We start from the raw sequence: 57,671 nt of genomic DNA on the forward strand, positions 1-57,671 counted from the left end.
CGAGACCCGTACCGGTGCCGACTCGTGCGGCCGGCCACGTCACTTCGCGGCACCCGTGTCGACGCTGGGTCGACGGGACCCCGCCCGGGACCACCGTCCGGTGTCGGGCGGGTGGGCCTGCGGCTGATCGCGGGGGCGCGGGCCTGGTCGACGCGGTCGCGGCGATGGCGAACGTGATGGCGAACGTGATGGAGGACGTCGGCGCGATGTGGCGCGCGCCCGCGCCCGCCGGCCGGGACGACCGGCCCCGGTCGCGAGGACCGGCTACTTCATCGACGGTTCCTGGAACAGGACCGGCGGGGCGTCGCTGGGCGGACGCGTGGGCGTCTCGTGCTGGGCGACCCACTCCTCGGCCGTGGGCCCGTCGTCGACCGTGGTGTCGTCGGCGGGCGCGTTCGCGGCGGGCGCGGGCGGCTGCGCGGCGAGCTGCTGCTGGACCTGGGCGATCCACACCAGCCACATGGCCTCGTCGCGGTGGCCGCGGTACTCGGCCTTCAGACCCGCCAGCGCACCGCGGACGCGGGCGGCGATGACGGGGTTCTCACGCACGGCGGACCAGACGCCGCGCGACGCGGCGTCCCGGGCCTTCACCAGGAGGCGGACCTGGTCGGTCAACTCCGGTGCGGGCAGGCCCGCCCACGCCGCTGCGATTCTCTGTGCCTTGGTCACGGTGCCATCCTCGTCGAGCAGACGGCACGCGGTTGCCGTGACACGATGTTATCAACCTCTCGTTTTTCGAGGTCAGCAGCCGGGCAGGGCGCAGTGGGAGTGACGCTCAGACACCACTCGGGTACGTCTCCGGTTCCAGCACGCCCACTTCCCGGGTGCGCAGCGGGTGCAACGCCGTGGTCTGGTCCAACCAGACGAACGCGTCGTAGCGCTCGCCCAGCACGGTCGACACGTAGTTGCCCCACCGCTCCCGTTCGGGGTGGTAGACGACGCCGATCGCGCGGTGGGGGAGCGCCGTGGTGAGCAGGTCCGGCTGGTCCGAGCGGGGGAACGTGAACAGGGCGTCGCCGGGCGCGGTGCGGTGCAGCACGTCCTCCAACGACCCCGGCCGGGCCGGCGGCACCGCCATCACCTGCGTGCCGGCACCCCACGCCTCACCTGCGACGACCGTGCCGCGATGGGTGCCGAAGCCGACCAGCACGACCTGCTCCGGCCCGTAGCGTTCGCGGGCCAACTGACCGGTGTTGACCAGCCCGGAAAGGGACATGTCGGTGGCGCGGGCGTCGCCGACGTGCGTGTTGTGCGCCCACACGACCGCCTTCGACCCTGGCCCGTGGTGGTCGAGCAGCCGGTCCAGCGTCTCGTCCATGTGCCGGTCGCGGATGTTCCACGACGGCTGCCCGCCACCGAGGACGGCCCGGTAGTAGCGCTCGGCCCCGGCGACGACCTCGGCGTTCTGCCAGGCGCCGAACGAACCGGCGCCGTCCGCCGCCGCCTCCCGCCGCAACCGCACCAGCAGGTCGACCACCTCGTTCTCGCAGCCCCGGGGCACGAACCGGGTCGAGATCGCGTACTCCTGCGGGTCCTCGCCGTGCGGCTCGAAGCACCGGTAGGCGGCCAGCGCCGCCGGCACCTCCTCCGGGTCGTGCTCGCGCAGGTGGGTGAGGATCTCGCGCAGCGACTCCCACAGCGAGTACACGTCCAGGCCGTGGAACGCCACCCGCTCCTCTTCGGCCAGTTCGGCGTTGTGCGCGCGCAGCCACCGGGCGAACTCCACGACCTCCTCGTTCGCCCACATCCACGTCGGCCAGCGGTCGAACGCGGCCACCGCGGCGCGCGGGTCCTCGGGGGCGTCCGACCGGAGCCGCACGGAGCCGTCGACCCGCGCGCAGGCGGGCCAGTCGCCCTCCACCGCGACGAACGAGAAGCCCTTCTCGGTGATCAACCGCCGGGTGAGCAGCGCCCGCCGGCGGTAGAACTCGTGCGTCCCGTGGCTGGCCTCGCCCAGCATGACCACCCGCGCGTCGCCCACGCGGTCCAGCAGCACGTCGAAGTCGCCGGCGTCGTGCAGCGGCACGGCCATCGCCGCGACCTCGTCCCCGTAACGGCCCATTGGTCCCTCCGATGGCTGGTCGGTGTCGGCCTACCCGGCGCGCCGCCGGGGAAAACCGGTGGTCGCGCTCCCGTGGGCCGGTGGGGCAGGGAAGACTTCCGGGTATGTCACGAACGAGGCGTGCGGTGGAGTTCGACGTGGTGGACCTCGGGCTGCGGGCGAGCCGGGACGCCAAGGGCGTGCCCGCCGAACTGCTCGCCGGCTACCTGGAGGACTTGGCCGAGATCAGCACGACGGGCACGCAGTGGAGCCAGGAGCGGCTGCGGGTGCGGAACGAGGTCGGCGCGCGTGCGGCGGCCGACGGCGTGGCGTTGCGCGACCTCATCGACCTCTACCTGAGCGCCACCTGGCTGTCCTGGTCGTCGCTGCCCGGCGTGCGGGGGGCGACGGGCGCCGACGCGGTGCGGACCGTCGGCGAGACGGTGTTCCGGGCGGCGGACGCGGCGGTCATGGCGCTGGCCGAGGGTTACGAGGAGGCGCAGCGCTGGTCCGTGCGCCGGGAGGAGTCGTTCCGCCGGGAGTTCGTGGACGACCTGCTGGACGGCCGCAACCCGGGGCACCTGGCCGAACGGGCGGAGCGGATCGGGTTCCGGCTGGCCGCGAGCAACGTGGTCGCGGCGGTGCGGGCCGTCGAGCCGATCGTGGACGGCGGCGAGGTGGCCCGGAACGTGGAGACGGCCGTGCAGTTGCGCCTGGGCTCGCGTGACGTGCTGGTCACCACGAAGGAGGGTCTGCTGGTGTGCGTCGCGCCCGAGCATCCCGCGGGCGTGCCCGAGGAGTTCGTGCGCCAGGTGTCGGCCGTGATGGGCGTCGAGGAGGACTGGCGGGTCGGGCTCGGACGCGCGCAGTCCGGTCCCGGCGGCGCGGTGCGGTCGTTCGAGCAGGCCCGGTACGCGCTGGACATCGCCGACCGGCTCGGGCTGCCCGGCCGCCTGCACAAGGCCGCGGACCTGCTCGTCTACCAGGTGCTGCTGCGGGACAGCGCGGCCCTCGCCGACCTGGTCGGCGAGGTGCTGGAACCGCTGCGGCAGGCGCGCGGCGGCGCGGGTCCGCTCATGGACACGCTCGGCGCCTACTTCGCGTGCGGGCGGGTCGCGACGGTGTGCGCGCGGAACATGCACCTGGGCGTGCGCACGGTGACGTACCGCCTCCAGCGCATCCGCGAGCTGACCGGCTACGCGGCCGACGACCCGGGGCAGGGCTTCACGCTCCAGGTCGCGGTGCTCGGCGCGAAGCTGCTCGGCTGGCCGGACGCCCGTTCGTGACGATCTTGGTTGCCGGTGCCCGGCAACCAGGGCGAAGGGCGAGTGGCCGGGGCGTGGCGTTGTCGGCGGCCGGCCGGGAGATCAGGATTCGGAGGGTCGTGGGGTCGGCGGTCCGGACATAGGGGCTCGTGGTGAAGGTTCTGGTGCTCACGCTGGGCACGCGCGGCGACGTCCAGCCGTTCCTGGAACTCGCGCGGGGGTTGCGCGCGGCGGGCCACGACCCGCTCGTCGCCGCGCCGCACCGGTTCACCGCGTTGGCGGCCGGGTTCGGCGTGCCGTTCGCCGGTGTGGACGACGGTCCGCTGCGGGTGATGGACGACGACCGGGCGGGCGAGGTGATCGAGGGCGGTCTGCGGGTCCGGCTGCGGCAGCTGCGCGAGATGCCCGCGATGTTCACGAAGGTGCTGGAGGACTGCTGGTCGGTGGCGGAGGCCGGTCCGGGGTTCGACCTGGTCGTCCACAACGGACAGATCATCGCCGGGCAGCACGTGGCCGAGGCGCTCGGCGTGCCGGCCGTGCTGGGGCTGCCGCTGCCGCTGTTCGTGCCGACCCGCGAGTTCCGCCGGCCGGGCGCGCCGCTGCCCCCCGGGCTGCCCGGTCCGCTGAACCGGGCCAGCTACCTCGGCATGAAGCTGCCGGCGGTGACGTTCGGCCGCGTGGTGGACAAGTGGCGCGAGAAGACGCTCGGCCTGCCCCTCAGGCGCGGTCGGCACGACCCGACGCGTGCGGTGGACGGCACGGCGGCCCCGGTGCTGCACGCGTTCAGCCCGGCGGTGATCCCGCGCCCCGCGGACTGGCCCGCGTCGGCGGTCACCACCGGCTACTGGACTGGGTCGGGCGGCACGCCGCTCCCGGCGCGGGTGGAGGAGTTCCTCGCGGCCGGCGGTACCCCGGTGTCCGTGGGGTTCGGGTCGATGATCGGGAGCGACCCGGCCAGGCTCGCCGAGGTCGTCGTGGAGGCCGCCCGCCGGGTGGGCGTGCGGACGGTCCTGGCGTCGGGCTGGGGAGCCCTGGCGGGTGCGCCGTGCGCCGACGACGTGCTGGTCGTGGACGAGATCGACTACCGCACGTTGTTCCCGCGCGTGGCGGCGGTCGTGCACCACGGCGGCGCGGGCACGACGGGTGCGGCCTTCGCCGCGGGCCGGCCGCAGGTCGTCTGCCCGTTCGTGGCGGACCAACCGTTCTGGGGAGACGTGGCGCACCGGCGGGGAGTCGGCGCGCCGCCCGTTCCGCAACGCCGGCTCACCGTCGACAGGCTGGCCGCCGCGCTCGACGTGGTGGTCGGGAACGAGGTGATGGCGCGGTCCGCCGGGGAGCTGGGGGAGCGGGTGCGCGCCGAGGACGGCGTCGGCACGGCGGTGGCCGCGCTGGAGCGGGTCGTCGGGTGAGCCGTCCTTCTCGATCTCGCCCCGATCGTGAGGCATAGGACGCCACCCGCTCGGGAAAACAGGCACGGTGGAGCTTCTCGGCATCGATCCCCTGCGCGCCGCCGGCGGACTGGCCAAGGGACTGCTCGGGCTCGCCCTCGCCCCGCTGGAGCAGTCCGCCCTGCTGCGCCGTGAGCGGCGGAAGGTGTGGTCCTGCCCGGGTCGTCTGCACATCGAGGCTCACGGCGTGCACGGGCCGCGCGGCAAGCAGGTGTCCGAGCGGATCGAGCGGGCGCTGGAAACCCACCCCGGGGTGCTCTGGGCCAGGGTGAACGCGCCGTCGGCCCGGGTGATCGTCGCCGTGGAGGAGCCGCCGCCGCAGACGTCGGAGCTGGTGGCGCTGGTGCGCCGGGCCGAGGCCGAGCCCGCCACCGAGGACGAGCGCGTGGTCGAGGACGAGCTGCACCACCCGGCGGACGGCCTGCGGGGCACCCGCCTGCTGCCCGCGCTCGCCGCCGACGTGGCGGGCCTGGCGCTGGCCGCCATCACGAAGATCGCGCCGTGGGCGCCGCTGCCCGGCGAGCTGGCCGCCCTCACCTCCGCCGTCGACCTGCACCCCGAGCTGCGTGAACTGGCCGCCGGACGGCTGCAGGGCCGGGAACGCGCCGACACGGCCACGTCGATGATCGCCGCGCTGATCCACGGCCTCGCCTCGCGCAGCGAGGGCACGGTGCTGGACATCGCCCAACGCGTGCAGCAGTGGCGCGAGGTGAAGGCGCACGAGCAGGCCTGGTGCTCCGCCGAGTCCGACCTGATCCACGGCCCGGACGACGCCGTGGCCGAGCCTGTCGTGGTCGAACGGCCGCTCCCGTTCCCCGAAGGCCCGGTCGACCGCTACGCGCGGAAGGCGTTGGCGGCAGGTGTGGCGGCGGGCGTGGCGGCGGTTCCGTTCACCGGGCCGCGCCGGGCCGCGGCACTGGGCGTGGCGAGCCTGCCCAAGGCGCCGTCGGTCGGCCGGGCCGCGTTCGCCGCGCAACTCGGCCGCGTGCTGGCCCGACGCGGCACGCTCGTGATGGAGCGCTCGGTGCTGCGCCGGCTGGACGCGATCGACGTGCTGGTGCTCGACGAGACCGCGCTCGGCTCGGGCCGCTCGGTGCTCGCCGACCTGGTCCCGCTGCCGGACACCGAGCCCGCCGAAGCGGCGGAACGGGCGTTCGCCCTGTTCGACCCCCAGGACCCGACCGCTGTGCGCCGGGACGGCGACTGGGCGATCGGCCCGGTCGACCGCCTCGACGTGCAGGGCCGCAAGGGTGTGCGTGAGCAACGCCGGTTGTCCGACCACGCCGCTGTGCTCGGGTTGAGCCGGGGCCGCCGGCTCCAGGCCGTGCTCGCGGTCGACGTCGAGCCCACCCCGGCCGTGGACGCCATCGCGGCGGCGGCACGCGAGGCGGGGCTGCGCGTGGTCGTCGCCACGGACCGCGAGCGGACGCCGGTCAGGTTCGCCGACAGCCGCGTTCCGTCGGGAAAAGGCCTGGTCGGCGCGGTGCGCGAACTGCAAGGCGACGGGCACGTGGTGCTGCTCGTGTCGGACGACCGGCGGGCGCTCGGCACTGCGGACTGCGGCGTCGGCGTGCACCGGGCCGGCGGGCCGCCGCCCTGGGGCGCGCACGTCGTCGTCCGGGACCTCGAAGGGGCCGTGCTGCTGGTGGAGGCGGTGCCCGCGGCACGGCGGGTCGACCGGGACGGGATCATGCTCGCCCAGGCGGCGAGCGGCATCGGCGCGGTCAGCGCGCTGAGCACCCGTGGCCCGAGCCCGTCCCGGAACGCGGCCCGCGCGGTCGACGGCGCGTCGGCCATCGCCTTCGTGGACGGTGTCTGGCGGGCGAAGCGGGTGACCGGGAACGGCGCCGCCCCGGTGGCGACGGGCGCCTCGCAGCCGTGGCACCTGATGCCGGCGGCCACCGTCCTCGACCGGCTGGACTCGGGCCGGGACGGGTTGGCCGGCGGCGAGGCGCGGCGCAGGCAGCGCACGTCCACCGGGCGCCAGGCCGTCGGCACCAGCCTGGGCAGCGCGTTCCTGGCCGAGCTGGCGAACCCGCTGACCCCCGTGCTGGCGGGTGGAGCGGCGGTGTCGGCGGCCGTGGGCTCCCCGGTGGACGCGGCGCTGGTGGCGGGTGTCGTGGGCGTGTCGGCGCTGATCGGCAGCGTGCAGCAGGTGGCGACGGACCGGGCGTTGGCGACCTTGCTCAACCGTTCGGCGGTGCGTGCCACCGTGGTCCGGGACGGCCGCGGCCGCGAGGTGACGGCCGACGAGCTGGTGGTCGGTGACGTGGTGCGGCTGGCCGCCGGGGACGTGGTGCCCGCCGACTGCCGGCTGCTCGACGGCGACGGGCTCGAAGCCGACGAGTCGTCCGTCACCGGGGAATCCCTGCCGGTGGCCAAGCACCAGGCCCCGGTGGTGGCCGCCGAACTCGCCGACCGGTCCTCCATGCTCTACGAGGGCACCACGATCGCCGCCGGCGAGGCGCTGGCCGTGGTCGTGGCCACCGGGGACGCCACCGAAGTCGGCCGGAGCATGGCGGCGGCCCGGCGCAACACCCCCACCACGGGCGTGGAGGCCCGGCTGGCCGACCTGACCCGCAAGATCATGCCCATCGCGCTGGGCTCGGCGGCGGCCGTCACCGGCGCGGGACTGCTGCGGGGCGTGCCGCTGCGGCAGAGCATGGGCGCGGCGGTGAACCTCGCCGTCGCGTCGGTGCCCGAAGGACTCCCGTTCCTGGTCAACGCCGCCCAGTTGGCCGCGGCACGGCGGCTGGCCGAGCACGGCGCGCTGGTCCGCAACCCGCGCACGATCGAGGCGCTGGGCCGGGTGGACGTGTTGTGCTTCGACAAGACCGGCACCCTGACCGAGGGCAGGCTGACCGTCAGCCACGTCGACAACGGCCGTCGTGCCGCGGGCCTCGACGAGTTGGACGACGATCTGCGTCGGGTCATGGCCGCCGCCGTCCGGGCCACACCGCCCGCCGACGACCCGCACGACCTGGCGCACCAGACGGACCGGGCGGTGCTGGAGGGCGCGCGGAAGGCCCGCGTCCGCCCGACTACCGGCGCCCGGGGCTGGTCACTGGTCGAGGCGCTGCCGTTCGAACCGTCCCGCGGCTACCACGCGACCGTCGGCGAGGTCGGGCAGCGGTTGGTGCTGAGCGTGAAGGGCGCGCCGGAAGTGGTGCTGCCGCGCTGCGACATCGACGCCCGCGGCCTGAAGCGCCTGGAGGAGCGCGTGCGGCGGCTCGCCGGTCGCGGCCACCGCGTGCTCGCCGTCGCCGAACGCACCGGCTTCCGGAACGGTGCCGCCAAGAACGGCGCCGCCGGAAACGGGGTCGCAAGGAACGGGGCTGCCCGGAACGGGGCCGACACCGTGACCGACGACGACGTGAAAGGCTTGTCCCTGCTGGGTTTCGTCGCTCTGTCCGACCCGGTGCGCGACGCCGCGCCACCCGCCGCCGCCAAGCTGCGCGAGGCGGGCGTGCGGATCGTGATGATCACCGGTGACCACCCCGCCACCGGCGAGGCGATCGCCGCCGAGGTCACCGGCGGCGACGGCGGGATGACCGTGGTGACCGGATCGCGGCTCGACCGGCTGGACGACGACGAACTGGACGCCCTGCTGCCGACCGTGGACGTGATCGCCCGCTGCACGCCGTCCCAGAAGGTCCGGATCATCGAGGCCTACCAACGGCTGGGCCGGGTGGTCGCGATGACCGGTGACGGCGCGAACGACGCGCCCGCGATCCGGCTGGCCGACGTCGGCATCGCGCTGGGCCGGCGCGGCACACCGGCCGCCCGTGCCGCCGCCGACCTCGTGGTCACCGATGACCGGCTGGAGACGATCATCGCGGCGCTGGTCGAAGGCCGCGCCATGTGGGCGTCGGTGCGCGAGGCGCTGGCGGTGCTGCTGGGCGGCAACATCGGCGAGATCGCGTTCAGCGTGCTCGGCTCGGCGTTGACCGGCCGGTCCCCGTTGACCGCACGGCAACTCCTGCTGGTGAACCTGCTGACCGACCTCGCGCCCGCGCTGGCCATCGCGTTGAGCCGACCCGCCGGCGAGTCCGTGCCCGACCTGCTGCGGGAAGGACCGACCTCGTCCCTCGGCAGCGCGCTCAACCGGGACATCACCGCCCGCGCCATCACGACCACGCTCGGTGCGACGGCGGCGTGGACGGCGGCCCGTCTCACCGGCCGCTCCCGCCGGGCGAGCACCGTGGCGCTGGCCGCCCTGGTCGGCACCCAGCTCGGCCAGACCCTCGTCTCCGGCGGGCTGGACAAGTCGGTGCTGGCCGCCGGCCTCGGCTCGGCCGCCGCACTGGGCGCGGTGATCCAGACACCCGGCGTCAGCCAGTTCTTCGGCTGCACCCCGTTGGGGCCGGTCGGCTGGGGCATCGCGCTGTCCAGCGCCACCGCCGCGAACCTCCTCGGCCTGGTGGTCACCCCGCTGGTGGAGGCCACCGCGAAACGCGAGGAGTGACCCGGCGGTGACCCTGGGCGGCGGGAAAGCACTGCCGTCGAACGGTTCCCGGCTCCGCCGGCGACGTTCCAATCGGCGATGTTCTAATCGGCCTGTCACGCCATCGAGCGCGGAGGTCGGTCACCCATGAGCCACAGCCCGTCCGGAACGACTCCGCCCGGCCGGTGGGCGCACACGTGGGTCTCCTCGCCGCAGCCGACGAACCCGACCGACCTGCCGCCGGAGCCGTTCGTCCGGCACGGCGTGGCGCTCGCCGATGCCACGGTGCGGCAGGCGATTCGCGTGTCCGTGGGCGGTGACCGGTTGCGGCTGCGGTTCTCCAACGCCTTCGGCCGCACGACGCTGTCCCTCACCGCCGTGTCCGTGGCGTTCCCCCAAGAGGTCGGCAAGAGCGCGGTCAGAGCGGGCTCGATCCGTCCCGTCACGTTCCACGGCCGGACGTCGGTCGTCGTGCCGGTCGGTGCGCAGGTCGTGTCGGACGCGGTGGACCTCCCGGTGCCGCCGGACGCCGACCTGACCGTGACCGCGTTCCTGGCGGACGGGCTGCCCGCCGACGCGCTCACCTCGCACCCCGGCTCCCGCACCACCTCCCACCTGCTGCGCGGCGAGCACGTCGACGCGGTGGACCTGCCCGGTGCGACCCCCGTCGACCACTGGTACCTCCTCAGCGGCGTGGAGGTGTGGTCGACGCGCAGCACCACGGCCGTGGTGGCGTTGGGCGACTCCCTGACCGACGGACGGGGGTCGACCACCAACGGGAACGACCGCTGGCCCAACCGCCTGGCTGCCCGGCTGCGCGCCGACCCGGCCACCGCCGGCGTCGCCGTGCTCAACCAGGGCATCGGCGGCAACCAGGTGCTCGGCCAGGGCCTCGGCCCGAACGCGCTGGCCCGGCTGGACCGCGACGTGCTGGCGTTGGGCGGCGTCACGTGGCTGGTGGTGTTCGAGGGTGTGAACGACATCGGCACCACCGACCCGACGCCCGCCGCGCAGAAGCAGGTCACCGACGACCTCGTCGCCGCGTACGGGCAGATCGTGGAGCGCGCCCACGCCCGTGGCATCTCCGTCTGCGGCGCGACGGTGACGCCACTCGGCGGCAGTGGCGACTACGACGACCCGGACGGCCACCGCGAGACGTCCCGGCAGGCGGTCAACGAGTGGATCCGGACCTCCGGCCGGTTCGACGCGGTGCTGGACTTCGACGCGGCCCTTCGTGACCCGGACGAGCCGAAGCGCCTGCTCAGGGCGTACGACGAAGGCGACCACCTGCACCTGTGCCCAGCCGGCCACCAGGCGTTGGCGGACGCCGTCCCGGTGGAGCTGTTCGCACCGAAGCCCGCGTGAGCCGCGACCGGAGGCGTTGCCACGCAAAAGTTTCGTAGCCCCACTGTCGAGAGTGGACGCATCTGGCGGGTGCGTTTTCCTTGCCCGGACAACGAAATCGTCATAGGTTGACGTGGTCACCGAGCCCGACGCGAGAGGACCACGCATGGTCGGCACGACGCCACCGGAAGTCCTGGACGACCGGACGCCGGTCACACCGCTCCCGGAAGGCGTGCACCCCGCGTGGCTGCCCGCGTCCGCGTTGCGGCCGGTCGGCTCACGACGGGTCCGGGTCGTCGGTGGCGGCCCGGTGGTCGCCACCGTGCGCGGCGAGGTCGAGGCGGCGGTGGCCGCCCACGGCGGCGCGCTGGTCGACGAGGGCCCGGTGGACCTGGAGCTGGTGTGCGCGCCGGACGACGGTGAAGACGACCCGGAATCGTTCGTGGTGGCACGCGACGCCACCACCACGGCGGTCCGCGCCGTGGGCGGCAACGGCCTGCTCTACGGCTTCCACCACGTGGTGCGGCAGGGCGAGTCGGCGTTCGACGGCACCCTGGAGCCGCGGCGGCACGCGCCCCGCCAGCCGATCCGGATGCTCGACCACTGGGACAACGTGGCCGTGCACCCGGTGATGGGCCAGGTCGAGCGCGGGTACGCGGGCGGCTCGATCTTCTACGACGACGGCGTGGTGCGTGAAGACCTGTCGCGCGCGCGGGCCTACGCGCGCCTGCTCGGCTCGATCGGCATCAACCGCGTGGGCCTCAACAACGTCAACGTGCACCGCCCCGAAGCCCTCCTGCTGACCGACCGCCTGCCGGACGTCGTGCGGCTCGCCGACGTGTTCCGCCCGCACGGGATCAAGGTGCACCTCTCGGTGAGCTTCGCCGCCCCCGTCACGCTCGGCGGCCTGCCCACCGCCGACCCGCACGACCCGGCGGTGGGGGAGTGGTGGGCCCGCACCACCGCCGCGGTGTACGCGGCGATCCCGGACTTCGGCGGGTACGTCGTCAAGGCGGACTCCGAGGGCCAGCCGGGTCCGTTCGCCTACGGCCGTGACCACGCGGACGGGGCGAACGTCCTGGCCCGCGCGCTCGCGCCGTTCGGCGGCACGGTGTTCTGGCGCGCGTTCGTCTACGACCACCGGCAGGACTGGCGCGACCGCTCGACCGACCGCGCGCGTGCGGCGTACGACAACTTCGCCCCGCTCGACGGCAGGTTCGACCCGAACGTGGTCGTGCAGGTGAAGGCCGGTCCGCTGGACTTCCAGGCGCGCGAGCCGGTCTCCCCGGTGATCGCAGCGATGCCGCGCACCCGGCTCGCGGTGGAGTTGCAGGTGACGCAGGAGTACACCGGGCAGCAGAAGCACGTGTGCCACCTGGTGCCGCAGTGGTCGGAAATGCTCGGTTTCCAGCCGTGGGGCGAGGGCGAGCCGACCGTGGCGGACGTCGCCGGCGGTCGTGCGTCCGCGCCGGCCGGTGGCGTGGCGGCCGTGTCGAACGTCGGCGACGACCGGTTCTGGACCGGGCACCCGTTGGCGCAGGCCAACCTGTTCGGCTTCGGGCGGCTCACGTGGGACGAGCGGCTCGCGCCGGAGGACGTGCTGGAGGAGTGGATCGGCCTCACGTTCGCCGACCCGGGAGTGGGCAAGGCGTTGCACGAGCTGATGGACGGCTCGTGGCTCACCTACGAGCGTTACACGGCCCCCTTGGGCGTCGGCTTCATGGTCAGCCCCGGCCACCACTACGGCCCGGCCGTCGACGGCTACGAGTACTCGCCTTGGGGCACTTACCACTTCGCGGACCGCGACGGTGTCGGCGTGGACCGCACGCGGGCGACGGGCACCGGCTACACCGGCCAGTACCCGCCGCCGTGGCGGGACCTGTACGAGTCGACCGAGACGTGCCCGGACGAGCTGCTGCTGTTCTTCCACCACGTGCCCTACGAGCACGTCCTGCACTCGGGGACGACGGTCGTCCAGCACATCTACGACACCCACTTCGCCGGTCGTGAAGAGGTGGAGCGGATGGTGGCCACGTGGGCGGCGTTGGAAGGCCGCGTCCCCGAAGACGTCTTCGGCCGCGTCACCGAACTGCTCGCGGAGCAGTTGCGGTGCGCGACCGAATGGCGTGACCAGGTGAACACGTACTTCCGGCGCAAGTCGGGCGTGCCGGACGCCCGAGGCCGCCGGATCTACTGAGTGCCTTCCCGGCGGATCACCAGGACTGCGGCCGGTGGCAGGTCCACCGCGTCACCGGCCCGCAGCGCCCGTCCGTCCAGCAGGTTCGTCCCGTCGACCGGGCACTCCACCGTCCGGGTCTCGCCGTGGTTGAGCACGAACAGGTGGCGCGTGCCGTCCGGTGACACGCGTTCGACGACCTCGACGTCGGGCACGTCGGCGAGCGGGCCGACCAGCCCGTGCTCGTCCAGCGCCTTCCGCACCACCGTCGCCACCCCGTCGTCGTCCAGCAACGTCGCCACGTACCAGGCACTGCCAGGCCCCCGTGCCGCCCGCGTCACGGCCGGCGTCCCGGCGTAGAAGTCCGCGCCGTAGGTGCCGAGCACCTCCGCGTCGCCCGGGATGACCACCTCGAACACGTGCCGGCTCTCGTACTCCGTGCCGAGCAGCGTCACCGGGTTCACCACGTCGGGCTGCTGCGCGTCGGTCTCCTCCACCCGCAATCCGAGCAGCGAGGCGAACGGACCGGGCACATCGGTCAGGAACGCGTTGTCGTCCTCGTCCACCCGACCGGACAGGGCCGTGGTCAGGAACGTGCCGCCACCGTCCACGAACGCCGTGACGCGGTCCGCCAGGTCGCCCTTCACCATGTGCAGCAACGGCGCGACGACCACGTCGTACCCGGAGAGGTCGGCCGTCACCGGCACGACGTCCAGCGGCGCGTTCGCCTGCCACAGCGCCCGGTGGTACGCCGTCAGCACGTCCAGGTACCGCACGTTCCGGTTCGGCCCGTCCGACATCTCGACCGCCCACCAGCTGTCCCAGTCGACCAGCAACGCGACCCGCGCCGGCGTCCGCGCGCCCAGCACCGCGTCACCGACCCGGGCGAACTCGCCGCCCAGGTCGGCGACTTCGCGGAACACCCGCGTGTCGGTCCGGCCCGCGTGGTCGAGCACCGCGCCGTGGTACTTCTCGCACGCGCCGCGGGACTGCCGCAGCTGGAAGTACAGGACGGCGTCCGCGCCGTGGGCCACGGACTGCCACGACCACAGCCGCAGCACACCGGGCCGCTTGACGGAGTTCACGTTCCGGCTCGCCGTGACCGACGGCGTCTGCTCCATGACCCAGAACGGCTCGCCGTCGCGCAGCCCGCGCATCAACCGGTGCGCCAACGCCATCCGCGCGGCCGTGCGGGACGCGGACGGGTCCTCGGGCGGGTAGTTGTCCCACGACGCGAAGTCCAGGTGCGGCGCCCACCGGTGGTAGTCGATCGGCTGGTACAGGCCCATCATGTTCGTCGTCACGGGAGTGTGCGGGGAGTGCTCGCGGATCGCCGCCTTCTCGGCCAGGAACCCGCCCAACATCGCATCGGACATGAACCGCCGGTAGTCCAGCGTGATGCCCTGGAACGCGGTGTGGTCCGGCCCGCGCCAGTGCTCGGACAGCGCGTTCGGCGGCTCGATCTGCGTCCACTCGGTGAACGTGTGCGACCAGAACGTGGTGTTCCACGCGTCGTTGAGCCGGTCGAGGGAGCCGTAACGCCGGCGGAGCCATACCCGGAACGCGTCGCCGCACTGCCGGCACCAGCACGCGCCGCCGTACTCGTTGCCGACGTGCCACGCCACGATCGCCGGGTTGTGCCGGTACCGCCGCGCCAGCCGCTTGGCCAGCGCCACGGCCGCCCTGCGGAAGTCACCCGACGACGGGCAGGCGTTGTGCCGCTGCCCGTAGACGTGCTGCCGGCCCTCGAAGTCGACCCGGCACACGTCCGGGTACTTCCGCGCCAGCCACGGCGGCATCGCGCCGCTCGGAGTGGCCAGCACGATCCGCATGCCCTCGGCCGTCGCGCGCTCCACGATCGCGTCAAGCTCCGAGAAGTCGTACTCGAACTCGGAGCGTTCGAGGTGGGCCCACGCGAACACGCCCACCGTCACCGTGTTGATGCCGGCGAGCTTGAACGCGGCGTAGTCGTCGTCCCAGATCTCGCGGGGCCACTGCTCGGGGTTGTAGTCGCCGCCGTAACCGATCTGCGGGGCCACGAACTGACGGGTCACGCGGTGAACCTCTCGGTGGCGTCGCGCAGCACCGGGTCGGCGTTGCGCAGGAGGAGAAGGGCGAACGGGGAGGCGAGCAGCGCGAGCACCCAGTCCGACGTGAGCACGACGAGCCCGCCGGCCGCGATGACCAGCGACACCGTGCCGAGCGTGCTCGCCGGTCGGGCGGCCAGGTAGTAGGATGCCAACCGAGCGGTGTCGCGGGTGCGCAACGCCAGCGCGGACGACAGCACGAGCGCGTTCGCCGACCACAGCAGCACCACCGCCGCGATCACGACCAGTGCCAGGCCGTACCCCGCCGGCACGCCCGCCGCACCGAGGTTCGCCAGGCTGAAGCCGATGACCGTCAACACCGCCAGGGCGGGCAGCCACCAGCGCAGCACCTCCGCCAGGTTGAGCCGGTAGCCGCGCCAGAAGTGCCGGGCGGGCGACAGGTCCCGGTCGTTCAGGAACACCCGCCACGCGAACAGCGCGGCCGACAGCGCGGGGGCCAGCGGGGCGAAGCACAGGCCGATCAACGGCGCGTTGCCCGCCTCGCCGACCAGGAACAGGACCAGCAGCAACGGCGGACCGGCCGTGAGCAGGAGCAGCACCTCGATGACGACGAACCAGTACACGATCGCCGACGCCCGGGACAGGACGCCCTTGCCGATCTCGTCCGCCGGGTCGTCCCGTCCCTGCGTCGTCGTCATCGCCGTCACCTCTCGTGCTCCGCGACGAGGCGGTCGTCCGATCCGCCGAGCAGCCGCCGGTCGTCCAGCCCGACGTGCTCCTCGGGCTCGACCGGGATCAGCTCGACGAACGTCACCTCGTGCCGCGACAATGCCAGGTCGAGCAGCACCCGACCACCTTCCACCACCGCCGACCGGTGCTCCACGGCCGGGCGCGCGCAGTCACGCAGCACCTCGATCGTCCGCCGATCAGGCGAGCGCGGCCGGCCCAGCTCACGCCACGCGCCGAACGCGTTGCCGTCGTGCTCGTTCACCCTTTCCCGGCGCACGAACGCGCGCGGACCGGTCATCGGGACCGACAGCCGCAGGTCGTGCCGCCCAGAGGAATCCAGACCCGGGGCGTACGGCGCGTCCGAGCCGCCGACCGGCTGCCACGCCAGCACGGTGACCCGGCCGTCGTCGGTGCCGCACACCAGGTGGTCGTCGCCGCGCGCCAGCACCTGCGTGCCCATCCGGGCCATGAACGCGTACAGGTGGTAGGTCGGCTTCGGCACCTGCCGGTGCGTGAGCAGCCCGAAACCGCCGTGGAACAGGGACGTCGGCACGTTCTCCTCCTCGAAGACGTCGCAGAACGTCCAGTAGGAGTACGAGTCGACCAGTTCCGTGCCGCCGGTGAGGACGGGCGCCAGGTAGGCGGCGTTGTAGGCGGTGTCGTGGATCGGGTTGTCCGGCCGGTACGAGGTGTTGAACTCGGTGATGTGCACCGGCAGGCCGGCCAGCGCCGTGGCCGCCAGGTACTTGCGCGGCGCGTCGAACTGGTCCAGCAGCAGTTCCGGCGCGGTCAGCGTCTGGTAGGTGCCGAACGGCACGTGCTGCGCCGGACCGGACGTGTAGGCGTGCCTGCTGACGAAGTCGATCGGCACGTCCCGCCGGGTGACGAAGTCCGCGAACGGCGCCCACCACTCGTCCGAGCCGGGGGAGATCGCGGGACCGCCCACCTGGAGCCCGGCGTCCACGTCCTTGACGGCGCGCGCGGTGGTCTCGTAGAGGCGGAAGTAGGCCTCCTGGTCGGCGTCCTTCCAGAAGTTGACCAGGTTCGGCTCGTTCCACACCTCGATCGGCCAGGTGCGCACCTCGTCCAGGCCGTAGCGGTCGACCAGGTGCCGCAGGAGCGCCCGGACGAGCGCGGCCCACTCGTCGGGGTCGCTCGGCGGGGTGATGTTGCCCTTCCACCAGAACACGGTGTCCTCGCCCGAGGCGAGCGCGGTGGGCATGAACCCCAGCTCCACGAAGGGCCGCAGACCCAGCTCCAGGAACCGGTCGAACACCTGGTCCACGTACGTGAACGAGTACCGGACCCGCCCGCCGGACACGCGGTGCACGCCCATGTCGTCGGACAGCAGACCGTGACCACGGATGTAGCGGAAACCGATGTCGCGCTGGACCGCGGCCAGGGATTCCTGGTAGTCGGCGCGCAGGGCGAGGTTCAGCCTGCCGGTGCCCACGCAGTGCCGCCAGGACTCGGACAGGCGGCCGATGGGCTCACCGGGGACGACAACGCGGTTCACTTACCCTCCAGGCATCGACACCGCCAGGTCGCGTCGGTCGTTCGCGGCCCGCTTCCCGGCGATCACGCTTCTCGACCGCCGGGAAGTCGGACGCGAACGACCGACTCCCCGGCGACCTGGCCGCCGACTGCGGAGCAGGCGGCCATCGAACTCAGCCGTTCTTCTCCTTGTACCGCTTGTGCGCGCCGTTCACCACGTCGACGAACTGGGTCATGCCCTTGGCGTCCAGTTCCTGGACGTACGCGTCCCAGGTGGACATGTCGCGGCTGCCGAGGACGAACTGGAGCGTCGACTGCGTGACGAGGTCCTTCAGCGGGGACTCCCACAGGGTGGCGCGCTCGCGCTCCTCCTCGTTCAGCGGAGCCGGCGGGGCGAGCGGGATCACCTTCTTGCTCTCCATCGTCTTCTGGAAGGCGAGCTCCTCCTCGGTGAACATCGACTGGAGCAGCTCGGTCGGACCGCCGTAGGCGAAGACACCGCCCTGGAAGCCGAAGTCGCGCTGGAGGTTCTTCGGCGCGCCGACGTTCATGCCGCCGAACGCCACGTCGGACTTGAGCGCCCGCTTGCCGGAGGAGTCCTTCTCGAAGGTCGTGCCCTCCACGCCCCACTTGACGAGTTCCTGCGCGTCGTCGGAGTACCACAGCCAGTCGATGAACTGCATCGTGGCCACGAACTTGTCGCTCTCGGCGATCTTGGCCGAGACCATCAGGCCGTTCTCCAGGCGCGTGCCGCGGATGACGTCACCCTTCGGGCCGGCGGGCAGCGGGATCTTCGCCACCGTGGCGCCGGGGATCTTGGAGACGTTCGGCCGGTAGTCGTTCACGATGTTCTGCGCGTTGCTGCTGATCGCGAACGACTTGCCGCTGGCGAACTTCTGGATCGCTGCGTCGTCCTTCTGGGTGAAGCTCTCCGGGTCCATCAGGCCTTCCGCGACGAGCTTGCGGAAGTACTCGATCAGCGCCTTGTACTCGGGCGTCGCACCGGTGAAGTCGAACTTCTGCGCCGACTCGTTCCAGGTGGCGTTGTTGTAGCCCCAGCCGGCCTGGGTGCCGAAGGTCTGGCCCGCGTAGTTGAGGATGGACTTGCCCTCGAACCGGTCCGACAGCGGGTAGCTGTCCGGGTGCGCGGCCTTGATGGCCTTGAGGACCGCGTAGACCTCGTCCCAGTTCGTCGGGGTCTTCAGGTTCAGGCGCTCCAGCTCGTCGGTGCGGAACGCCAGGGTGTAGTCCTGCCACACGTTCTCGTGCACGCCGGGCAGCAGGTAGAACTTGCCGTCCTCCTGGCGCAGCGTGTTCAGCTCCGGCTGGAGCTTCCACTTGTCGACCTTCGCCTTGAAGTGCGGCATCAGGTCGAGGTAGTCGCTCACCGGGAGGATCGCGCCGGACGAGACGAACGGCGCCTCCTGACCCGGGTAGGTCTTGGAGATGATCGTCGGCGCGTCACCCGAGCTGATCAGCAGACCGCGCTTCTGGTCGTAGTCGCTGTAGGGCACGACGGTCGGCTTGAGCGTGATGTTGGTCCGCTGGGAGATCTCCTTCCAGAGCGCCCAGTCTTCCTTCATCGGGTAGTGGGCCTGGTCGAGGTAGAGCAGGCTGACGTCCAGCGGCTCGGTCGCCTTGAACTGGTCACCCGCCTTGTAGTCGGTCATGGCGGCGACCTTCTTGCCGTCCAGGCTGACTCCGGCCGCGGCCGGCTCCTCTTCGCTGCACGCCGCCACGCTGACCACGAGGCTGCCCGCCACAAGAGTCAGAAGCGTGCGCTTCCATTTCGATCGCATCGTGCTCTCTCCTCGGGTGTTTGACACCGTCGTCAACTCGGAGGCGCTACTGCTTGACCGCGCCGAGCATCACGCCCGACACGAAATAGCGCTGGATGAAGGGATAAACGACGACGATGGGCAGCACAGTCAGCACCATCGTCACAGCCTTGATGTTCGCGGAGATCGCCACCGCGTTGGTCTCCACGGCGCCGACCGACGTCGCCGAGGTGGCGCCCGCGATCATGTTCCGCAGGTACACGGTGACCGGGAACAGGTCCGCCCGGTCGAGGTAGAGGAACGCCTGGAACCAGGAGTTCCAGTTCGCCACCGCGTAGAACAGGATCATCGTCGCGAGCACGGCCTTCGACAGCGGCAGGACGATCCGCAGCAGGATGCCGTAGGTGTTCAGGCCGTCGATCGCGGCGGCCTCCTCCAGTTCCGTCGGCAGGCTCTCGAAGAACGCCTTCATGACCAGGAGGTTGAACACGCTGATCGCGTTCGGCAGCACGATCGCCCAGATCGTGTTGGTCATGCCGAGCCCGTTCACCAGCACGTAGTTCGGGATCAGGCCGCCGTTGAAGAACATCGTGAACACCGCGATGCCGACGAGCAGGCCGCGGCCCTTCAGCTTGTGCTTCGACAGCACGTACGCGTAGATCGTGGTGAGCACGATCGAGATGGCGGTGGCCGTCACGGTGTAGAGGACGGTGTTGAAGTAGCTGTTCCAGAACACCGGGTCGGACGCGACCAGCTTGTAGGTGTCGAGGTTGAACCCGCGCGGCACCAGGTTCACCTGGCCGGTGCGGATGTAGACCTCGCTGCTGAACGACTGCGCCACGATGTTGACGAAGGGGTACAGCGTCACCACGACAACGCCGAGCAGCACCACCACGTTGACGACCCGGAAGATCCGGTAGCCGCGCGAGTCGTCCATCGAGGTGCGGCGTGGTCCGGCGGGCTTGTCCAGCCGGTTCACGAGAGCGGTCGGGTCGGTGGTCACCACAGGCTCGTCCCCACTGCTCGGCGCGAGATCGCGTTGGCGGACAGGATCAGCGTGAGGCCGATGATCGACTCGAAGAGGCCGATCGCGGCGGCGTAGCTGAAGTTGTTGGACACCAGGCCGACCCGGTAGAGGTAGGTCGAGATGACGTCCGCGGTCGGGTAGGTCAGCGGGTTGTACAGCAGCAGGACCTTCTCGAACCCGACCGCCATGAACGTGCCGATGTTGAGGATCAGCAGGACGATCATCGTCGGCCGGATGCCGGGCAGCGTCACGTGCCAGGTCTGCTGCCAGCGGTTCGCGCCGTCGATCCGAGCCGCCTCGTAGAGCTGGCTGTCGATCGTGGTCAGCGCGGCCAGGTAGAGGATCGTGCCCCAGCCGACGGTCTGCCAGATCTCGGAGGAGACGTAGATCGAGCGGAACCAGTCCGGCTCCTGGATGAACGAGGTGGGTTCGCCGCCGAAGGCGCGGACCACCTGGTTGACCGTGCCCTCCAGCGACACCAGCTGCATGACCATGCCGGCCACGATCACGATGGAGAGGAAGTGCGGAAGGTAGGACACCGTCTGCACGAACCGCTTGAAGTAGCGCGAGCGGACCTCGTTGAGCAGCAGCGCCAGCACGATCGGCAGCGGGAACACGAAGAACAGGCTGAGCGCCCCCAGCACCATCGTGTTGCCGAAGACCTCCCAGAAGTTCGGGTCGTTGATGAACATCTTGACGTAGCGCAGGCCCACCCACGACTCGCCGTAGATGCTGCCGCCCGGCACGAACTTGCGGAACGCGATGACGTTGCCGAGCATGGGCGCGTAGCGGAAGACCAGGAAGAACAGCAGCGGGACGATGACCAGCGTGTAGAGCTGCCAGTCACGCTTCCACGCCTTGCGCCAGGTCGTCTTGTACCGGGGCGTCTTCGGGGCCTTGGGCGGTTTCCCGGACTTCGTCGGCGCCGCATCGGCGGCTGGTTCGCTGACCTGGGTGGTCATGCGCGCTCCACCTCCTCGTGGGCGACCGACACGTCGGTGAGCCGGCGCCGCGTGTGGTCGACTTCGCGCAGCGGGCCCACGAGCCGCAGGTCCACCGCTTCGTGCACGTCGGCGCTGGACCGCGACACGCGCAGCTGCACCGCGCCCGGTTCCACCACACGCCGCCCGTTGAGGCCGGTGAACGACGTGACGTCGGCCGGGACGCGGAACGTCACGCGTGCCGAGGCCCCGCCGTCGAGCGGCACCCGCGCGTACCCGATGAGCCGCACCACCGGGCGGGTCACCTGGGCGACCGGGTCGTGCAGGTACAGCTGCACCACGTCGGCGCCGGCGCGGTCGCCCGGGTTGCGCACGTCGAGTTCCAGCTCGACCTCGCCGTCCGTGGTCCACGGCCGGTCGCCGTCCACCACGCGCGCGGACGACCAGGAGAACGTGTCGTAGCCCAGGCCGTGACCGAACGGGAACGCCGGTGTGGGGTCCACGTTGGACACCCCGCTGCGTCGTCCGAGCGGTGCGGACAGGTAGGTGCCGGGCTGCCCGGACGGGTCGCCGGGGATGCCGACCGGCAACCGGCCCGACGGCGCGACCGCACCGGTCAGGACGTCCGCGATGGCCGGGCCGCCGAGCTGACCCGGGAAGAACGTCTGCACCGTCGCCGCCGCGCTGTCGGCCAGGTCGCCGATCGCGTACGGCCGCCCGGTGATCAGCAGCAGCACCACCGGCGTGCCGGTGGCGACGACCGCCCGGACCAGGTCCGCCTGCGCGCCGGGAAGGACGAGTTCCGTCGCGTCGCACCCTTCGCCCGACGTGCTGCGGCCGAACAGCCCCGCCAGGTCGCCCACGGCCACGACGCACACGTCCGCCTCCGACGCGGCGGCCGCGGCGGCGGCCACGTCGGAGGGGTCGGTCTCGCCGATGACCTCGCAGCCACGGGCGTAGGTGACGTCGCCGTCCACCTTGTCCTTCAGCGCGGCCAGCACCGTCGGGATCTCCAGGCCCAGCGGCATGTCCATGTGGTGCACGCCGATGTGCGCCGGGAACGAGTAGCAGCCCAGCATCGCCATCGGGTCGTCCGCGAGCGGGCCGACCACCGCGAGCCGGGCGCCGGACCGCAGCGGCAGGACGCCGTCGTTGGCCAGCAGCACCACGGACTCCCGCGCCAGGCGCAGCGCGACTTCCCGGGCCTGCGGCGAGTCCAGTCGCAGGTCGTCGACGTTCTCCGGCAGCGCCGACCAGTCCGGGTCGAGCAGGCCGAGTTCGACCTTCTGCCGGAGCACGCGGCGCAGCGCGCGGTCCACCAGGGCCTCGTCCACGTCTCCGCGCCTGACCGCTTCGAGCAGCGGCGCGCCGTAGCACCGCACGGTCGGCAACTCGACGTCCACGCCCGCGCTCAGGGCCAGCGCGGCGGCGTGCGCCTCGTCCTCGGCGACCCGGTGCAGCGTCTGCAGGAACTTGACCGCGAAGTAGTCCGCGACCACCGTGCCGTCGAAACCCCAGGTGTCGCGCAGCAAGGTGGTGAGCAGCCCGGCGTCGGCCGCGGACGGCACGCCGTCGACATCGCTGTAGGACTGCATCACCGACCGGACTCCGCCGTCGTGCACGGCCATCTCGAACGGCGGCAGGACCACGTCGGCGAACTCGCGCGGGCCGATGGACACCGGTGCGAGGTTCCGCCCGGCGCGTGAGGCCGAGTAGCCCGCGAAGTGCTTCAGCGTGGCGACGATCCCGGACCCTTCGAGGCCGCGCACGTAGGCCGTGCCCACCGTGCCCACGAGGTACGGGTCCTCGCCGATGGTCTCTTCCGTGCGGCCCCAGCGGTAGTCGCGCGTGACGTCCAGGACGGGTGCGAGGCCCTGGTGGACGCCGGCCGCCCGCATCGAGCCGCCGATCAGGCCCGCCATCTCGGCGACCAGCCCGGGGTCGAACGACGCGCCCCAGGCGAGGGGAGCGGGGTACGCGGTGGCCTGCCACGCGGCGAAACCCGTCAGGCACTCCTCGTGCACCAGCGCCGGGATGCCGAACCGGTTGGCGGCGGCGACCTGCTGCTGGGACAGGGCGAGCGACTTGGCGCCGACCACCGGGTCGACCGGACGGGTGCCGAACGGGCGGGTGAGCTGGCCGAGGCCGGCGGCGATGACGTCGTTCCACACCACCGGATCGCCGGTCATGTCGTTCTGGTGCGGCGCGACCTCCCCGCCGTCGGGATCGGCGCCGACCCACACCCCGACGAGCTGCGCCAGCTTCTCTTCGAGGGTCATCGCAGCCACGAGCGCTTCGACCCGGTCGGTGACCGGCAGGCCCACGTCCTGCCAGACCGCGTTCGGCCGGTCGGCGGTCGTTCTGACGGCGTCGCCCGCCGGCGTCGCCGTGACGTCCGTCGTCCTGTTCATCATCGACCAGAAACCCCCGCTCACGTCCTCGTGAAGACCGAAACTATCGAAGTAACTTCCGACATGCCGATCCGGTGGGGAGAACGTAGGGGGATCTCCGCAGGACGTCAACAGTTCGTGCCAGTTCGATATATTCGCAGTTCATGGCATGTCATGCGACGTCAGATCAGGTTCACAGACCTGAACAATTTCAGGCGTCGTTGACCCGAACGGACGTCATGCTGGTGATCGGGAGGTCGAACCTTTACGCTCGGCCGTCGAAACTTTAGAAGCTTTCGGACCGGCGAGCGGGTGTGCGGGCCGCGCGCGAACTAGGGGGCAGCATGAGTTCGTCGACCGAGCCGGACACCGGTGCCGTGCCGGAGAAGGCGGTGAAGGGCGCGGCGTCCATCTCGTCCATCGCGGCCGAGGCGGGCGTGTCGATCCCGACCGTCTCCAAGGTGCTCAACGGACGCCCGGACGTCGCCGCCGACACCCGCGCCCGGGTGGAGAGCGTGATCGAGCAGCACCGGTACCGGCGACGGCGGGCGCGCCAGTCTTCCCGGCCCGCCCTCATCGACCTGGTGTTCCACGAGATGAACTCGGCCTGGTCCACCGAGATCATCCGGGGCGTCGAACTGGCCGCGGCCAACGAGCGCGCCGCCGTCGTGCTCTCCGAGCTGGGAGGTGAGCACCGGCCGCGCCGCGAGTGGTTCGACGACCTGCTGGCCCGCCGCCCGCTCGGCGTCATCCTCGTGCTGGCCGGGCTGGACGACGAGCAGCGCCGCCAGCTCACCGCCCGCAACATCCCGTTCGTGTTCGTGGACACCGCGGGCGAGCCGCCGCCCGGCGTGCCCACCGTGGGATCGGCGAACTGGGCCGGCGGCCTGGCCGCGACCCGGCACCTGCTCGGGCTCGGGCACCGCCGGATCGCGGTCATCTCCGGGCCGACGACCATGCTGTGCAGCCGCGCCAGGGTCGACGGCTACCGCAGCGCGCTGGAGTCCGCGGACGTCGTCGTGGACCCGGACTTCGTCCGCTACGGCGACTTCTACGTCAACGGCGGGTACAGCCACGGCCTCGACCTGCTCGACCGCCCCGACCGGCCCACCGCCATCTTCGCCGGCTCCGACTTCCAGGCGCTCGGCGTGATGCGTGCGGCCCGCGAGCTCCGGCTGTCCATTCCGGACGACCTGTCGATCGTGGGCTACGACGACCTGTCGGTCAGCGAGTGGATCGGGCCGCAACTGACCACCGTGCGCCAGCCGCTGCGCGAGATGGCGACCACGGCCGCGCACATGGTGCTCAGCCTGGCTCGTGGCCAGCACCCGCCGAACGAGCGGATAGACCTCGCCACCGAGCTGGTCGTCCGGGAGAGCACCTGCCCGCCCAAGGAGGGTGACTCGGCGGCTCGACCGGCTCGGCGGCGCGGCTCGGGGTCCGGCTAGCGCAGCGGCGTGTTCGCCGGGTCGACCCGTTCGCCCTCGCGGACGGGGCCCGGCGGCGTGCCGTCCCCGAACGGCCGACCGCCGAGCGCCTCCCGGCCGTGCGGGGTGACCCACCCGGACAGGTCGGGGCCGTTCGGCACGATCCCGCTCGGGTTGATGTCCTCGTGGACGACGTAGTAGTGCTCCTTGATCTGCCCGAAGTCGACCGTGTCGCCGAAGCCCGGCGTCTGGAACAGGTCACGGGCGTAGGCCCACAGCACCGGCATCTCGGCGAGCTTCTGCCGGTTGCACTTGAAGTGCCCGTGGTAGACGGCGTCGAAGCGGGCCAGCGTGGTGAACAGCCGCACGTCCGCCTCGGTGATCGTGTCGCCGACGAGGTAGCGCCGGTCGCGCAGCCGGTCCTCCAGCCAGTCCAGCGCGGTCCACAGGCGCGCGTAAGCCCCGTCGTACGCCTCCTGGCTGCCCGCGAACCCGCACCGGTACACGCCGTTGTTGACCTCGGTGAACACCCGCCGCTCGACGTCGTCCATCTCGTCCCGGTGCGCCTCGGGCAGCAGGTCGGGCGCGCCGTCCCGGTGGTGGTCCTGCCACTCCGTGGACAGGTCCAGGGTGATCTGCCCGAAGTCGTTCGTCACCACCGCGCCCGTCGTGGTGTCCACGATCGCCGGCACCGTGATCCCGCGCGGGTAGTCCGGGTCGCGCTTGAAGTAGGCCTCCTGCAGGCGTTCGATCCCCAGCACCGGGTCACGTCCGCCGGGGTCGAGGTCGAACGTCCACGACCGGGCGTCGTGCGTCGGACCGGCCAGCCCCATCGACAGGACGTCCTCCAGGCCGAGCAGCCTGCGCACGATGATCGCCCGGTTGGCCCACGGGCACGCCCGTGCCGCGATCAGCCGGTACCGGCCCGGCTCGACCGGGAACCCGTCCTGCCCGTCGGCCGTGATCCGCGTGTTGATGTACCGGGTGTCGCGGGTGAACTCCTTGCCCTTGACCGAATAGGTGCCGCCCCGGGTGTGCTCGGGGTTCCCGCCGTTCTCCGCCGCCGCAGTCTCGCTCACGGCCCCGAGCCTACGTCGGGTCGGCGACGGCGGCCGGTCGTGCCGCTCCGACCGACAGGCCGGTGAGCGCGGCGTCCCCCGGACGCCAGCCGGGGACGGCGACGGCGACGTACCGGGCGGTGGCGTCGAGGACGAGGTCCGCGCGGTGGCGGCGGGGCGCGGCGACGGGCGGACCGTAGGACCGGCCGTCGGTGCTGGTCGTGATCACGCAGTCCGGCACCGGCCCCGGGGTCCAGACCAGCCCGACCCGTCCGATGCGGTGCGCCGAGCCGAGGTCGACGACCATGCGGCCCGCCGGGCCGGGCGTCCACGCGGTGTCCGGGTCGTCGTCCACGGCGGCGGCCGGGTCGGTCATGCCGGGTGGCAGGGGAGTGGTGGGGAAGGTCGTCCGGCCGAGGGCGAGGTCGTCGAGCGGGTACGGCCGGGCGTCCGGCAGCGTCACGTCCCGCCGCACCCCGGAGGGCAGCGTGACCGGCATCCGACCGCCGTGGGCGCCGATCAGCACCATCCGCGCGACCGGACCGGAGGGCGCGCCGGTGAAGGTCACGCGCGCGCCGTCGTGCACGACCGCCGTGAGACCGACCGGCACGCCGCCCTCCAGGGTGAACAGCGGAGGCTCGACGCGGGCGGTGGCGCCGTCGATCCGCAGCTCGTAGGCGGTGCCGGTCCGGGTGACGACCTGCCGGCCGCGGTAGAGCCGCACCGCCGTGGCGTCCTGCCGCACGGCGACAGTCCCGGCGGCGGGAGCGTCGGCCAGGTTGAACAGGCTCAGGAACCCGTCGGCCGCGCTGGCGCGGACGGTGGCGGGCTCGCACGTCGGCGTGCCGAGCGCGGACAGGGCGGGGAGGTCGACCCGACCGGGGTAGCCCTCCACGACCATGCCGGCGGCCGGCCCGTCGGACAGCACCACGGTGTCACCGGAAACGGTGATCGGGTTCGGTGACCCGTGCACGACGAACCCCGCGCGGCCGTCGACGTCGAGTCGGCCACCGGTGCTGCGCAGGTCCGGTTTCGGGTACTCGGCGGCGGTCGTCCACGTGACGTCGTCCGGCGACGTCTCGATCCGGTACGCGCGACCGGCCGCCGCCTCCCAGTAGAGCCGCACCCGGTCCAGCGGCACGGGCGCGCCGAGGTCGACCTCGATCCGGCTGTCCGCGCGGCCCCGGTCGGCGCGGGAGACGGCCCAGCGCGTGGTGTGGTTGCCGTCGGTCGCCAACGCGGGGCCGCGGCCGGTGTCCCAGGAGGACGCGGTCGTGGCACGGCCACGGGCCAGGTCCGGACCGTCCTCGCCGTGGCGCGCCTCCAGCGTGAACAGCGAGTACCCGTAGGTCGGGTGCGGCGAGACGCCGACCATGCGGACGTGCCGCGCGGTCACCGGGGCGAACACCAGGTCGTCGACCCGCGCCACACCGGACGGTGGGACGCCCGAGTCGGCCGACGCCACGGTGACGACCCCCTCCGCCGCCGTGTAGGTGCGGGCGCCGTCGAGGCCGGGCACGCCCGGCATGGTCAGGTTGTGCACCTCCACCCGGCCCTCGCCCGCCGCGAGCCCGGACGTGGCGTAGACGACGGTCCCGGTGGGGAGCGTGGCGGTGCCGGCGTGGCCGTCCGGGAAGGTGAGCAGGCTCGCCGTGCCGTCGAACCCGTCGCGGACGCGCTGGTACACCGCGACCCGGCGGGCCACGACGGTCATGGCCGTGGAGGGCAGCAGCATGGCCGTCGCGCCGCCGATCACGAACAGCCAGTCGTCGTGCGCCGGCTGCCAGGCGAACTTGGTGAAACCCCGCTTGGTCACCGTGCCCGCCCAGGCGTGCGGGGACTGGTGCGCGAGCAGGCCCGGCTCGGCCCCGTAGTCCGTGGCCGCCGCCGCCGAGGCGAAGAACTCCTCCGCTGACACCGGCGTCACGGCCGGGCCGTTGCGGACGCGCCACTCGTGCAGCAGGTAGCTGATCGCCAGCTCGGCCCGCGCCTCCGGCTCGTACTTCGGCTCACCGGAGAACTTCGCGAGCCGGTGCTCCGGGGGGTACGCCTGGTAGGCGGCCAGGCGTTCGGCCAACGCGGCCTCCGCGCGGGCGGCCAACCGGTCGCCCAGCACCTGGGACCGGAACGCCAGCGGGATGACGTCACGGCCGTAGAGGTGCTCCCGGTCGTCCACCATCGGCATCAGCGGCTCGCCCGCGTCGCTCATCGTGGCGAGGATCGTCCGCCACAGCCGCTCGCCGTTCGGCTGGGCGGTCAACACCTCCGGCAGGGGAGTGCCCGCGAGCAGGAAGTGGACGGCGTTGCGGCCCGACGTGCGCCACAGCTCTTCCTGGTAGTGCGGGCCGTACGAGCCGTGGTTCTCCACGATGAACGTGTCGTACAGGTTCGTGGCGGTGTTGGCGTCGACCGGCACGCCGTCCACCACGGTCGGGTTGGCCAGGTCGGCGGCGGGCAGCCCGGCTTCGTTGCGGCTCCACCTGCCGAACGCCTCCCGCCACGTGCCCGCGTCCGGGTCGTCGGCCGCCCACGCGAGCCCCGGCGCGAGCGCCTGCGCGTAGACGCCCATCTCCTCCAGCTTGGTGTCGCCCCGGTACCCGCCCATGAGGCCGTTGGGCGTCCAGCCGCCGGAACGGGGGTCGTTGCCCGAGCCCAGCGCCGCCGTGTACGCGGCCTGACGGCGGGTGATGAGGTCCACCGCGGTCCGCGTCGCGGGATCGAGGTCCGCCCACAGCAGGCGGGCGGCGAGGACGAAGTAGGACTGGAAGGTGGTGTCCCAGAACAGGGTCCGCCCCCATTCCGACCCGCCCGCCAGGACGTTGCTCGCGGCGAAGTGGCGGATCGTGGCGACGGTGTGCGCGTGCAGCACCGACTTCGCCACCCCGGTGGCGTCCGCGTCGTAGTCGCCCCGGGTCAGCAGCACCGCGTTGCCCAGGACGACGGCGAAACCGAAGTCCGCGCGCCGGTAGCGGCCCGCCGCCGGGTCGTACTGCTGCTCGGCCCACCGGGTGTGGCGCGACAGCACGTCGTAATAGACGCGTGCCACCGGGTCCGCGTCGTCGGCCAGGGCGGGGCGGTGCGGCAGCGCGAGGCCCGGCGCGAGCGCGAGCGCACCGCCGACCCCCACCGCGCGCAGCAGTTGTCTCCGGTTGATCCGCATGGTCGTCGCCCTTCTCACGCGCAGGCCAACCGGGCGTCGGCCCAGTCGGCGTGGTCGAAGTTGCGGCCGTCGCCCCCGTCGGTGACCCGGAGGCCGAGCATCCGGACGCCCGTGGTGTCGACCGAGATCGACCGGGCCGGCTCGGCGCCGCGCAGCACGCCGCTGTCGTGCAGGACCCGGCCGTCGCCGAGGACCTGGAAGACCACCGAGCCGGGCGACGTCGTCTCGTCGTCCAAGCCGATCACGGCGGTGAACGTCCCGCACGCGCGGCCCAGGTAGACCGACAGCTCGGACGGCGCGTGAACGCCGATCCCCTTGGCGTGGACGACCCCGCCGATGGTGAGCGGGTTGCCGTCACCACTCGCGTTCTCGCCGTTGGACCGGTCCCGTTCGACCGGGCCCCAGCCGTTGCTCTCGCTCAGGAACGGCAGGTCGCTGACGTACGGGGAGCCGGTGGGCGCGGGCGGTGGCACGAAGGCGCGGACCGCCCGCTCCACGTGCACGTGTGGGTGCCCTGGCGCGCGGAACTCCGCGAACACCGGCACGTCGACCGCGCCGACCGGGCTGTCGTCGCCCACGCGCACGGTCCACCGACCGGTGATCGCCTCGCCCGCCCGCATCGTGCGCCGCTCGACGGGCTCACCCGTCACCGTCCAGCCGGCCGGCGCGGCGGCGGTGAGCACGACGTCGTCGACGGTGGTGCCGGCGTCGAGCGTGAAGGTGCCGGAGATGTCGAACGTCGACCCCTTCGGCGCGTCGACGACGTCCGGCGGCGTCACGGTGATCGTGGTCGCGGGCGTCGGGACGATCGGCTGGTCACACGTGAGCATGCCGGGCAGGTACGGGCAGATGACCGCCGCGAACCCGCCGTTGCGCGGCACCGCGACCTCCAGCGCCGCGGACGAACGCGCGATCCGGCTGTCGCGTCGGACGTCGGCGCGGCCCACGCCGTCGCGGACCACCTCGACCAGCCACCGGCCACCACCGAGGAAGTCCAGCGACGCCCGCAGGGTGCGCGGGTCGCCCGCGGCGATCGCGCCGACGAACCAGCGGGCGCCCGAGCGCCGTGCCACCACCGCGTGATCCGACGGGTCGCCGCCGAGCAGCCGCGTCTCGTCCCACGCGGTCGGCACCTGGTTCAGGTAGCGCAACGCCTCGGGGAACCGCTCGTAAGCCTCCGGCCGGTCGGCGAAGTGCGTCCAACCCGATTCGTAGAGCACCGGGAGCGCGACCTCGTGCGCGATCGTCGTCTCCTTCGGGCCGACGTCGAGCGAGACCGGCGTGTAGTCCATGGACCCGACCACGTTGCGGGTGAAGAACTGCACCGGGTTGTTCGCCGCCGGTGGGAAGTTCTCCGCGCCGCGCACCGCTTCCATCGTCATGACGTGCGGCCACGTCCGGGCCAGGCCGTGCGGGATGGTGGAGCCGTGGAAGTTCACCATCAGCCGGTGCTCGGCGGTCTCGGCGAGCACGTCGTCGTACCACTGGTAGCGGGACCGGGAGTCGGACTCCATGAAGTCCAGCTTCACGCCGCGCACACCCCACCGGCGCACCTCCGGCAGGACCTCGTCGCGCTCGGCACGCGTGTCCAGCGCGGACCAGTGGAACCACAGCAGCACGTCGACGCCCTTCGCGCGGGCATACCGGACCAGCTCCGGCACCCACGTGTCGCGCCAGCCCTCGTCCACCAGCACGTACTCCCAGCCGTTGCGGGCGGCGAAGTCGACGTACTGCTTCTGCCGCTCGAAGTCGCCGGGGCTGGAGTGCTCGCTCAGCCACGACCAGGCGACCTTGCCGGGCCGGACCCACGAGGTGTCGGCGAACCGGGCAGGTGACGCGAGGTCGTCCACCAGGGTCGACTGGCTCACCGTCGCCAGGTCCCCCACGATCGCGGTGCGCCACGGCGTGCGCAGCTCGCCCGACGAGGTGATCCGCTCGTCCGCGAGCACCACCCGGTAGTCACCCGAACCGGCGGCGTGCCGCAGTCGGCTCCCCGCGTGCCGGCCGTCCACGTCGGACTCGGTGAGCAGGGCGAAGTCGTCGCCGACCCGGAACAGCGACGGGTGGCCGAAGTCGCCCGCCGCCGCGCCGCCGGCCGTGGTGCGCACCCGGTTCGCCTCGTACCAGGCGTTGTACGGAAGCAGCCAGGCCGGGGCGTCCGGCGGGAGGGCGAACGACGACGCCTCGCCGGTCACCGTGACCGGGCCGGGCAGGACGTACCGGTAGGCCGCGCCGTCCGGCGCGACGCGCACCACCAGGTCCAGCCGCGCGCCGCCCGTGCCCTCGAACGCGAGCGTGCTCTCCGTCATCCTGGTGGTGCGGTCCAGCCGCTTGCCGGTGGTCATCCGGTACTGCTCGGTGACCACCCGGTCGGCGCGGCCGATCGCGCGGAGGTCCCTGGTCAGGTCGGTGTCGGCGGTGTGCACGCCGACCGGCGCCGGCGCGAGGACGGTGCGGCCGTTCCGGAAGACGGCGAACGTCAGGCCGCCGGTGTCGGGGTCGAGGGCCACGCGGGCGGAGATCGAGGCGGCGCCCGGCGCGGTCACCACCCACTCCGTGGGCACGGCCGACATCGCCGGGACGGGCAGCACAGCGGCCGTGCTCACGGCGACGGACACGGACACGGCGAGCATCCGTCGGGTGGTGACGCGGCGAAGTCGTGACATCGTTGTCAAACCCCCAGTGCTGGTCGCGCCGGTTTCGACTCGGGCCATCGTGATCGCCGGTCGAGCAGTGGGTCAAGGCCGCCGACAGGACAGGTTCTGTCCTGGCGCAGGGGTTGACAAATGGTGGCGCAACACCATGTGCGCGACCGGTTCTGGCAGGCTGCCCCACAGGTGCGGCACGACGTGCCGCGGTGGAGGGGACGGGAAGACGTGAGCGTTGGAAACCGCCGTTGGACCGATCGCGGTGCGGCCATCGGGCACGGGGTGAGCTGGCTGGCGCGCTGGAGCACCCGACTGGCGCTGGTCGCGGTCGGCTTCTGGCTGCTGTGGACGCTCATCGGCAAGCTGTGGGTCGTCGTGATGCCGGTCCTGCTCGGCCTGCTGATCACCACCGTGCTGTGGCCGCCCGCCCGGTGGCTGCGCTCGCGCGGTCTGCCCCCGGCCCTGGCGGCGACGATCGTGCTGCTCGGCGGACTGACCGTGCTCGGCGGCGTGCTCACGCTGATCACGACGTCGATCGCCTCCGGCGTGCCCGAGATCGCCGCGAGCGCCTCCCGCGCCCTCGGCCAGGCGCGCGACTGGCTGGCCGGTCCGCCGGTCAACCTCGGCGACAGCCAGCTGGACCAGCTGCTCCAGCAGGGCACCGACCAGCTGCAGTCCAGCGTCGGGTCCATCGCGGACGGGCTGATCGCCGGCGTCGGCACGGTGACCTCCGGCATCGTGACCGGCATCCTGGCGCTGCTGCTGGCGTTCCTGTTCGTCAAGGACGGGCCGCGGTTCGCCCCGTGGCTGCGCGGCGTGGTCGGCGAGCGCGCCGGCAAGCACATGACCCTCGTGATGGAGCGGATCTGGACGACGCTCGGCGACTTCATCCGGGCGCAGGCGCTGGTGAGCCTGTTCGACGCGGTGCTGATCGGCCTGGGCCTCGTGGTCCTGGGCGTGCCGCTCGCGGTCCCGCTGGCGGCGCTGACGTTCCTCGGCGGTTTCATCCCGATCGTGGGCGCGTTGATCGCGGGCGCGCTGGCCGTCCTCGTCGCCCTGGTCAGCAACGGCCTGACGACCGCCATCATCATGCTGGTGGTCGTGATCGTGGTGCAGCAGGTCGAGGGGAACGTGCTCCAGCCGGTGCTCCAGTCCCGGAGCCTGCGCCTGCACGCCGCGGTCGTCCTGCTCGCCGTCACGGCGGGCAGCACCATCTACGGCATCGCGGGCGCGTTCCTGGCCGTGCCGGTGGTCGCCACGGCCGCGGTCGTGCTCCGGTACCTGGGTGAGGTCATCGACCACCACACCGCGCCGCCACTCGTCGTGCCCGATCGCCCGGACGACCACGAACCCGACGGCGCGCCCGGTCCCGCGTAGCTCTTCGCGACGCCTCGGTGACGCCGCGCAATCGATCATGCGCATAGTGGGTTGTGGCAAGAAACCCATGCTTATCATGCGCGGATGCTCCGACGGACTTACGACGGTCAGCTCTGCTCGGTCGCCCGCACCCTGGAGGTAGTGGGCGAGCGGTGGACGCTGTTGATCGTGCGGGACGCGCTGACGGGCATCAGTCGGTTCGACGGCTTCCTCAACTCCCTGCCGATCGCCAGGAACGTGCTGAGCGACCGCCTCAACGGCCTGGTCGACCACGGCATCCTGGAGCGGGTGCAGTACCAGGACCGGCCGCCCCGGTACGAGTACCTGCTCACCGGCCGGGGCCGTGAGCTGATGTCGGTGGTCACGGTGCTGATGGAGTGGGGCGACCGCCACCTGCCGATCCCGCCCGGCCCGCCCGCCGTGGCGGGGCACACGGGCTGCGACGGCACGGTCAAGACGGAGCTGGTCTGCGACTCGTGCGACGAGCACTTGCCGTCGACGGAGGTCGTCCTCCAGGAGAACGCCATCCTCCAAGAGGACTTCGCCGCCACCCCGCCGAACCGGACCGGCCCCTGACAGGACGCGGGGGCGGGGCTGGTTCGGCGGGCCGGTTCGGCGCTGTGCCGCGGCAGCGGCTGCCAGGCGACACCCTCCGGTTCGAGCCGGGGACAAAACCGCCGGCGACGGACGTGTCGGTCGACCACCATGACGGCCATGATGCTGCTGGTACCCGCCGACCCGCTCCGCTCCACCCGGCCCGATCCGCACTTCACGGCGGAGGCCGCTGCCGCCCGTGACGCCGGGCACCGGGTCGCGCTGGTGGACCACGACCTGCTCGCCCGGGGCGAGGCGGAGCGCGCGGTCGTCGAGGTGCCCGGGTCCGACGACGCCGTCTACCGCGGCTGGATGGTGCGGTCCGAGCGGTACGCGGCCTTCGCGGACGCGCTCGCGCGACGCGGCGCCGTGCTCCGGACCACCGCCGGCCAGTACCGCGGCGCGCACGAACTCCCGGGCTGGTACGACCACTTCAAGGGCCTCACGCCGGAGTCCGCCTGGACCGACGGCTTCGACCGGGAAGGGTTCGAGCGCGCCCGTGAACGCCTCCGCAGCGGCCCTGCCGTACTGCGGGACTACACGAAGTCGATGAAGCACCACTGGCACGAGGCGGCGTACATCCCGGACCTGGCCGACGCAGAAGCGGCCTGGAACGTCGCCCGCCGCTTCGCCGAGCTGCGGGACGACGACGCCACCGGCGGGTTCGTGCTGCGCCGCTTCGAGCCGTTCACCTCGTCCGAGGTCCGCACGTGGTGGGTGGACGGCACGTGCGCGCTCGTCGGCCCCCACCCGGACACCCCGCACGACACGGCCGGCATCCCGAACGGCACGGCCGACGCGCCGGACCTGGCCGCGATCGGATCACTGGTGGCACACCTGCGGTTCGTCACCGTCGACCTGGCCCGGCGCGAGGACGGCGCCTGGCGGGTGGTGGAGCTCGGCGACGGCCAGGTGAGCGACCGGCCGAGCACCACCTCGGCGCCCGCGATGATCTCGATCCTCGGTCAGCGGGCCGCCGCGCGAGACGGGGCGGCCCGCTGACCGAGAGGATCACGCCGTGCAGGCGGTCCCGCCCAGGGTCACGCCGGACGGCCGGCCCGCCGGACCGTTCGCCGTGAACCCGAGCCCGACCGACGCGCCCGGCGCCAACGACGGCGCGTACGACGGCGCCGTCACGGTGACGGTCGTGCCGCTCTGGCTGAACGTCCCGTTCCACCCGCTGCCGATGGTCGCGCCCGCCGGCAGGGTGAACACGACCTTCCACGGGTTGACCGCGCTGGTGGAGCTGTTCGTCACGGTCAGCGAACCCTGGAAACCGCCCTGCCAGGCGTTGTCCTGCCGCCACGCCACCTTGCACGCGCCCGGACCGTTGCCGTTGGTCGAAGTGGTGGTGGTGGTAGTGGTGGTGGTGGTCGTCGTCGTCCCGCCACCGGTCGGCGGGATCAGGTACGGCTGCAGGATGGACTGCTTGGCCTGGTTCACCGTCGTCCAGTCGTCGCCCACGATGCCGCCCGTGTCACCGGAGTTCGGGTTCCACGACCAGTAGGTGAACGACATGCCGTTCACGCCGGTGCCGGTGTAGGCCATCAGCTTCTCCAGCCACACCTTGTCCTTCGGGTTGGCCAGCGTCGTGCCGAACTCGCCCATCATGATCGGCGCGGTGCCGTTCTTGTACAGGTAACCCCAGTACTTGTCCCAGATGGCGGGCATGTTGGCCGGGTAGTCCGGCGCGTCGAACCACTTCTGGGCGAACACCGACGTCGCGTACTCGTGCGGCGAGTAGACCAGCCGGTTCGGCACGTTCAGCCGCACCGGGAACTGGCCCGCCTTGGACAGGTTGCCGCCCCACCAGCCGCAGTCCTCGTCGTTGGACGGGTCGTTGTCCCACGTGTCGGACAGGCCACCGCTCGGGCAGCTCACGCCCTCGACGAAGATCAGCCAGTTCGGCTGCACGGACAGGATCGCGTTGCCCGCCCGTTCGGCGGCCAGCCGCCAGTCGCGCTCCACCACGCCACAGCCCCAGCACGCGCCGGTGGCCGCCGGGTTGGTGCCCTCGGCGTGCGGCTCGTTGTGCAGGTCCGCGCCGATCACCGTGGTGTTGCCCGCGTACCGCTGGGCGAGCATCTTCCAGTCGTTGATCCACGTCGACTCCGGGACGGCCGACGTGTACCAGAGGGCGGACTGGGAGGCGCTGGTCGGCCGGTGCCGGTCGAGGATGATCCGCATCCCCTTCTGGCCCGCGTAGTCGACGACCTTGTCCAGGATCTGCAACGGCGACAGCCCGACCAGGTCGGGGTTGCTGAAGTCGTTCACGCCGGACGCCGTCGCGCCGGGCTTGAGCGCGTCGTTCGAGAACGGCACGCGCAGGGTGTTGTAGCCCAACGAGGCCATCTGGTCGAGCTGCTGCTTCCACGTGCGGTTGGACCACAGCCCGTGGAACGTCTTGTTCTCGGTCTCCATGCCGAACCAGTTGATGCCGGTCAGCCGGACCGTCGCGCCGGTGCTGTCCACGATCTTGTTGCCTGCGGTGTGCAGGTAACCACCGGCCGGGGCCGCTGTGACCTGTCCCGCCGTGGTGATCGCGACGACCCCGCTGACGGCCATCGCGGCCGCGAGCAGGGCGCCGAAGATCGATCTCCGTTGCCGCATACCGCTCTCCTTCGAGGATGTCGCACCGCGTTCTGGGAGCGCTCCCAGCGGGAGGGTAATGACCGCGGTCACAGTGTTCAAGGACCAGTAGTTCCGGGCACTACCAGCGACGACGCCCGGATCGCCCGGTAGACCCCGGAAGCGGGCGCGCTTCCGGTCACGGTGTCCGTCCCGCCGGCCGCCCGGAGCGGGACGCCGAACGGGTCAGCGCACGCCGCGAGGTCGGAACTGGACGCTGATCCGGGGCCCGACCGGCTTGGCGGACTTGGGCACGGCGTGCTCCCACGTCCGCTGGCACGAGCCGCCCATCACGATCAGGTCGCCGTGGCCCAGCGCGTACCGCACCGTCGCCCCGCCGCCACGGGGCCGCAACGCCAGTGCGCGCGGCGCGCCGACGGACACGATCGCCACCATCGTGTCCTGGGTCGAACCTCGCCCGATCGTGTCACCGTGCCAGGCCACGGAGTCGCGCCCGTCGCGGTAGTAGCAGAGGCCGGCGGTGCGGAACGGCTCGCCCAACTCCTCGGCGTACCAGGCGGTGAGCTCCGAACGGGCCCGCGTCAGCACCGGGTCCGGCAGTGGGGCGTCCTCGTCGTAGAAGCAGAGCAGGCGCGGGACGTCGACCACGCGCTCGTACATCTGCCTGCGTTCGGCACGCCAGGGGACTTCGGCTGCCAAGCGGTGGAACAGCGCGTCCGCGCCGGTCAGCCAGCCGGGGAACACGTCGACCCAGGCGCCGTCACCGAGCACGGTCCGCCGGATGTCGGCCAGCGGGTGCAGCGTGGGCGTCTCCGCGTCGTCGTCGAACAGCGACACCTGCATGAGCGCAGCCTACCCCGAGAGTCGAACAGGCGTTCGACCCGCAGTGAACTCTATAGCTTCAGTGTCAGCTGAAAGCTCAGGCGTCCGGCTCGGGCTTGCGTCGTCGGCCACCGGTGCGGACCTGCTTCGACGCCTCGGTCGCCGGTTCCGGCTGTTGCTTCCCCGCGGTCGCCTTGTCGGTCGTCCCCGGGTTGTCGGCGAGCAGGATGGCGGCCAGCTCGTCGTAGATAGGTGTGCTGCTCATGGAAGATCCTCTACCCCGTTTGGACGGAAGCTACACGCTCAACCGGTGGGGTGTGCGGCCAGGGTCGCGGAAACGATCGACGTGACTGTGCTGGCCGGTGACCTGGCCCACAACTCGTTCGCACTTCCGATAGACGGATGTCCTAGTAATCTGGTGGGCAGTCCAGTGCCGCCCGAAGGAGCCGTCGTGACCGCAACCTCGCTGCACACACCGCTGAACCCGGTTCGCTTCGTGACCGCGGCCAGCCTGTTCGACGGGCACGACGCGGCGATCAACATCATGCGCCGGATCCTCCAGTCGCAAGGCGCCGAGGTCGTGCACCTCGGCCACAACCGGTCGGTGCGCGAGGTGGTCGCCGCGGCCGTGCAGGAGGACGCGCAGGGCATCGCGATCAGCGCCTACCAGGGCGGACACGTCGAGTACTTCACCTATCTGGTGGAACTTCTGGCGGAACGCGGCGCGGAGCACATCAAGGTCTTCGGCGGCGGTGGCGGCGTGATCGTGCCGGAGGAGATCGAGCTGCTGCACTCGCGCGGCGTGACGCGCATCTTCTCCCCGGCGGACGGCCAGGAGCTGGGCCTCGCCCGCATGATCAACACGATGGTGGAGGCGTGCGACCACTCCCTGGCGGAGCGCCCGCCGTCGTCCTGGGACGGCCTGTTCACCGGCAGCGAGGACGTGCTGGCCCGTGCCATCACGCTCATCGAAGCCGGGGCGCTGCCCGTGGACGTGCGCGAGCGGATGGTCCGGACGGCGGCCGACCGCGCGGTGCCGGTGCTGGGCATCACCGGAACGGGTGGGTCCGGCAAGTCCTCGCTGACCGACGAGCTGGTCCGCCGGTTCCGGCTCGACCAGCAGGACAAGCTGCGGGTCGCGGTGCTGGCCGTCGACCCGACCCGGCGGCGCGGCGGCGGCGCCCTGCTCGGCGACCGGATCCGGATGAACTGCCTGGACGGCGACCGCGTCTTCTTCCGCTCGATGGCGACCCGGCGGGCGGGCTCGGAGGTGCCGGACGGCCTCGGTGACGCGATCCTGGCGTGCAAGGCCGCCGGGTTCGACCTGGTCGTGGTGGAGACCCCCGGCATCGGCCAGGGCGACGCGGCCATCGTGCCGTTCGTGGACCTCTCCCTGTACGTGATGACGCCGGAGTTCGGCGCCGCGTCGCAGCTGGAGAAGATCGACATGCTGGACTTCGCGGACGCGGTGGCGATCAACAAGTTCGAGCGCCGCGGCGCGGAGGACGCCCGCCGTGACGTGGCCCGCCAGCTGGTGCGCAACCGCGAGGCGTTCGGCGCGTCGTGGGAGGACATGCCGGTCTTCGGCACGTCGGCGGCGACGTTCAACGACGACGGCGTGACAGCCCTGTACCAGCACCTGCGCGACGAGTTGGCGCAGCGCGGGCTGGGCGTGGCCGAGGGCGCGTTGCCGGTGGTGTCGGGCAAGGTCTCGACGTCGGCGGCGACCGTCGTGCCCGCGACGCGGGTGCGGTACCTGGCGGAGATCGCCGAGACGGTGCGCGGCTACCACCGTGCGACCGAGACGCACGTGGACACCGTGCGGCGGGTGGCGCACCTGCGCGCGGCGCGAGCGCAGCTGGAGGCGGCCGGGCACGACACGGCGCCGATCTCGTCGCTGCTGGAGTCGGCGGAGAAGCAGGTGGACGCGGTGTCGGCGGAGCTGCTGGCGGCGTGGCCGAAGGTCGTGGAGGACTACAGCGGTGACGAGCTCGTGGTGCGCGTGCGGGACAAGGAGATCCACACGCAGCTGACGCGGGAGACGTTGTCGGGCAACAAGGTGCGCCGGGTGTCGCTGCCGCGCTACGAGGACGACGGCACGCTGCTGCGGTTCCTGCGCCGGGAGAACCTGCCGGGCCACTTCCCCTACACGGCGGGTGTCTTCCCGTTCAAGCGGGACGGTGAGGACCCGGCGCGGATGTTCGCGGGGGAGGGCGACGCGTTCCGCACCAACCGCCGGTTCAAGTACCTGTCGAAGGGCTCGCCGGCGACCCGGCTGTCGACCGCGTTCGACTCGGTGACCCTGTACGGGCGCGACCCCGACACCCCGCCGGACGTCTACGGCAAGGTCGGCACGTCCGGTGTGTCGATCGCGACGCTGGACGACATGAAGGCGCTCTACGACGGTTTCGACCTGACCGCGCCGAACACGTCCGTGTCGATGACGATCAACGGGCCGGCGCCGACGATCCTGGCGTTCTTCCTGAACACGGTGGTCGACCAGCAGGTCGACAAGTTCCGCGCCGAGCACGGCCGCGAGCCGTCCCCGGAGGAGGCGGACCAGCTGAAGGCGTGGGCGCTGGCGACCGTCCGCGGGACCGTGCAGGCGGACATCCTCAAGGAGGACCAGGGGCAGAACACCTGCATCTTCTCCACCGAGTTCTCGCTGCGGATGATGGCCGACATCCAGGAGTGGTTCATCCAGCAGAAGGTGCGCAACTTCTACTCGGTGTCGATCTCCGGCTACCACATCGCCGAGGCGGGGGCCAACCCGATCAGCCAGCTGGCGTTCACGCTGGCCAACGGGTTCACGTACGTCGAGTCGTACCTGGCGCGGGGGATGAGGATCGACGACTTCGCACCGAACCTGTCGTTCTTCTTCTCCAACGGGATGGACGCCGAGTACAGCGTGATCGGCCGGGTGGCGCGGCGGATCTGGGCGATCGCGATGCGCGAGCGCTACGGCGCGAACGACCGCTCGCAGAAGTTCAAGTACCACGTGCAGACGTCCGGGCGGTCGCTGCACGCGCAGGAGATGGACTTCAACGACATCCGCACCACGTTGCAGGCGTTGTGCGCTTTGTACGACAACACCAACTCGTTGCACACCAACGCCTACGACGAGGCGATCACGACGCCGACCGAGTCGTCGGTGCGGCGGGCGATGGCGATCCAGCTGATCATCAACAAGGAGTGGGGCCTGTCGGCGAACGAGAACCCGCTGCAGGGTTCGTTCGTGATCGAGGAGCTGACCGACCTGGTCGAGGAGGCGGTGCTGGCCGAGTTCGACCGGCTCTCCGAGCGCGGCGGCGTGCTGGGCGCCATGGAGACCGGGTACCAGCGCGGTCGGATCCAGGACGAGTCGATGCTGTACGAGCAGCGCAAGCACGACGGTTCGCTGCCGTTGATCGGCGTGAACACGTTCCTGCCGGAGGACGGGTCGCGGGAGCACGTGACCATCGAGCTGGCCCGCGCGACCGAGGACGAGAAGCGCTCGCAGGTCGAGCGGACCCGCGCCTTCGCCGCCGCCCACGCGGCCGAGGCGGAGCCCGCGCTGCGGCGGTTGAAGGAGGCGGCGGCGTCGGGGGAGAACGTGTTCGCGGTGCTGATGGACGCGGCGCGGGTGTGCACGCTGGGCCAGGTCACCGAGGCGTTCTTCGAGGTGGGCGGCCAGTACCGGCGCAACGTCTGAGGTGGTCGAACGGCGGCGGGCCGGCTGCTCGCCGCCGTGACCGGCCCCGGACCCGCGCTGCGGGCATCCGCGCCGGTGAATCCGGGCCAACCACGGATTAGTCACCCTGTCAGGGGTATCCGCTGGCTCCTCGACCAGGAGAGGCACAGCGATGAACGGAACCATGAAGGCCATCGCCGTCACGGGCGTCGGCGCGGCCGTGGCGGTCGGCCGGCGGATGGCGGCGCGCCGGCGCGAACTGCACCGCGACCGGTCCGACCACTGGCTGGCCGTGACCGTCGACCGACCCTTGGAGGCCGTGGCGGGCGCGGAGGCGTTGCCCGACCCGTTGCACAGGTTGCGGGAGGGCGTCGACGTTCGCTTCCGCACCGCTCCCGGCGACCGGGGCACCGAGTTGATGGCGCGGCCGAAGGAGGGCGGCGAGGTGTCGCGCGAAGATCTGCGCGTGGCGTTGCGCAAGGCCAAGTCGGTGCTGGAGACCGGCACGGTGATCAGGCCGGACACTCCGTCCACCACGCACCCGGGGCCTGCGGGCAAGGTGTTGCGCATGGTGATCGGCAAGTCCGCGGGGGAGGGTCGGCTGTGAGGGCGATGTGCTGGGAAGGCATCAACGACGTGCGGGTGCAGGACGTGCCCGACCCGAGGATCCTCAACGACGGGGACCTCATCCTGAGGGTGCGGCTGAGCACCGCGTGCGGCTCGGACCTGCACCTGCTCACCGGGCACATCCCGTTCATGCAGGCCGGTGACGTCATCGGCCACGAGTTCATGGGCGAGGTGGTCGAGGTCGGGCCCGACGTGACCCGCCACAAGCCCGGTGACCGGGTGGTCGTGGCGTCGTTCATCGGCTGCGGGCAGTGCTGGTACTGCCGCAACGACCTGTGGTCGCTCTGCGACAACACCAACACCAACCCCGGCATCACGCAGGCGCTGTGGGGCGCTGAGGCGGGCGGGATCTTCGGCTACTCCCACGCGATGGGCGGTTTCAAGGGCAGCCACGCCGAGTACGTGCGCGTGCCGTTCGCGGACTACAACGCCATCCCCGTGCCGGACGAGGTGGACGACCTGAGCGCGGTGTTCGCCTCCGACTCGGTGCCCACCGGGTGGATGGGAGCGGACCTCGGCGGGGTGCGGGCGGGTGACGTCGTCGCGGTCTGGGGCAGCGGCGCGGTCGGCCAGATGGCGGCCCGCTCGGCGCAGCTGCTCGGCGCGGAGCGCGTCGTCGTGGTCGACCGGTTCGACTACCGGCTGCGCCAGGCGGAGCAGGTCTTCGGGCTGGAGACGCTGAACTACCAGCACGTCGACATCGGCGCCGCGCTGCGGGAGATGACCGGTGGCCGGGGCCCGGACGTGTGCATCGAGGCCGTGGGCTGCGAAGCGCACAGCTATGGCCCGCAGCACGCGTACGACCAGGTCAAGAGCAAGTTGAAGCTGGAAACGGACCGGCCGATCGCGGTGCGCGAGGCGATCCACAACTGCCGCAAGGGCGGCTCGGTGTTCGTGCTCGGCGTGTTCAGCGGCTTCGTCGACAAGTTCCCCCTGGGCGCGGTGATGAACAAGGGCCTCACCCTGCGCGGCGCCCAGCAGCACGGGCAGCGCTACATCCCGATGCTGCTCGACCGCATCGCTTCCGGCGAGCTGACGACCGCCCACCTGGCCACCCACGTCCTGCCGCTGGAGGAGGGCCCGCGTGGCTACCAATTGTTCAAGGAGAAGGAGGACGACTGCGTGCGTGCGGTCTTCCAACCGTGAGGAACGCGGTTCGGTCGCGCCACACCGGGTACACCGCCGCCATGAGTTCGGATGACTTGCAGGGTTATGCCGCGCCCCAGGACAACGGGGGATCACCCGACGCGGTGGAGACCGACACCGCCGGCCTGAGCGCGGCCGAGGACCTGGACGAGGACAGGCTCCGGCAGGATCCGCTGGAGGCGGGGATGGACCCGCCGGAGCAGTGGAGCGGTGTGGACAAGTACGGCATGACGCCGTACGAGGAGTCCCACCCGAGGCCGTTGGACGAGCGGCTCGCCGAGGAGCAGCCCGACGTGACGGCGGAGAACGTGGACCGCGACCAGATCGTCCGCGACGAGGGTGTGGTCAGCCTGGACAGCGGCGGCGGCGTCGAGGCCGAGACACGGGCCGAGGCGGCGAACCGCGGGCAGTCCGCCGACGAGGCCGGCGGCTCGGTCGGCGGCGCCGCCCGGACGCCCGGGAGCACCGACTAGCGACCGTCTGCCGGAGACCCGCCTCGCCGCGTGCGCCGAGGCGGGTCTCCGGCGATCCCGGCGGCAGGAGGCGCACCGAGGTGGGCGGCCGATACCGGCGCGCCGTCCGACCTTCAGCCCGGCGTTCCGCCGCTGAGCCGAGGGGCGCCGTCGTCGGCTGCCGGGTGCTTGCGGCTTGCCGCGCAGGCCGGGGATCCAGCGCGGGAAGACCTCGCCCGCACATCCAGGCGGGCACGCACCGCGGGCGACGCGCGTCGACCTGCGCGTCGAGGTGACGGCCGGGGCGCTGGAGGTCGAGATGACCAACGACGGTGTGAGCGGCACGCGCGGCCGCCGGCGTGGCGGGTCCGGACTACCCGGCCTGGCCGCGCTCCTGGCGGAACAGGGCGGCGAGCTGGTCACCCGCGCCATGCCGGACGGGTGGCCGCTGACGGCGTGGCTGCCGCCGGCACAATCACGGGGGTGGTCGCCCGCATCCTCCTCGCCGACGAGCAGGAAGGCATCCGCGGCGCCTTCCGCATGATCCTCGACGCCCAGCCCGACATGGCGGTGGTGGCCGAGGCGGTCGACGGCCGTGCCGCGATCGACACCGCCCTGGCGGTCAAGCCCGACGTGGTGCTCGCCGACATCCGGATGCCGGGCACCGACGGCATCGAGGTGGCCCGCGCGCTGGCCGGCACCGGTATCCACGTCGTCGTGGTCACCTCGTTCGGGCTGGACGAGTACGTCCAGGCGGCCCTGCGCCACGGCGCCGCCGGGTTCATCCTGAAGCGCTCGGCCCCCACCCTGCTCGTCGAGGCCGTCCGTGCGGCGGTCGACGGCGACATGCTCATCAGCCCGGAGCTCACCGTTCGGCTGCTGCGCGGGCGGGAACTGCCGCACGAGACGTCGAGCGTCGTGCTGACCGAACGGGAGGACCAGGTCGTGACCATGGTCGCGGTCGGCCTGACCAACGCCGAGATCGCCGCCGAGCTGTTCCTGTCGCCGGGCACGGTGAAGAACCACATCGCGTCCGTCCAACTCAAGACCGGCACCAAGAACCGGGTCGCCATCGCGGCGTGGGCCTGGGCCACCGGACGCGCCAAGCCCTGATCCCGGTCACCGGCTGGAGGCGCGCACCACCAGCCTGGTCGGCAGGAACGCGGGTTCCGGTGTGTCGCCGCCGTGCACCATGGTGAGCACGGCACGCGCGGCGGCGACGCCGATGCCCGATTTGTCCTGGGCCAGCGTGGTCAGCGGCGGGTCGACGAGCGCGGCCAACTCGATGTCGTCGAAGCCGACGACGGCCAGGTCGTCGGGCACCCGCAGCCCGGCGTGGCGCGCGGCGAGCAGCGCGCCCACGGCCATCTCGTCGCTCGCGCAGAACACGGCGGTCGGCGGCTCGGGCAGGGCGATCAGCGACCGCATCGCCGCCTGGCCGCTGGGCCGGTAGAAGTCGCCCTCCACCACGTACTCCGGCGGCACGGGCAGGCCCGCTTCCGCCATCGCCGCGCGGAAGCCGGTGACGCGGTCGACGGACGGGCGGTTGCTCCGCGGCCCGGTGACGGTGGCGATCCGGCGGTGGCCGGCCGCGGCGAGGTGCCGCACCGCCAGCGCCGCGCCGCCGACGTTGTCCGACGTCACGTACGTGGCCCGCGGTCCGTCCACGTCCACGTCGACCGCCACGCACGGCAACCCGGACTGGGCGAACGCGGTGAACGCCGACGCGTCCGACCCGCTGTCGATCAGGACCAGCCCGCCCAGGTGGTGCCGCCGGGTCATGTTGACGTACGCCACCGGGTCGGCCAGGGACGCGCCGACCGCACGCAGCGCCGCCGACCCGCTCGTGGCGAGCATCAGCAGGTGGTAGCCGTGCGCGCTGAGCGCGGACTTCAACCCGATCAGCAGCTCCTGGAGGTACGGGTGCCGCCACCCCGGCCTGCGGTGGTCGGTGTCCCACACCAGGCCGATCAGCCCGGACCGCTTCGTGGCCAGCGCGCGGGCCGACTCGTTGGGCCGGTAGTCCAGCTCGCGGGCCACCCGCTCCACCACTTCGCGCTTTTCCCGGCTGACCGTCAGCGGCTGGTTGAAAACACGGGAAACGGTCGCCACGGACACTCCGCAGAGCTGGGCGATCTCGCGGATCGTCGGCATCTGACGCCCTTTCTTTGTAACCGGTTTCAAGCTCCCAGCGAGGGTGGTCTGACCTGGCTATACACCGTATCACCTGCGGAAACGCCACAGCATCGAAACAGCGAGGTTATCGGTTCGTTACTTGACGGTGTCCCGGCCCACGGCTGTCATGTACACCACACCGACCGGGCGAAGACCCGGTCGAATTCGCCGGAAACCCCTCGGATCGACCTTGCGCGTATCCGGCGTGCCGAAACGACTGGATTGTGGACAGAGGGAGAGCCGTGCAATGAGACGAACCGGGACCATGGTGGGCGTCGGCTTGCTGGCCGCGAGCCTGCTCGCCGGCTGCGGCGGCGACAGCGGTGACGGCAAGACCAGGATCACCATCGGCATGTTCGGCAACTTCGGCTACCAGCAGCTGTTCGAGGAGTACGAGAAGGCGCACCCGGACATCGACATCACCGACCGCACCGCCTCCTACTCCGACCACCACAAGAACCTCGCCGCCCACCTCGCCACGAACAACGGCGCGGCGGACATCGAGGCGGTAGACGTCGGCTACATCAACCAGTTCAAGGCCAACCCGGGCCAGTTCGTCGAGCTGAAGTCCGACATCAAGGACCGCTGGCTGGACTGGAAGTGGGAGGGCTCGCTGTCCAAGGACGGCAAGCAGATCGGCTACGGCACCGACATCGGCGGCCTGGCCATCTGCTACCGCCGCGACCTGTTCGAAGCCGCCGGCCTGCCCTCCGACCGCGACCAGGTGTCCGCGCTGTGGCCCACGTGGGAGCAGTTCATGGCCACCGGCAAGCAGTTCACGGCCAACGCGCCCGCCGGCGCGAAGTTCTTCGACGGTGGCCCGACCGTGCTCAACGCCATCGTCGGCCAGGCGCCCACCGGCTACTACGACAGGAACGACAAGATCGTCGTCGGTGACAACGCCGAGATCAGGAAGGGCTGGGACCTCGTCGCCCAGGGCGTGGCCGACGGTTTGTCCGCCGGGCTGCTGCACAGCACCCCGCAGTGGAACACCGGCTTCAAGCAGGGCCAGTTCGCCACCCTCGCCTGCCCCGCCTGGATGATGGCCAAGATCAAGGACCAGGCCCCGGACACCAAGGGCAAGTGGGACCTCGCGGCCGTGCCCGGCGGCGGCGGCAACTGGGGCGGCTCCTACCTGACCGTGCCCAAGCAGGGCAAGAACGTCGATAAGGCCGTCGCCCTCGCCACCTGGCTCACCGCGCCCGAGCAGCAGGCCAAGGTCTTCGCCAACGCCGGCCTGCTCCCGTCCGCGCCGAAGCTGTACAGCGAGCAGTCGGTGGCCATGAAGCAGGACGAGTTCTTCAACAACGCCCCCGTCGGCAAGGTGTTCACCGACGCGGCCCGCGCCCTCAAGCCGCAGTACCAGGGGCCCAAGGCCGGCGACGTGCAGACCGAGATGGGCAACGCCATGCAGCGCGTGGAACAGGGCAATCAGAGCCCGGACGAGTCGTGGCAGCAGTTCGTCGCCGACGTCAAGAGGCTCGAGGACTGATGAAGACGGACTGGCGCGAACGCCGCCACCGGTGGGACATCCGGTACGCGCCGTACGCCTACATCGCGCCGTACTTCCTGCTGTTCGCGGTGTTCGGCCTGTTCCCCCTGCTCTACACCGCATGGGTGTCGATGCAGGACCGCAACCTGCTCGACGGCGACGCGGCGACGTTCATCGGGCTCGACAACTACGTCGAGCTGCTCACCGCGGACCCGTACTTCTGGAACGCGATGGGCAACACGCTCAGCCTGTGGTTGCTCACCACCGTCCCGCAGATCCTGTTCGCGCTCGGCATCGCGCAGCTGCTCAACCGGCGGCTGCGCGGCCGGACGTTCTTCCGGATGGGCGTGCTGCTGCCGAACATCACCTCGGTGGCGGCGGTGACGATCATCTTCGCGCAGCTGTTCGGCCGGGACTTCGGCATGATCAACTGGGTGCTGGGCCTGTTCGACCTGGGCCGGATCGACTGGCAGGCCGGCACCGGCAGCTCCCACGCCGCCATCGCGACGATGGTGGTGTGGCGCTGGACCGGCTACCACGCGCTGATCTTCCTGGCGTCCATGCAGGCCATCCCGACCAGCGTGTACGAAGCGGCCCGGCTCGACGGCGCGTCCGGCTGGCAGCAGTTCTGGCGGATCACCGTCCCCATGCTGCGCCCCCAGATCATCTTCTCCACGGTGATCGCCACCGCGGGCAACATGCGACTGCTGGCCGAGCCGCTGCTGTTCAACCCGGGCGCGGGCGCCGCGACCGGCGGCTCGGACCGCCAGTTCCAGACCGCCGCGCTCTACCTCTACGAGCAGGGCTTCGCGAAGTTCGACTTCGGCTACGCGTCGGCCATCGCCTGGCTGCTGGTCATCGCGACGATCGCCATCACCGGGCTGAGCTACCTGGCGGCCCGCCGCATCCGGACGGACTGAGGGGACACCATGACCACCGTGCTCGAACCGTTGGCGCCCGGCGCGCCCCCGCCGTCCCGGCGGCGCGGGGCGATGCGGATGCGGATGCCCGGACCGTGGACCTACGCGGCGCTGATCGCCGTGCTCGCCGGGTCGGCGTTCCCGGTGTACTGGTCGCTCGTCGTGTCCTCGCAGACGCCCGACAAGGTGGACAGCGTGCCGCCGGTGCTGGTGCCCGGGGGCCACCTGTTCGCGAACATCGCGCGGGTGTTCGACCAGTCCGACTTCGCGTTGGCGATGATGAACTCGCTGATCGTGTCGGGAACCATCACGGTCTCCGTGGTGCTCTTCTCCACGCTGGCCGGGTTCGCCTTCGCCAAGCTCAAGTTCCGCGGCCGGTCGGCGCTCATGCTGCTGGTGATCGCCACCCAGGCCGTGCCGACGGAGCTGGGCGTCATCCCGCTGTACATGATGATGAGCGACTTCGGCTGGGCGGGGGAGATCCACGCGGTCATCGTGCCCGGCCTGGTCACCGCGTTCGGCGTGTTCTTCATGCGGCAGTACTTCGAGCGGGCGGTGCCCGACGAGCTGCTGGAGGCCGGGCGGATGGACGGGTGCAGCTCGCTGCGCCTGTACTGGAACGTCGTCCTGCCGGCCGCCCGCCCCGCGGCCGCGGTGCTCGGCCTGTTCACGTTCATGCAGGCGTGGAACGACTTCTTCTGGCCGCTCGTCGTGCTGACCCCGGAGAACCCGACCGTCCAGACCGCGTTGTCCACCCTGGCCAGTGGGTACACCACCGACTACACGCTCGTGCTCACCGCGGCGACGATCGGCACCGTGCCGGTGCTCGCCGTGTTCCTCCTGTTCGGACGCCAGATCGTCGGCGGAATCATGCAAGGAGCGCTAAAAGGATGATCGACTTTCCCCGAGGGTTCCGCTGGGGCGTCGCCACTTCGGCCTACCAGATCGAAGGGGGCGTGGACGCAGACGGGAGAGGACCGTCGATCTGGGACGCGTTCGGCGCGGTGCCGGGTGCGGTCGCGGGTGGCGACACCGGGGCGGTGGCCTGCGACCACTACCACCGGGTGCCCGAGGACCTGGCGCTGCTCGGCGAGCTGGGCGTGGACGCCTACCGGTTCTCGGTGTCCTGGCCGCGCATCCTGCCGACCGGCGCGGGCCGGATCGAACAGCGCGGCCTGGACTTCTACAGCCGGCTGGTCGACGGGCTGCTGGAACGCGGCGTCGAGCCGTTCCTCACCCTCTACCACTGGGACCTGCCGCAGGCGTTGGAGGAACTGGGCGGCTGGCGCTCCCGTGACACCGCGCTGCGCTTCGCCGAGTACGCCAAGGTCGTGCACGACGCGCTGGGCGACCGCGTGTCGAAGTGGACGACGTTCAACGAGCCGTACGTCTCCTCCATCGTCGGCTACGGCGAGGGCAGGCACGCCCCGGGCGCGCGGGAGGGCCACGGCTCACTCGCCGCCGCCCACCACCTGATGGTCGCGCACGGCCTCGCCGTGAACGCCATGCGCGGCTCGCAGGGGCACGAATTCGGCATCGTGCTCAACCAGTCGCCGTCCACCCCGGTGACGCAGTCGGAAGCGGACGTGGCCGCGGCACGCCGGCACGACGTCCTGCTGCGCCGCCAGTTCACCGAGCCGCTGTTCGCCGCGCGCTACCCCGACGACTACGAGGAGACGTTCGCCGGCGTCACCGACCTCTCCTTCCGGCAGGACGGCGACCTGGAGCTGATCTCCACGCCGCTGGACTACGTCGGCATCAACTACTACTACCGCCAGCACGTGGCCGACGCGCCGTACCGCGACCCGGACCCGGCCACCCGCACGTCGATCGACGTCGGCATCGACACCAGCCGGCTGCCGGACGTGCCGCGCACCGCGATGAACTGGCCCGTCGAACCGGAGGGGATGACCCAGACCCTGGTAGGCCTCAAGGACCTGTACCCGGACCTGCCGCCGGTGTACGTCACCGAGAACGGGTGCGTCTACCCGGACAACCCCGGGTTCGTCGACCAGGAGCGGATCGACTACCTGCGCAGCCACCTCGCGGCGGCCCACGACGCGGTCAAGGCGGGCGTGGACCTGCGCGGCTACTTCGTGTGGTCGTTCCTGGACAACTTCGAGTGGGCGCACGGCTACAAGCACCGGTTCGGCCTGGTCCACGTGGACTACGAGACCCTGGTGCGCACGCCGAGGGCGAGCTTCCACTGGTACCGCGACCTGGTCGCCGAGCAGCGGGCGAAGGCCACTCCTGCGGAGTGACCCGGTCAGGGCCAGGGGTTCGGGGTGCAGGACTTCCCGTCGGGGGTGACTTGGACGCCTTGGTCGCTGCCCGTGATGATCGACGCCAGGCCGTCGTTGTCGATGCTCAAGGTCTGCTGCATCATCACGGGCGCCGGGGCGCCGTCCGTCGGGCACACCTCGTGCCCGAGGCCCAGGAAGTGCCCGACCTCGTGGTTGATCGCGTAGAACCGGTAGCCCCGCAGGTCACGGCCGTACGTGTGGGCGCCCCGGAACCAGCGCGCCGAGTTGAGGTGGACGGTCGACCCGATCCGGCACGACGTGTCGTAGGGCAGTTCGAATCCGCACAGGGCCCGCGAGGTCTGCTGGGACGTCAGCCGGATCCGCAGGTCCGGTTCCCCGTCGGGGCCGACCCGGCGGAACTCGTGCTGCCCGGACCACCCGCGCGGGTGCTTCAACGCGTAGTCGACCACGGCGGCGAACGAGTCGTCGCCGTTCGGCAGCTCCATGCCGTCCTCGACCTCCGCCGTGTACGTGAACCCACTGGCCCCGGCCGGGCCGGCGGCCGGTGGCACGACCCGCCACGTGCCCACGCCGTGCGTCGGGAACGGGTGACCGGGCGGCAGGTCCGGGGCGGACCGGAACCTGTCGACCGGTGCCGCCGCCGGCGTCGCCGGACCGGACGCCGTCGCCGGAGCGGGCAGCGGGGTGGCGGGCACGACGCCGGCGGCGGGCCAGACGACGGTCGTCGGCTGCGCCGGGAGCCCGGTGTCCAACGCCACCACCGTCGTCACGGCCAGGCACACCCCCGCCAGGTAGGGCACCAGCGGGACGGACCTCATGCGGGCTCCAACCCGGCCGACCCGTAGGCGCACGCCGCGTTCCACAGCAGGAACGACGGCGCGCCCGCGTCCGCCGTGGCGACCACCTGCGCCTGGATCTCGCCCGGACCGTAGTTGTGGCCCAGCGAGAACGCCTGCAGCCACGGGATGACCGTCGCGCCGGTGCCCTCCGTGATCCGGACGAAGTCCGCGACCGACGCCCGCACGATGTCGTACGGCTTGGCGTTCGGGTTGTCCACGCCGTACTCGCCGGAACCCCAGTGCGACGGGTAGACCATCGGCGCGACGTAGTCGACGTGCGTCGAGATGGCCGGGATGTCCTGCGCCACGTCCTGCGGGCTGTGCGCGGCGATGCCGAACACCGACGCGCCCAGGTACGCGCCGAGCGGGCGCACGGCCGCCCGGTTGTCCCGGAGGAAGTCCACTATGGACTGCTCGGGCGTGGTGGTCAGGCCGGGGAACACCATCTGGCCCAGCGGGCCGTCCGGCCGCCGCACGTAGTCGTAGAGGATGTCGTCGAACCCCAGCTCGGCGGCCTCCTTGGCGATCGCGATGTTGTAGTCGCGGACCTCCGGGTTGGCGAAGTTCGTGAACGCGTACTGGCCGTAGTGCGCCGACCAGGGCGCGCCCGACGCGTTCTGCGCCACCCGGTCGCGCGCGCCGGAGTCCCACGAGGCCTTGCCGAGGATCGGGTCGCGGAACGCCACCAGCCGGCCGACCACCCGCAGCCCCATGCCGTGCAGCTCCTCGATCGCGGCGCGCGCGTCGTAGTGGTTGCGGGTCGCGCCGATCTGCCTGGCCAGCGGCACCTGCGATTCGTAGCCGATCTCGCCGCTCTCGTCCTTGATGTCCAGCTGCACGGTGTCGATGCGGCCCTCGCGCGCCATCGCCAGCACGGGGTCGCGCAGCGACGGGGTCGCCCACGCGGCGGCGCTCATGTGCACGGCGCGCATGCCGGGGTGCGTGACCTTGACCGGCACCTCGTGGTGCCGCGCGTTGCCGGCCGCGTCGTTCGCCTCGACCCGGATCATGGTCGGCGCGGTCGACAGCGACGCCTCGAACCGGCCGTCGCGTACCGGCACCTCCTGGTCGCCCACCAGCACCGAGTCCGCGCCGTCCGCGCTGCCCCGCACCTTCACCGGTCCGCGCGGCGACTCGGCCTCGACCACGTCCACCTCCAGCGAGGGCGGCGTGCCGTCCACCGTGAACTCGCGCAGGACCACCGCGTCGGGCATCCACGGCAGCGGGTTCACCGCGCGCACGGACAGGGTGTGCAGGCCCTCGGCCAGCTTCACCCCGCTCAACGTCATGCGGCCGTCGGCGCGCCGCACCTCGACCGGCTGTCCGTCAACGTGCACGGTGACACGATCGAGCCCTTCGGGGTCCGCGGTGGTGATGGACACGCGCTCTACACCCGAAGGAGTGACAGCGATTCCGTTGGACAGCTCGGCGACGGCGAGTCCGACGCCGCGTCCGTACACGATCGTCGTGACGACGCCGGCGATCAGCAGCAGCACCACGACGCCGACCGCGGGTATCAACACCCGCCTCGACTTCCGGGGCGATTCCTCCGGCGCTCCGCCGGGACGCTCCGGGTCCGGTGGTGCCGGGTCCGACAGGGCTGCGTCCGATGAGGCTGAATCCGACATCCGGGCCACTCCTATCTCGGCGTGCCATCTGCAACCAGCGACTAACCCTCTGGGCCGGCCGCCAAACTGGCGGTCATCCGAAGGGGTGTACTCCGTTTTCCACCCGGCCGACAAGCGCAACCATCCGAAGGTGAACACCATGTCGCCCAGGCCGGTAGCGGCCGTCGTGGCGCTCGCCGCGTCCGTGTCCTTCGCCTGCACCGCCCAACCCGCCGCCGAACTGCCCGCCGCGGAACTGCCCGGACAGGTCGCCGCCATCCCGTCGCCGGCGTCCTCCTCCCCGGCGCCGCCCGACCCGGCGGCCGTCCGGGCCAACGAGCTCGGGCAGGTCCCGATCCTGATGTACCACCGGCTCGTCGAGCAGCCGACGTCCGTCTACGACCGGACGCCGGCGGCGTTCCGCGCCGAGCTGGAACGGCTGGCCGGCGAGGGGTACGTGCCGGTGACGACCGCGGAGTACGCGACCGGCCGGATCGACATCCCGGCGGGGAAGCACCCCGTGGTGCTGACGTTCGACGACGGCGACCCGACCCAGTTCGCGCTCGGCCCCGACGGGGAGCCCGCGCCCGGCACCGCGATCGCGATCCTGCTCGACGTGGCCGCGCGGAACCCCGGCTTCCGGCCGGTGGCGAGCCTCTACGTCAACGCCGCGCCGTTCGGGGCGTCGGACGGCGCCCCGCTGCGGTGGCTGCGCGACCACGGCTTCGAGATCGGCAACCACACCCTGCACCACACGAACCTCGCCGCCGCGGCCGACCAGCAGGTCCAGGAGGCGGTCCTGCTCGGCCAGCGGGAGATCGAGCAGGCCGTGCCGGACTACCGGGTGTCGAGCCTCGCGCTGCCGTTCGGCGCCGTGCCCGGCAACCCGGAACTCGCCCGGGGCGGGACGTTCGACGGCGCGTCCTACGACTACGCGTGCGTGCTGATGGTCGGCGCGGGCCCGGCGCCCTCGCCGTTCGCGGCCGAGTTCGACCCGGTCGCCACGCCGCGCATCCGGTCCCAGGACGCGGCCGGCGAGGACTTCCGCTACGGCTCCACGGTGTGGCTGGACCAGCTGGCCGCCGCCCCGGAGCAGCGGTACACGTCCGACGGCGTGCCCGACCGGATCTCCCACCCGGCCTCGGCGGGCACGCCCGCCGAGCAGTTCGCCGACCGGGCCTTCGGCTACTGAGGACCGGTCGGGTCAGGCGATGGCGCGGGCGCGGTTGCGCAGGGCGACCGCGGCCCGCTCCAGGCTGCCGAGCACGCCCGGCGGCAGTTCGTGGTGGCGACCCACGACCTCCTGCACCATCACCTGCATCGGCGCGGTCTCCTCGGCCTCCACCACCGCCAGCACCTTGAACGCGCTGCCCGGCGGGAACACCACCCGCTCCTGCAGCAGGTTGCCGAACGAGTCGACCACCGTCACCCGCCGCCCGGTCACCGACCACATCAGGAACTCGACCCGACCGTCGACCGGCAGCGCCGGCCCGGCCACCGTGTTCAGCAGGCCGTGCTCGACCAGGACGTCACCCGTCCGGTACTGCCGCGACCCGCCCCAGCACACCGTCACACCCTGGTACACCGGCAGCCGGCGCAGACCCGACACCACCGACGCCGCGTACGGCCACAGCCGACCCAGCTTCCCCGAGCGCAGCGCCTCGACCAGGATCTCCTCGTCGTGATGGAGGCACGCCGACACCGCCGCCAGGTCCGTCACCACGGCCTCGAACGCCTCGGAGTCGTCCGGGCGCTCCGCGATGTGCCGGCACGCCACCGCCGCGTGCTGCCCGTAGCGCTCGCCGAGCATCCGGCGCAGCGCGTCGCGCTCCTGCTCGGTGCTGCGGTGGTCCGGCGGCAGGACCTCGTCGCCGACCTGCTCGCCCCACACCGGCGCGGGGGAGTCGGCCAGCGGGCCGTCCACGCTCAGCGGCACCGGCTCGTCCGCCGCCACGGGCCGCGGCTCCTCCTCGGCCACCGGCGGTCGCGACGGCGGCGACGGGTCGCAGAACACGACCTTCAGCAGCCGCCGCACCTCCGGCTCCAGCCGTTCCACCAGCGACGCGCCGGCCACGGCCACCGCGCCGGCCGTCGTGCGTCCCGGCGTGCCGACGGTCAGCCGAGCCCACTCCGGGTCCACCGGCAGCGACCGCACCTCGGGGCCGTTGTCCTCGGCGTCACGCACCCACAGCCCGGACGGCACGACCTCCAGCACCACGCCGCCGCCCAGGTCGAAGATGCCCGCGCCGCGTTCCACCAGGCCCGGAGCGGGCGCCCGGTAACCCGACACGACCGGCACGCCCGCCCGCGCGTACCGCACCTCGGTCACGTACGGCCGCCACGTCTGCTGCCCGCGCGGGTTCACCGCCACCACCGCCGCGCCGGTGCGCACCGAACCCACCGGCAGGCCCGTGTACAGGGAGATCGGCTCGCCGAGCTCGTCGGCCACCGCCTGCGCCTGGTGCTCGCCGCCGTACCAGACCAGCCGCACCCGAGACCGCGCCGCCGACGGCAGCCCGCCCAGCAGGCGGCACACCTCGTCGGTGGGGATCGCCGGCTGCCCGGGACCGCCGATCACGACGGTCAGCACGTTGTCCCGGCACGGGAGCCCGATGACCGCCCGCGCGTCCGGCGCCTGGGGGTCGAACTGCGCGCGCTGGGCCCGCAGCCACAGCCCGGCCGGGATCGGTTCGGAGATGCCGACCTCACCGGTCGGCCACGGCGTGTTCGGGTCGACGGCCTCCCACTGCGGCACGGGGAACCGGCGGCCCATCGGCACCGGCGACGAGCCGGGCAGGAACCGCAGCCAGCAGCCGTACCCGCCGTTGCCCGCGACGAACGCCGCGCCCGGCACCGTGGTGACCGCGCCGTCCGGCGCCACCACCTCGGCCTGCAACTGCTCGGCGAGCCACTGCGCGGGCGCCGTCGGCCGCATCGAGCCCGAGTGCGAGGTCATCAGCCGCACCGGCCCCCGGCCGTGCAACGCGGTGGCCACGGCCGGCCAGAAGGACGACTCGTCGCCGTGCGGCGGGTCGATGACGACCACCGTGCGGCCTCGGTCCACCGGCAGGCTCCGGCCCACGGCGACCGCGGCCGGGGTCGCGCCCGCAGGCGGCCCGACCACCAGCGTGGCGCCCGCGAACGAGGCCGAGAACTGGGCGGGCGGGGGCGTCGGGGCAGCAGCCGGTTGGGGCGCGGGTGTGGGCTCCCGCTCGATCACGGGCTCCACTTGCGGGGCACGCTCCTTCGGTGCGGCACGTCGGAACATCAAGGCGCCCGATCACCTCCAGGCACGACAGCGCGGGAACGCCCGAACCCTACCCGGACGCCGTCGGGTCCGGGACCGGCGCGTGCCGCCACCCTCGTCCACTGTGGACCCCAGGACGGCGCCGACCAGCGCGCCGAACGCCAGGTGGTCCGCCCACCGGGCCGTCCGGCCCAGCTCCCCGGACTGCCGGGAACCGCCGGCCGACCAGTTCGAGATCCACTACCGCGATCAGCGCACCAGCGACCGCGCCGCGGCGCGCGTCCAACGACCACCGCCGGTCCACCAGCGCCTGCACGCACGTCCAGGACGCCGACACGCCCAGGTGCGCGAGACCACGCCCCTGACCACGCCCGTGCCGCCCGACAACGACGCCGCCGCCGGGTCGACCGCACAACGTCACGGGCCGTCCAGACGGCGTGCAGCGTCGAGGACGCGCCGCCGAGCACGCCCGCCACCAGCCACGCCCGCGCCGGCCGCCCGGCAGGTGTGGACCGGGCGTTCGAGGGGTATGGCCCTCGGGAGGGCGCGGTCACGTCGCCGGAGTGCCTGGTCCGATGTGGTGCCACGCTTCGAACCTCTGTTCGAGTATGGCAAGATCACAGGTGAACGACGGAACCACGTGCCCGACCGTATCCGGACACCGGGGACTCGGCAGATCGCCCTCGGTTACCGTGAACCGCTCGACGCACGCCACGACCTGGGGAGAACGACCCGGTGACCGCTGAGATCCTGTACGGGGCCGACGACCTGACCCACCTGGAGGGTCTGGAGGCGGTACGCAAGCGCCCCGGGATGTACATCGGGTCCACCGACAGCAGGGGCATCAACCACCTGTTCTCCGAAGTGGTGGACAACTCCACCGACGAGGGCGTGGCAGGCCACGCGACCAAGATCGTCGTCACGCTGCACGCGGACGGCAGCGTCCAGGTGGACGACGACGGTCGGGGCATCCCCACCGGCACCCACGCCAAGTCCGGCCTGTCCGGCGTCGAACTCGTGCTCACCAGGCTGCACGCCGGCGGCAAGTTCGGCGGCTCCGGGTACAAGACCTCCGGCGGCCTGCACGGCGTCGGCGCGTCCGCCGTGAACGCCCTGTCCCACCGCTTCGACGTCGTCGTCCGCCGCGAGGGCAAGACGCACGAGATGTCGTTCGCGCACGGCGTCCCCGGGGTCTTCGACGGCCCCGGCCCCAAGGCCGCCTTCACCCGCCAGTCCGGCCTGCGCGTCACCGGCCGCACCAAGCGCACCGGGACCTCCATCCGCTACTGGTACGACGCCCGCTACTTCGAGAACGGCGCCGCGCTCGACGTCGAGGCCGTCCGGACCAAGCTGCGCAACACCGCCTTCCTGGTGCCCGGAGTGACGTACGTCCTCAAGGTCGCCACCGGCGACACGATCAGCGAGGAGACGTTCCACTTCCCGGGTGGCCTGGTCGACATGGTCGACCACCTGGCGCCCGCGAGCGAGAAGCCCGTCTCCGGCACCCTGCTCATCAACGGCACCGGCGTGTACTACGAGAACGCGGCCGACGAGAACGGCGTCATGCGGTCCAAGGTGGAGCGCCAGGCCGAAGTCGAGATCGCGCTGCGCTGGGGCACCGGCTACGAGCGCATCGTCGAGTGCTTCACCAACACGATCCGCAACGTGCACGGCGGCACCCACCGGCGCGGCTTCGACCGCGCCGTCGTCAAGGCGATCCAGGACGCCATCGGCAGGACCAGGGGCCTGCTCAAGCCCAAGGAGGACCCGCCGACCCTGGACGACGTGCTGGAAGGCATGACCGCCGTGGTCCACGTCCGGATCCCCGAGCCGCAGTTCACCTCGCAGACCAAGGACGAGCTCTCCACCGCCGGCATCACCAAGGTGACCCTCGCCGTGGTGGAGAAGCACATCAAGGCCTGGACCGAGGACCGCCGAACCAAGGGCGAGGCCAAGGTGGTGCTCCAGAAGGTCGTCGACGCCGCCCGCGTCCGGCTGACCCAGAAGCACCAGAAGGACGCCGCGCGGCGCAAGACGGCCCTCGAAGGCGCCGCGATGCCCGCGAAGTTGGTCGACTGCCGCAGCACGGGCGTTTCGCGCAGCGAGCTCTTCCTGGTGGAAGGTGACAGCGCCCTCGGCTCGGCGCGCATGGCCCGCGTGTCGGAGTACCAGGCGCTGCTGCCCCTGCGCGGCAAGATCCTCAACGTGCAGAAGGCCAGCCTCGCCGACACCCTGCGCAACGCCGAGATCGCCAGCATCGTGCAGGTCCTCGGCGCGGGCACCGGCCGGACGTTCGACCTGGCCACCATGCGCTACGGCCGGGTCATCCTGATGGCCGACGCGGACGTCGACGGGTCGCACATCCGGACGCTGCTGATCACCCTGTTCGCCAAGTACATGCGCCCGGTGATCGAGGACGGCCGCCTCTTCGC

39 protein-coding genes (1 of these 39 cut by a window edge) are annotated in these 57,671 nt (G+C 72.0%); 20 read left to right on the top strand and 19 right to left on the bottom strand.

What is annotated here, in order from left to right:
• Positions 1–264: 264 nt before the first annotated feature.
• Together ACRAKI_RS15685 and ACRAKI_RS15690 are read right to left on the bottom strand one after the other, a co-directional pair.
• Positions 265–669: a hypothetical protein gene (locus ACRAKI_RS15685; RefSeq protein ID WP_447007818.1), complete on the bottom strand. Its 405-nt coding sequence runs from the start codon at positions 667–669 to the stop codon at positions 265–267.
• A gap of 106 nt (positions 670–775) precedes the next feature.
• Entirely contained in the window at positions 776–2,062 is a 1,287-nt protein-coding gene (locus ACRAKI_RS15690) for an erythromycin esterase family protein (RefSeq protein ID WP_447007819.1), read from the bottom strand.
• 104 nt (positions 2,063–2,166) lie between these two features.
• Between ACRAKI_RS15690 and ACRAKI_RS15695 the strand changes: the two genes are divergently transcribed.
• The 5 genes from ACRAKI_RS15695 to ACRAKI_RS15715 all read left to right on the top strand — a co-directional run bounded on the left by ACRAKI_RS15695 (position 2,167) and on the right by ACRAKI_RS15715 (position 12,739).
• Positions 2,167–3,327: a PucR family transcriptional regulator gene (locus ACRAKI_RS15695; RefSeq protein WP_447007820.1), complete on the top strand. Its 1,161-nt coding sequence runs from the start codon at positions 2,167–2,169 to the stop codon at positions 3,325–3,327.
• A 131-nt stretch (positions 3,328–3,458) separates the two neighbouring features.
• A complete protein-coding gene (locus ACRAKI_RS15700; RefSeq protein WP_447007821.1) occupies positions 3,459–4,715 on the top strand; it encodes a glycosyltransferase in 1,257 nt (418 codons plus the stop codon).
• A 67-nt stretch (positions 4,716–4,782) separates the two neighbouring features.
• Positions 4,783–9,219, top strand: a complete 4,437-nt coding sequence (locus ACRAKI_RS15705; RefSeq protein WP_447007822.1) for an HAD-IC family P-type ATPase — start codon at positions 4,783–4,785, stop codon at positions 9,217–9,219.
• 126 nt (positions 9,220–9,345) lie between these two features.
• The gene (locus ACRAKI_RS15710) at positions 9,346–10,563 is read left to right on the top strand and encodes an SGNH/GDSL hydrolase family protein (RefSeq protein WP_447007823.1); all 1,218 of its coding nucleotides are present in this window, start codon (positions 9,346–9,348) and stop codon (positions 10,561–10,563) included.
• A 145-nt stretch (positions 10,564–10,708) separates the two neighbouring features.
• Entirely contained in the window at positions 10,709–12,739 is a 2,031-nt protein-coding gene (locus ACRAKI_RS15715; RefSeq protein WP_447007824.1) for an alpha-glucuronidase, read from the top strand.
• Here ACRAKI_RS15715 and ACRAKI_RS15720 read toward each other — a convergent pair.
• From ACRAKI_RS15720 to ACRAKI_RS15750, 7 genes are all read right to left on the bottom strand, one after another.
• Positions 12,733–14,772, bottom strand: coding sequence for a beta-galactosidase (locus tag ACRAKI_RS15720; protein ID WP_447007825.1), 2,040 nt, complete (start codon positions 14,770–14,772; stop codon positions 12,733–12,735). The genes ACRAKI_RS15715 and ACRAKI_RS15720 overlap by 7 nt on opposite strands.
• Positions 14,769–15,464, bottom strand: a complete 696-nt coding sequence (locus ACRAKI_RS15725; RefSeq protein WP_447007826.1) for a DUF624 domain-containing protein — start codon at positions 15,462–15,464, stop codon at positions 14,769–14,771. Before ACRAKI_RS15725 ends, ACRAKI_RS15720 begins: the two co-directional genes overlap by 4 nt.
• Before the next feature lie 5 nt (positions 15,465–15,469).
• Positions 15,470–17,011, bottom strand: a complete 1,542-nt coding sequence (locus ACRAKI_RS15730) for a GH39 family glycosyl hydrolase (protein ID WP_447007827.1) — start codon at positions 17,009–17,011, stop codon at positions 15,470–15,472.
• Positions 17,012–17,162: 151 nt separating this feature from the next.
• On the bottom strand, positions 17,163–18,788 hold the full coding sequence (locus ACRAKI_RS15735) for an ABC transporter substrate-binding protein (RefSeq protein WP_447007828.1): 1,626 nt from the start codon (positions 18,786–18,788) through the stop codon (positions 17,163–17,165).
• Positions 18,789–18,834: 46 nt separating this feature from the next.
• Positions 18,835–19,770, bottom strand: a complete 936-nt coding sequence (locus tag ACRAKI_RS15740; protein WP_447007829.1) for a carbohydrate ABC transporter permease — start codon at positions 19,768–19,770, stop codon at positions 18,835–18,837.
• Positions 19,767–20,756 carry an ABC transporter permease gene (locus ACRAKI_RS15745; RefSeq protein WP_447007830.1) on the bottom strand — a complete coding sequence of 330 codons (990 nt, stop codon included), beginning with the start codon at positions 20,754–20,756 and terminating at the stop codon, positions 19,767–19,769. Before ACRAKI_RS15745 ends, ACRAKI_RS15740 begins: the two co-directional genes overlap by 4 nt.
• Entirely contained in the window at positions 20,753–23,149 is a 2,397-nt protein-coding gene (locus ACRAKI_RS15750; RefSeq protein WP_447007831.1) for a beta-xylosidase/alpha-l-arabinosidase, read from the bottom strand. Before ACRAKI_RS15750 ends, ACRAKI_RS15745 begins: the two co-directional genes overlap by 4 nt.
• A 320-nt stretch (positions 23,150–23,469) precedes the next feature.
• Between ACRAKI_RS15750 and ACRAKI_RS15755 the strand changes: the two genes are divergently transcribed.
• Positions 23,470–24,573 (top strand): LacI family DNA-binding transcriptional regulator, encoded by a 1,104-nt coding sequence (locus ACRAKI_RS15755; protein WP_447007832.1) that lies wholly within the window; start codon positions 23,470–23,472, stop codon positions 24,571–24,573.
• On the opposite strand, the gene ACRAKI_RS15760 is transcribed toward ACRAKI_RS15755, so the two are convergent.
• The 3 genes from ACRAKI_RS15760 to ACRAKI_RS15770 all read right to left on the bottom strand — a co-directional run bounded on the left by ACRAKI_RS15760 (position 24,570) and on the right by ACRAKI_RS15770 (position 31,436).
• Positions 24,570–25,529, bottom strand: coding sequence for a glutathione S-transferase family protein (locus ACRAKI_RS15760; protein WP_447008430.1), 960 nt, complete (start codon positions 25,527–25,529; stop codon positions 24,570–24,572). The genes ACRAKI_RS15755 and ACRAKI_RS15760 overlap by 4 nt on opposite strands.
• A gap of 112 nt (positions 25,530–25,641) precedes the next feature.
• On the bottom strand, positions 25,642–28,770 hold the full coding sequence (locus tag ACRAKI_RS15765) for a discoidin domain-containing protein (protein ID WP_447007833.1): 3,129 nt from the start codon (positions 28,768–28,770) through the stop codon (positions 25,642–25,644).
• 14 nt (positions 28,771–28,784) lie between these two features.
• Positions 28,785–31,436, bottom strand: coding sequence for a glycoside hydrolase family 97 catalytic domain-containing protein (locus ACRAKI_RS15770; protein ID WP_447007834.1), 2,652 nt, complete (start codon positions 31,434–31,436; stop codon positions 28,785–28,787).
• A gap of 210 nt (positions 31,437–31,646) precedes the next feature.
• Here ACRAKI_RS15770 and ACRAKI_RS15775 point away from each other — a divergent pair, with 210 nt between their 5' ends.
• From ACRAKI_RS15775 to ACRAKI_RS15785, 3 genes are all read left to right on the top strand, one after another.
• Positions 31,647–32,795 carry an AI-2E family transporter gene (locus ACRAKI_RS15775; RefSeq protein WP_447007835.1) on the top strand — a complete coding sequence of 383 codons (1,149 nt, stop codon included), beginning with the start codon at positions 31,647–31,649 and terminating at the stop codon, positions 32,793–32,795.
• A gap of 84 nt (positions 32,796–32,879) precedes the next feature.
• Positions 32,880–33,371 carry a winged helix-turn-helix transcriptional regulator gene (locus ACRAKI_RS15780; protein WP_447007836.1) on the top strand — a complete coding sequence of 164 codons (492 nt, stop codon included), beginning with the start codon at positions 32,880–32,882 and terminating at the stop codon, positions 33,369–33,371.
• Between the two features lie 138 nt (positions 33,372–33,509).
• A complete protein-coding gene (locus tag ACRAKI_RS15785) occupies positions 33,510–34,391 on the top strand; it encodes an ATP-grasp domain-containing protein (protein ID WP_447007837.1) in 882 nt (293 codons plus the stop codon).
• 9 nt (positions 34,392–34,400) lie between these two features.
• Here ACRAKI_RS15785 and ACRAKI_RS15790 read toward each other — a convergent pair whose 3' ends face one another.
• The 3 genes from ACRAKI_RS15790 to ACRAKI_RS15800 form a co-directional block, all read right to left on the bottom strand.
• Positions 34,401–35,999, bottom strand: a complete 1,599-nt coding sequence (locus ACRAKI_RS15790) for a cellulase family glycosylhydrolase (RefSeq protein ID WP_447007838.1) — start codon at positions 35,997–35,999, stop codon at positions 34,401–34,403.
• 204 nt (positions 36,000–36,203) lie between these two features.
• Positions 36,204–36,821, bottom strand: a complete 618-nt coding sequence (locus tag ACRAKI_RS15795; RefSeq protein ID WP_447007839.1) for an alpha-ketoglutarate-dependent dioxygenase AlkB — start codon at positions 36,819–36,821, stop codon at positions 36,204–36,206.
• Positions 36,822–36,897: 76 nt separating this feature from the next.
• Complete coding sequence (locus ACRAKI_RS15800) at positions 36,898–37,065, bottom strand: hypothetical protein (RefSeq protein ID WP_447007840.1); 168 nt, start codon at positions 37,063–37,065, stop codon at positions 36,898–36,900.
• A 186-nt stretch (positions 37,066–37,251) separates the two neighbouring features.
• Here ACRAKI_RS15800 and icmF point away from each other — a divergent pair, with 186 nt between their 5' ends.
• The 5 genes from icmF to ACRAKI_RS15825 all read left to right on the top strand — a co-directional run bounded on the left by icmF (position 37,252) and on the right by ACRAKI_RS15825 (position 43,808).
• Positions 37,252–40,491, top strand: a complete 3,240-nt coding sequence (gene icmF, locus ACRAKI_RS15805; protein WP_447007841.1) for a fused isobutyryl-CoA mutase/GTPase IcmF — start codon at positions 37,252–37,254, stop codon at positions 40,489–40,491.
• Between the two features lie 151 nt (positions 40,492–40,642).
• A complete protein-coding gene (locus tag ACRAKI_RS15810; RefSeq protein WP_447007842.1) occupies positions 40,643–41,077 on the top strand; it encodes a hypothetical protein in 435 nt (144 codons plus the stop codon).
• Between the two features lie 5 nt (positions 41,078–41,082).
• Positions 41,083–42,243 (top strand): zinc-dependent alcohol dehydrogenase, encoded by a 1,161-nt coding sequence (locus ACRAKI_RS15815; protein WP_447008431.1) that lies wholly within the window; start codon positions 41,083–41,085, stop codon positions 42,241–42,243.
• A gap of 41 nt (positions 42,244–42,284) precedes the next feature.
• Positions 42,285–42,716 carry a hypothetical protein gene (locus tag ACRAKI_RS15820; RefSeq protein WP_447007843.1) on the top strand — a complete coding sequence of 144 codons (432 nt, stop codon included), beginning with the start codon at positions 42,285–42,287 and terminating at the stop codon, positions 42,714–42,716.
• Positions 42,717–43,178: 462 nt separating this feature from the next.
• A complete protein-coding gene (locus ACRAKI_RS15825; protein ID WP_447007844.1) occupies positions 43,179–43,808 on the top strand; it encodes a response regulator in 630 nt (209 codons plus the stop codon).
• 6 nt (positions 43,809–43,814) lie between these two features.
• Here ACRAKI_RS15825 and ACRAKI_RS15830 read toward each other — a convergent pair whose 3' ends face one another.
• Positions 43,815–44,849, bottom strand: a complete 1,035-nt coding sequence (locus ACRAKI_RS15830; protein WP_447007845.1) for a LacI family DNA-binding transcriptional regulator — start codon at positions 44,847–44,849, stop codon at positions 43,815–43,817.
• A 268-nt stretch (positions 44,850–45,117) separates the two neighbouring features.
• Here ACRAKI_RS15830 and ACRAKI_RS15835 point away from each other — a divergent pair, with 268 nt between their 5' ends.
• Genes ACRAKI_RS15835 through ACRAKI_RS15850 form a run of 4 tightly spaced genes read left to right on the top strand, consistent with a single transcriptional unit; the run spans position 45,118 to position 49,543 of the window.
• Complete coding sequence (locus ACRAKI_RS15835) at positions 45,118–46,362, top strand: ABC transporter substrate-binding protein (protein WP_447007846.1); 1,245 nt, start codon at positions 45,118–45,120, stop codon at positions 46,360–46,362.
• A complete protein-coding gene (locus tag ACRAKI_RS15840; protein ID WP_447007847.1) occupies positions 46,362–47,282 on the top strand; it encodes a carbohydrate ABC transporter permease in 921 nt (306 codons plus the stop codon). Before ACRAKI_RS15835 ends, ACRAKI_RS15840 begins: the two co-directional genes overlap by 1 nt.
• A 9-nt stretch (positions 47,283–47,291) precedes the next feature.
• A complete protein-coding gene (locus ACRAKI_RS15845) occupies positions 47,292–48,176 on the top strand; it encodes a carbohydrate ABC transporter permease (RefSeq protein WP_447007848.1) in 885 nt (294 codons plus the stop codon).
• Positions 48,173–49,543, top strand: a complete 1,371-nt coding sequence (locus tag ACRAKI_RS15850; RefSeq protein WP_447007849.1) for a GH1 family beta-glucosidase — start codon at positions 48,173–48,175, stop codon at positions 49,541–49,543. The genes ACRAKI_RS15845 and ACRAKI_RS15850 overlap by 4 nt, the downstream gene beginning before the upstream one ends.
• A gap of 5 nt (positions 49,544–49,548) precedes the next feature.
• Here the strand turns inward: ACRAKI_RS15850 and ACRAKI_RS15855 are convergent, their stop codons facing one another.
• Together ACRAKI_RS15855 and ACRAKI_RS15860 are read right to left on the bottom strand one after the other, a co-directional pair.
• Complete coding sequence (locus ACRAKI_RS15855; RefSeq protein WP_447007850.1) at positions 49,549–50,364, bottom strand: DUF3152 domain-containing protein; 816 nt, start codon at positions 50,362–50,364, stop codon at positions 49,549–49,551.
• Complete coding sequence (locus ACRAKI_RS15860; RefSeq protein ID WP_447007851.1) at positions 50,361–51,908, bottom strand: putative glycoside hydrolase; 1,548 nt, start codon at positions 51,906–51,908, stop codon at positions 50,361–50,363. Before ACRAKI_RS15860 ends, ACRAKI_RS15855 begins: the two co-directional genes overlap by 4 nt.
• 244 nt (positions 51,909–52,152) lie before the next feature.
• Between ACRAKI_RS15860 and ACRAKI_RS15865 the strand changes: the two genes are divergently transcribed.
• Complete coding sequence (locus ACRAKI_RS15865; RefSeq protein ID WP_447007852.1) at positions 52,153–53,184, top strand: polysaccharide deacetylase family protein; 1,032 nt, start codon at positions 52,153–52,155, stop codon at positions 53,182–53,184.
• A gap of 12 nt (positions 53,185–53,196) precedes the next feature.
• Here the strand turns inward: ACRAKI_RS15865 and ACRAKI_RS15870 are convergent, their stop codons facing one another.
• The gene (locus ACRAKI_RS15870; protein ID WP_447007853.1) at positions 53,197–55,221 is read right to left on the bottom strand and encodes a hypothetical protein; all 2,025 of its coding nucleotides are present in this window, start codon (positions 55,219–55,221) and stop codon (positions 53,197–53,199) included.
• Between the two features lie 753 nt (positions 55,222–55,974).
• Between ACRAKI_RS15870 and ACRAKI_RS15875 the strand changes: the two genes are divergently transcribed.
• Positions 55,975–57,671, top strand: the 5' portion of a protein-coding gene (locus ACRAKI_RS15875; protein ID WP_447007854.1) for a DNA gyrase/topoisomerase IV subunit B. It continues 346 nt past the right edge of the window; 1,697 of the gene's 2,043 nt are visible here — the first part of the coding sequence; it begins with the start codon at positions 55,975–55,977; its stop codon lies beyond the right edge, outside the window.

Source organism: Saccharothrix isguenensis (genome assembly GCF_052936305.1).

Excerpts from the sequence above, each read along its gene's own strand:
- ACRAKI_RS15690 (WP_447007819.1), bottom strand. The coding sequence starts at position 2,062 with ATGGGCCGTTACGGGGACGAGGTCGCGGCGATGGCCGTGCCGCTGCAC.
- ACRAKI_RS15695 (WP_447007820.1), top strand. The coding sequence starts at position 2,167 with ATGTCACGAACGAGGCGTGCGGTGGAGTTCGACGTGGTGGACCTCGGG.
- ACRAKI_RS15710 (WP_447007823.1), top strand. The coding sequence starts at position 9,346 with ATGAGCCACAGCCCGTCCGGAACGACTCCGCCCGGCCGGTGGGCGCAC.
- ACRAKI_RS15715 (WP_447007824.1), top strand. The coding sequence starts at position 10,709 with ATGGTCGGCACGACGCCACCGGAAGTCCTGGACGACCGGACGCCGGTC.
- ACRAKI_RS15725 (WP_447007826.1), bottom strand. The coding sequence starts at position 15,464 with ATGACGACGACGCAGGGACGGGACGACCCGGCGGACGAGATCGGCAAG.
- ACRAKI_RS15735 (WP_447007828.1), bottom strand. The coding sequence starts at position 18,788 with ATGCGATCGAAATGGAAGCGCACGCTTCTGACTCTTGTGGCGGGCAGC.
- ACRAKI_RS15745 (WP_447007830.1), bottom strand. The coding sequence starts at position 20,756 with ATGACCACCCAGGTCAGCGAACCAGCCGCCGATGCGGCGCCGACGAAG.
- ACRAKI_RS15750 (WP_447007831.1), bottom strand. The coding sequence starts at position 23,149 with ATGATGAACAGGACGACGGACGTCACGGCGACGCCGGCGGGCGACGCC.
- ACRAKI_RS15755 (WP_447007832.1), top strand. The coding sequence starts at position 23,470 with ATGAGTTCGTCGACCGAGCCGGACACCGGTGCCGTGCCGGAGAAGGCG.
- ACRAKI_RS15765 (WP_447007833.1), bottom strand. The coding sequence starts at position 28,770 with ATGCGGATCAACCGGAGACAACTGCTGCGCGCGGTGGGGGTCGGCGGT.
- ACRAKI_RS15770 (WP_447007834.1), bottom strand. The coding sequence starts at position 31,436 with ATGTCACGACTTCGCCGCGTCACCACCCGACGGATGCTCGCCGTGTCC.
- ACRAKI_RS15780 (WP_447007836.1), top strand. The coding sequence starts at position 32,880 with ATGCTCCGACGGACTTACGACGGTCAGCTCTGCTCGGTCGCCCGCACC.
- ACRAKI_RS15785 (WP_447007837.1), top strand. The coding sequence starts at position 33,510 with ATGATGCTGCTGGTACCCGCCGACCCGCTCCGCTCCACCCGGCCCGAT.
- ACRAKI_RS15790 (WP_447007838.1), bottom strand. The coding sequence starts at position 35,999 with ATGCGGCAACGGAGATCGATCTTCGGCGCCCTGCTCGCGGCCGCGATG.
- ACRAKI_RS15795 (WP_447007839.1), bottom strand. The coding sequence starts at position 36,821 with ATGCAGGTGTCGCTGTTCGACGACGACGCGGAGACGCCCACGCTGCAC.
- ACRAKI_RS15800 (WP_447007840.1), bottom strand. The coding sequence starts at position 37,065 with ATGAGCAGCACACCTATCTACGACGAGCTGGCCGCCATCCTGCTCGCC.
- ACRAKI_RS15810 (WP_447007842.1), top strand. The coding sequence starts at position 40,643 with ATGAACGGAACCATGAAGGCCATCGCCGTCACGGGCGTCGGCGCGGCC.
- ACRAKI_RS15815 (WP_447008431.1), top strand. The coding sequence starts at position 41,083 with ATGTGCTGGGAAGGCATCAACGACGTGCGGGTGCAGGACGTGCCCGAC.
- ACRAKI_RS15820 (WP_447007843.1), top strand. The coding sequence starts at position 42,285 with ATGAGTTCGGATGACTTGCAGGGTTATGCCGCGCCCCAGGACAACGGG.
- ACRAKI_RS15830 (WP_447007845.1), bottom strand. The coding sequence starts at position 44,849 with ATGCCGACGATCCGCGAGATCGCCCAGCTCTGCGGAGTGTCCGTGGCG.
- ACRAKI_RS15835 (WP_447007846.1), top strand. The coding sequence starts at position 45,118 with ATGAGACGAACCGGGACCATGGTGGGCGTCGGCTTGCTGGCCGCGAGC.
- ACRAKI_RS15840 (WP_447007847.1), top strand. The coding sequence starts at position 46,362 with ATGAAGACGGACTGGCGCGAACGCCGCCACCGGTGGGACATCCGGTAC.
- ACRAKI_RS15845 (WP_447007848.1), top strand. The coding sequence starts at position 47,292 with ATGACCACCGTGCTCGAACCGTTGGCGCCCGGCGCGCCCCCGCCGTCC.
- ACRAKI_RS15850 (WP_447007849.1), top strand. The coding sequence starts at position 48,173 with ATGATCGACTTTCCCCGAGGGTTCCGCTGGGGCGTCGCCACTTCGGCC.
- ACRAKI_RS15855 (WP_447007850.1), bottom strand. The coding sequence starts at position 50,364 with ATGAGGTCCGTCCCGCTGGTGCCCTACCTGGCGGGGGTGTGCCTGGCC.
- ACRAKI_RS15865 (WP_447007852.1), top strand. The coding sequence starts at position 52,153 with ATGTCGCCCAGGCCGGTAGCGGCCGTCGTGGCGCTCGCCGCGTCCGTG.